We start from the raw sequence: 56,834 nt of genomic DNA on the forward strand, positions 1-56,834 counted from the left end.
GGCAGCGGAGCGCGCCCGGCAGCAGAGTCTGCGCCGCCTCAAGTTTCAGCGTGAGGCTCGTCAGTCGCTCGGCCTCGAGGCGCAGACTCTGCTGCCGGGCGCGCTCCGCTGCCGGGCGGAGTTCCAAGAGTTCGTCGCGATTTGGTGGCAGCAGCGTCGCCAACCGCCCCGCGGGCACGCGCCAGGGCTTGGTGCCGTCCCCAAGAACCTCCTCTTACACCGCGTGCGGCATGAGGCGGTGCAGGGCGTCACGCAGGCGCTCGGCTGTGCGCCGCCCGACGCCGAGCAGCGTGGCCATCTCGTCGAGCGTCAAGCCGACTCACGCATCGGCCAGCGCCAGGCCGAGTGTCAGGAACCGTTCGGCTGGGGCGTACCGCCTGCTCATCTCGTCCCCTTCCCGCGCCGGTCCGACGGCACGTATCGAAGGATAACAGGTTCGCCGGCGGCCGGCGGTCCCGCGCGTGCCCTTCGAGCGCGAGCGCGTTGAGCTGGCGGTCAAGCCGGTCGCGGGCTGGCGACGGCGCGTGCCTTCGAGCAGGATGGTACGGCTCCCCACGGGGGCATGGGAGCAGCCGAGATGCGGGTGAGGCCCTTCGGCGAGTGGATCCTCCTCCTGACCGTGCTACTCGCTCTCGTCGGGAGCGGCCTGCCCCTCCTGCCGCGCGCAGGGACGGCCGCGCGGCTGCTCGCCCTGGCCCAGAATTCCCCGGCGATCGCCGCCATCCGGCTGCCACGAGTGCTCACCCCCGAACGGGTGGAGGCCGAAATCGATGCGGCGATCGTCGCCGAGGACGACGACCTCGCTCGGAGCTTCCTCGATCTTGCCGACGCGCACGGAGTCATGGTCGCCCCAGACCGCCGCGCGCGAGTCGCCGCGATGCAGAACGGGGCGAGCTATCGCGCGGCCCGGGCCTTCGCCGCGGGAGCGGCCACCGGCGAGGCCGAGACCGCCGCCGGGCTCGCGGGCGTGCTCGCGGCCGACCTCTCAGGGCTCGGCGACATCCGGGACATCGCCCGCGAGGGACCGATCTGCGCGCGGGGCGAGGCGTGCGACACCCTGGTTCTGGGGCTCGCCACGGTGGGGCTGGCGACGAACGCGGCGACAATCGCAAGCGCGGGTGCCGCCACCCCGCTGCGCGCCGGTGTGACCATCCTGAAGACCGCACGCAAGCTTGGGCGCCTCCCTGCGCCGCTCGTAGCCGCGCTGACGCGCATGGTACGTGCTTCCGTCGACCCCGAGGCGGTGCGTGTCTTGGTCCGGGCGGGGGGCGCCTCGATGCAGCGGGCTTGACCGCGGCGGCCCGGTCAGCGGTCCGGCCCGACGCACTGCGGGACCTGCGCGCCCTCGGCGGCAACGTCCACGGCCTCTACGCCGCGGCGGGCCCCCGGGGCGTGCTGCAGGTTCTCGGGGTTGCCCGCACCCCCGGGGAGATCGCACAGGCGGAGCGCTTGGCGCTGCGGTTCGGCACACGGACGCGCGCGACGCTCAAGCTTCTCGACCGCTCCGCCCTCGTCCTGGGCCGCGAACTGGCGGCGCTCGCGCGGACGGTTCTCTTCGCGCTCGCCTGGGCGTTCGGGCTGGCTCTGTTCTGCCGGCGGCTCGGCACAGCCCTGGGACGGTGGCTGTGGCGGCGCCCCGCCTCAGTCCGTCTCAGGCCCAGGCCCGATTTTGTCGTAGCCATCGCCGAGGGTCGACACGGACGGGATGCAACGGATCGACCGGAGGCCGACCGCGCCGAACCGTAGGCGTCTTGGGGGCGGAGTTGCCCGCTGCACTGGGCTCACCCGGATCACGGCGCATGCCTGACATCGACCCCGCCATGCAGCCGATATCAGCTGTCCCGATCATCGGGCGCTACGGACCGACCCAGGTGTCCGATGCGTCGGTTCCTCTCAACCCTCATGGTGCGCGGGGGCGGCCTCCTCCTTGAGCTACGTCCGGTTCTGTCATGCGGTGGGTCGATCATGTGCGCCGCCCGGGGCGACCGGGTTGCGATGTCAGCCCGCTTGGACCAGCAAGGATGTCATGACTGATCGCCTGTTCGACGGGACCTCCGTACAAGGCCTGAACCTCCTCGCATTTCTCGACTGGGCGCGCAGCTCAAACGCCGTCCTGCGCGCTGGCACCGGGGGCGGTGCGGCGGATGAAGGCCGGCACGAATCCCTCCAACGCTTCGGCCTCCTCGCCCTGCCGCCGGTCCAGCGCAGCGCGGTCTGGCGACCCAGGCAGGTGGTCGACCTCTGGGACTCGCTGTTGCGCGGCCTGCCGATCGGCAGCTTCTTCCTGATGGCCCGCGGCGCGGACGACGTCGCGCAAGGCCGGGACTTCGGCAGCAACGGCCGGATTGCGTCGATTGCGCGGGCGGGCTTCGACCTGTTTGACGGACAGCAACGGACGCGTGCCATGCTGCTCGGCGTCTGCGGCCCCGACCTCGACCGCCGCTGCCTCTGGGTTGACCTGGCGATGGGGGCCAAGCTCAGGCTTCATCTGACTTCGGCGAGCCAGCCGTTCGGCTATGATCCGTCAACCGGGCAGAAGCTCTCGCGTTCGGACCGGGCGAAGGCGAGAGCCGCGTTCGATGGTGAGGTCACGCTCACGGTCGCGTGCGGCGGGGCCGGCGAGACCCGCGCCGCCTACGATCACGAGATCCTCGATCTCATCCTCGCCGAACCGGACGGCCAGCGGGATCTCCCCCGGCCCTACAAGGCATCCGGCTGCACCTATCGCCTCGATGAGTTGCTCGCCGCCTGGCGCGCGGCCCACGTCTCGACCGGCGCAGGCGCCGACGGGCTTGCGCGGCTCATCGCGGCACGGGCGCCGGGCGAGGACACCCGACCGGCGCTGGCCGAGCTCGCCACCGCGTTCGCGCGCGTCGCGGACGGCGAAGTCGCGCTGATGCACATCGATCCGCGCCGCTTCGCCGGCGGCGGGGAGACCGCCCACGAGAGCCTGCTGATGCTCTTCGACCGGATCGGTGCCGGCGGGACGCCGTTGTCGAACGACGAGCGGCTGTTCTCCATCCTCAAGCACCACGACCCGCGCGTCCACAACGCGGTGCTGGGGATTCACACGGCGGTCGGACGGGTCATGGCCCCGACGAAGATCGTCGTCACGGCCCTGCGCATCGCGAACGCGCTGAGTTCCGCCGGCGGGACCGGCCTCCCGGACGTCGCCGGGTTCGCACGCATGATGAGCGAGCGGGTCCCGCAGACGGCGTCGTTTCGGGACGCGCTGTCGCAGCTGATCCCGACGGACGGCGAGGCGGCCGACTCGGCGCTCCTGACCCAGGCGTTCCGCGCGGCGTGCACGCTGCTCGAATACGCACCCGCTTCCGACGCGGCCGCCGGATCGAATCCGAACGGCCTGCCGCGGACCGCCCTCGTCGATTTGCCGACGGAGCTGTGGCAGGTCGTCCTGTTCTGGGTGGTGTGCGGGCTGCGCGCCGGGCTGACCGTCGCGGACCTCTGCGCGGCGCGCGGGGAGTTGCTCCGCTTCGCGCTGTTCTGGCGCCTGTGCGTCTACAACGACGGGCGGGCGGCCGCCTGGTCGCTCAAGGTGCTGCAGGAGCACCAGCAGACCTGCACGTTTCCCGGCCGGAACCTCTACAGGCTGTGCGTCGGCGACGCCGACGGGGAGCGCTGCGCGAACCGTCTGCTCCCCGCCGACGTGATGACACGCTTCCTCGTCGCGGACCCGCCGGCACCGGCCTGGCGCTCGGCAAAGGAGCGCTTCGCATGCGATGAGGCCCCTGTCGGCTACGAGGCGCTGGCATCAGCCTGGTGGTGGTCCGCACGAAGGCTGCTGCCGTGGCTGCAACGCGACTACGTGGCGTCCGCGTTCCCGCACTACGATCCGCTCTCGGACCGGGACGACGATCTACCTTACGATCTCGACCACCTGTGCCCCCATGCCGATTGGGGCGCGCACTGGGCTGGGCTGAGCGGCCGGATCGACGCCCCAGCCGGCATCGCGAGTGCGATGCGGGGATGGCGCAGCCTCCTCGGCAACGGGATCGGCAACCTGAGGATCGTTGATGCCTCGGTGAACCGGGGCGATGGCGACATCCCACTGCCCGCCAAGGTGCCGGGCCTCGCGGACACCCAACTCACGCAGGAGGCCGCGGCGGCCATGGCGGCGATGGCGCTGGATCCGGCGGGGCGCGCGATGTGGCTTGCCGCGTCGACGCCTGATGGCCGATGGGACGAAGCGCGTCTCGCCGCGTTCCAGAACGCCGTCGAACGGCGGTCCGCTGAGCTGTATCGCCGGTATTTCGAGGATCTCGAGTTCGCCAGTTGGTTGCAAGCGGACGGGGTAGGGCAAAACGCCTCTCGCGAACACGAAGCCTGATACACGGGCATCAGCTATCGGCGTAATCCAGGCGCGGCCCTCCGCCAGCGCTTGAGGTCACACGCCACCTCACCGGAGCTGCACTGGCCATCCTCCCGGCACGCCTTGCCCGCAGGGTCGCCACCCGTTTGGTATGGCACTCCATGGCAAGAGGCGCTGTCGGAGCGGGGGCGAGCTGGAGCTCGCTGGGGGCGCCCGAGGCCGCATGTTGGCAGAACACCCGTGGGCAAACGTGCCAAGTTTCAAACACTTGGCGGGCCGCAAAACGGCGCCGGAAGGGCGATGTGCCCTTCCGGGTGGTCCCGTCAGTGCGTGGGACTTCGTCGGTGTGAAGCTGCTGGCGGGGTCTGGTTTGTTAGGCGTCGGAGCCAGAGATCGGCGATGTCCGCCAGGGCGGTCGCTATGTCGGTTGGCCACCAGGCCTCGCGCACGAAGTGGAAGGTAAGGCTGACGCGGGTCGTTATAATTCCGCCCGGCTGGACGAGCGGTATCAGGCCGAACCAGAGTGCGAAGGTGGGCACCTGGCTCGCGCCGTGGTCGTTGGGGTCGGTCGTCTCGGCCAGCATGGTCCAGGGCGAAAGCTGCTTGATCTGAAGGGGTTGACGTTCGCTGATGCCGGCCGTCGGGCAGTGGAGTGTCAGCGCGCTGCAGCCTCTGGAGCCGGGATCGAGGTGGATCGCGATGGGGCAGTGCGGCAGCCGTTCCACCAGTGGCGGCCTGAAAAGATCCGGGTTCTTGAGGATGCCTCCGAGGTGGTGGGGGGAGGCGTCCAGGAGGCAGCCTGTTGTGAACGTGTCCGCGAGCTGGTGGGAAGCTTTGTGGTTGATGAACATCGTGGCGCCCGTTGAAGGGACGCCGCGCCAGGGACTGCGGCAACGGTCAGGGTGGGGCGCAGAGAAGCAGGCGCCTGCACATGGCAGGCGCGGAAGTGCGAACGAGGTAAGTGGTGTGTGCGGCAGGATCCGGCGCGGCGCCGTCGATCGACGAAGGGATTCTAATCTATAGATCCTGTTTTGGATATGGCCGGCCCTCGTAGAGTTGGCCTCAAGCCACCAAGGGTTCTGGCCGCATCTTGTCTGGCATCGGGTTGGCACATGCGACTTTGAATCCTCATCCGAGTCTCGCAGTGAAGCGGCAATAGGGTAGTCGTGAATTGCCGCTACTGCTTTAGCGAATTGATCGTGCGCGCCAGTTTAGCCCGAAGGGGGTCAGCTGTAATTGGCCTGACCCCAACTACGACTATCGCGCTTCGACGCGCTGGACGTAGCGCTCGAAGGCTGCCGTCCAGAGTTCGTGCAGACCACAGCCGTCAGCACTGTACCACGCAGCGACCGTCGGGTGGCGGATGAGGAGTTGGACGAACGTGACCTTCGCGTCCTCACTTAACTCCTCGCACGGCGCGGAAAGCTCGTCGAACATGACAGTGAAGATCGACTGGACCTCGCCGCCACGCTGGTCCCCGAAGCACTCACCGCCGCACAGCTGGATGACGGCGTTGAGCTCATCCCGCTCGTAGCGTAGGCGGTATTCAGACGTGTTGCCGAGGTGATCGCGAAGGACGAGTCTGTTCTGTTTCGCGTCGTGCTCATACGAGATGACTGTCAGCTGCGGCGGCACGAACCAGTGCAGGAAGGATTCTGGGTCGCGCCATGTGAGATAGGCGTGGCCCGTCGAAGCTTCCAGACGTCGGCTGAGGTAGTGGTCACGAACTTCGATCTTCTTCGCGATCTTGCCGAGGACGATCTCGGGAGATTTGCTCATGGCAGCTTTCCTTGTTGGTAGAGATTGTGCCGGACTGCGTTTGGTTCCGCAGGTCGACGAATGGGATATATTCAGGCACAGCTCAGTCGTGCACTCAGGTGAATACAGTTGCGTTCGTACCGGTGGGCTGCGCCTGCGCGGCGCGGCAGGGCCGCGGAAGGAGCGGAGGCGCCTGTCTGGGCGAGCGCGTCGGATGACGGATGCGACGAGGGGCAGATTGCGTGCCGCCAGTTGTGGCACAGACAGGGCTCGGCTCGGCTCCGCGCTGGTGCCGCCGGTTGCTCATGGTGAGCATCGAGGCGTGGCGAAGCCCGGCGCGGGGGCAACCGCGCCGGGATTGTTGTGGTCACGAACAGGCAGTTTGGCTGTCCGTGTGCTGCAACGACGGGGTGTTAGGCGGCAGTGCGCGTCGCTCTCTTGGTGGTGCGAGCACGATGTGAGCGTCGAGGGTTGCTGACCAAGGTGCCACCGTCGGAGCGTGAGGCTTTGGCCGCCGGTCGCGAGGCGTCGGTCGATCCTGAAGGGGGCCGCGGTGTGAAGTCCCACGGTGCTGCGACCGTCGCCGCCAGGTCGAGTTCGCCGTCGACGAGCCACCAGTCGGTGTAACGCCGATGGAGGGCGCGGGCGTGGTCGGGCAGGCCGGCGGCGGCCAGCGCCGCGAAGGCGTGCTCCAGCGTCGTCGGCACGAACGGGATCGGGCCAGCCCGTGGGTCGGTGAGCTGGCGCGTGTAGGTTGCGGCCGCCGCGTGTGCGAGTTGGTTGTGCGTGGGGGCGATGAAGGCCAGCGTCGCCGTGTCGGCGAGCCCGGCGGTGAGCATGGCGCTCGCGAGGCAGTGCTGCCGGTAGAGCTGCTGGCAGGCGGGCCCGGTCAGTGTCGGGTCGTCCGGGGCCACGAACAGGCCGGAGGTGGCGCGGGCGATCTCCGTGTGCCGTGGGTGGGGCGGCGGTGCGGGCTCGTGGCCGGCCTCACTGTACTTGACCTCGATGCAGAGGAGCCCGCGGGCGCCGGTCGTGTCGCGGCCGCGCAGGACGATGTCGAAGGCGGTGCGGTCGGCGGTGAAGCGGGGATCGCCGCGGCCGGGGCTGTGCTCGAACAGGATGTCGGTGGCCGAAGTCAGCGTCCCGGGCAGCAGCTCCGCGACGAAGCGGGTGGCCAGGGTCAGGTCGCGGGCGAGCAGTCCGAACAGGTTGAAGACGAGCGGCTGCGAGGAGAGCAGGTTGGTCTTGAGGCGGTCGACGTCGTAGGCCGCGCCCGGCTCGCGGTAGGTCAGGGCACGGGTGACCACCGGGATGATGTCCGGATGAAGGAAGTTGCTGCCGAGCGCGCCGGCCGCGGTCGAGATACGTGAGCCGAGCCGGCGGGGACGGTGTGGGTTGCGGCGGTCGATGTGGGTGCCGATCGCGAGGCCGCGGTCCTCGCGCCAGAGCGCCTGGAGGAAGCGGGCGGCGGCCTTGAAGCGGTGGTCGGCGGGGACGAAGACGCATACGCTCGCTTTCATCGAGCACAACTTGCGCGAATTCGGAGACGAATGTCGGGCAATTGTCCTTGTTATTATATATCTTATGGAACCGATCAGGTGCAGGCCATCGATGCTCCATTTCTGGCGGCCAGTTGTACCGGAACCAATCTATGGCGTCGCACTTCTGTATTCGAAGGCCTTCGCTGAACGCACGCTTGTGCTCGCAGAAGCGCAGGAGCAGCCTGACGGACACCGGGATGTCGTAGGGTGGCCATTTGCCGGCATAATTCGAAAAGCCGACCCAGTTGTTCCGGTCGACCAGCGCAATTCCACTTGCCGTGAAGGTCTCGTGGATCAGGACCAAGGGATCGGTTAGGCAGCGTCCGGTCTGGTGAAGCTTGGCAATATTTGAGTGCTGTCGGCCCGGGTCGGTCGGGTGCGGGCGCCACACGCCGGTCGGAATAGGTTCCACGCCCCCCTCCAGCGTGCGGACAAAGATCATGAGACTGCCTGAGGACAGGGCCTCAGTGACGAGCATGGTCACCTGAGCCTGCTGGACAACCCGGTCCTCGCTCTCGACGGCCTTGATGCGTTCCGCGTGGAAGCGAATCAAGGCATCCTGGGCGAGTTCATAGCCCGGCGGAATCGATACGGGCTGATTCGGTAGATGGCTTTGGCCGTCCATTAAATCTCCCACAAAGTCTGCGCCCAACGGGCTGGCCATCTGTTAACAGCCGAGCTTGGTTGGTCACGGTGCGGACCGCAAGGTGCCGAACTGCACACTGCCGGGGACGGCGACATGCCGATGGCTCGATGCGTGGGAACATTACCGGAAGGGCGGGAGGGAGTGTTCGCCGTTGAGCGGACATGGGCGGCCGTCGCGAGCCGCCAGTAGCACACCTGCGTTCGCAGGCAGCCTGTAGCCCCACAGTAGCCCCGAGCGATACCGGGACAACCCGATACGTGCTAAGTCATTGAAAAGATTGGCGCACCCGACACGATTCGAACGTGTGACCTTTGCCTTCGGAGGGAATATGGCTAGCTCCGCCAATAAGCGCAAGGAGCCGCCGATGTCCGCCTATCTCCCTGTAAACGCTAAACAATTTGCATTTCTTCTCCGCCAAAGCTACTCTTCTCCCCGCCACTGTTTTCGCCCGCGTGCTTACGTGGTGCTTACGCGAGAGGAAACGCTAGGGTCGGAGGAAGCCCATGCCTAAGCTCACGAAACGGGTCGTCGACGCCGCGGACAGTCGCGCGAAAGATTACGTCATTTGGGACGACGAACTGCCCGGCTTTGGCCTCCGAGTATTCGCATCCGGCAAGCGCAGCTATGTCATCCAGTACAGGCTCGGCAAGCGGTCGCGTCGCTTCACAATCGGATTGCACGGCGTCTGGACACCAGAGCGCGCTCGCCAAGAGGCGAAGGTCCAGTTGGGCAGGATCGCTCAAGGCGACGACCCGGCCGAAGAGAAGCAGCTCGACAGCAAAGCGATTACCGTTAAGGAACTGTGTGACCTTTACGTCGCCGATCTTAAAGCCGGCCTCATTCTTGGAAAGGGCGGGCGCCCCAAGAAAGCCAGCACCATTCTCTCCGACACGGGGCGCATCGAGCGCCACATCATTCCTCTGCTTGGTACGCATAGGGTCAAGGATCTGGTGAAAGCGGACATCACGAAGGCCCTGAAGGACATCATGGCCGGCAAGACCCGCTGCAGCGTCAAGACGAGGAAGCTTCGCGGTCGCGCTATCGTGCGAGGTGGAGCGGGCACGGCAACGCGCACCATCGGACTTTTTGGTGGAATACTGACCTATGCAGTCGAGGCTGGCATCATCGATACCAATCCAGCGCACGGTGTGAGGCGGCCGAAGGACAACGTGCGCGCACGACGGCTGAGCGAGGCCGAATATCGGTTGCTCGGCGAAATTCTCACGCAGGCTGCTGAAAATGAGAAGTATGAGCTATCGGTCGACATCATCCGCCAGCTTGCGCTGACAGGATGCCGCCGCACGGAGATGGTCACGCTTGCTTGGTCTGAAGCCGACACGAGCGCGAGCTGCCTCCGCCTCGTTGACAGCAAGGAAGGAGGCTCAATCCGTCCGATCGGCCTACCGGTCGTTGAATACCTGGAAGCTAGCCGGAGAACTCGCTCAGGAACCTACGTGTTTCCTGGACACGGCGACGACAACGCGTTCGGAAGCCTTCCTAACCACTGGGACCAGATCTTCAAAGCAACGCCGCTAGCCGACATCACACCACACGTCTTGCGGCACAGCTTTGCCAGCATTGCAAACGATCTCGGCTTTACCGAGGTCACTATCGCTGCTCTGGTCGGCCATTCGAAGGGCTCCGTCACCAGCAACTACATACACACGCTCGACACGGCGCTGATCATGGCCGCTGATACCATCTCCGGCTACATCCAAGGCCTCCTAGACGGCATTGAATTCAAACAAACTGCCTATGCCGTGGATCGGGATTCTCGGCGCGCAGCACTCGCTCGCTTCTTGCAGCAGGCTGCGGCACCGGACGCTGCCGGCGCGGCGAATGACGAGCAACGCGCCGCGGCGTAATGCTTAGCAAGTGGCGGTCGCACTCTAGACGAGGAATGCCGCCACTTGCATGTCAGAAAAACTTGCCTTATTTTCTGACATATGAAGACGCTAAACGCCTCAGTCCCCGACCGGCTCATGAAACGCGTCCGCGCCAGCGGACGTGGCAGCGTCTTCACGCCTAGCGACTTCCTCACAGTTGCCGCCCGCTCTTCTGTCGATCAGGCACTCTCCCGATTAGTGAAGGGCGGACAGCTCCGGCGGCTTGCGCGTGGGCTTTACGACTTTCCCAAGCTGCACCCGAAACTTGGGGCGTTGTCACCCGCGCCGGACGATGTCGCCCACGCTCTTGCGCGGGAGACCGGCTCGCAGGTGCAGATCTCCGGAGCGCGCGCAGCGAACGCGCTCGGCCTTTCGACCCAGGTCCCGGCACAAAGCACTTATCTGACCGACGGCCCGTCGCGGCGCGTCGTGCTGGGAAAGCGCGTCGTCGACCTTCGTCACGCCTCGCCCAAGCATCTGATCGCACCGGGCAGCCCCGCCGGGACGGTGGTTCAGGCGCTTCGTCATGTCGGCCCCGTTCGGGCGGCTGACGTCGCGCAGGTCGCGGCGCGCCGGCTTTCGGCCAACGACAAGAAGACGTTGGCCTCAACCGCCGTTCAAGCGCCCGCCTGGATGCGACCCACGCTCGTCTCGATTGCCCACGCAGCGGTGGCCGATATCGATGGATGATGTCGCCCGCCTTCCCACCGACGATCGTGCAGCTCTTTTCGGGGAGACCGGCGCCGGGCGGGGCGTCGCCAATACGATCATCGAAAAGGACTTCTGGGTATGTTGGAGCCTGAAGCGCCTGTTCGGTCTACCGAAGGGCACCACGGCAACCCTCGTTTTTAAGGGCGGCACGTCGCTCTCCAAAGCGTTCAACGCTATTCGCCGATTCTCCGAGGACATCGACTTGTCGTTCGACCGTGCCGAACTCGGATACACCGGCGAGCGCGACCCCGATAAGGAGGGGATCAGCAAGAAGCAGGCGGCTCGGCTGATCGACGACCTAGTCAGCGATGTCGAGCAGCACATCGCCGAGCGACTTCTGCCAGCGCTTCGCGCCGCGATCGTCGAACAACTCGGTGAGCCGACCGAAAGCGAGTGGTCGCTAGAGATAGACGCCGGTGACGCGCAGACCGTCAACTTCCACTATCCGACCGCGCTGCCTACCGCCGAATACGAAGGCATGGCCTACATCACGCCGCGCGTGAAATTCGAGCTCGGCGCGCGCGGCGATCCCTGGCCGACAGAGGAGAAAGTCATCCGCCCCTACGCGGCCGACGACTATCCAGACTTCTTCACCGATCCCGACACCAGCGTGACCGTGCTGTCAGCGAGGCGGACCTTCTGGGAGAAGGCGACCGCGCTCCATGCGGAGGCGCATCGCCCCGCCGGGTCACCCACGCCGCTGTATTTCTCGCGGCACTTTTATGACCTCGCCATGCTTCTCGAGACGGACGACGGCCAAGCCGCCGCTGCCGATCTCGGTTTGCTGGTGCAGGTGGCGCGCCACAAAGCCACGTTCTTTCGTTCGGGTTGGGCCAATTACGAAACGGCACGGCCAGGCACGCTCCAGCTCATGCCGGACGGCGCTCGGGCCAAAGATCTGCGAGCCGATTATCGGGCGATGATGCCGATGATGTTTGACCAGACACCGCTTTCATTCGACGACGTACTCGCGAGAATTGCCGCGCTTGAAAAAACGATCAACAGCTAACTCAAAGCTGTCCGCTGGGGAGAAAGGACATCAGTTCGATTAGATCAATAGACCTGCGCCTCATTGACGACCTCGTCGACTTCGTCCGGGGTCCCGGCTTCGTGCTGGATTTCTCCGATCCCAGCTTCTCGGACTTCTTTGCCTCAGAGCTCAAGGTCAACATAGACGATCCGAAATACTCGGCCAATGGAGGGTCAAAGGGCAAGCGCCTGCGCTATTTCTTGCAGACCTGCGACGATTCGACAGCCGTCCGCGCCTTGACCGCGCTCTGGGAGCATCGCTCCGAATATCTTGCCCGGTCGGGCGGAGCTGACCCCGTCGCGAATGCGGAGGCGCGGTATCAGGGACTGATAAACCGCCTTTCTGGCGGCGCCTCACCCCAACGTCCTGCGGCGAGCCCGTCGCCTCCCCCTGTCGATCGGCAAGCGGTCGCGAAGATTAAGTCCGACCTCCTTCGCGTCACCACGCTCGCACCTCATGCGCGCGGCTATGCCTTCGAAGGATTCCTGAAAGGCCTGTTCGACGCCTTTGGCCTCGCGGCCCAAGAGCCTTTTCGGCTGCGGGGAGAGCAGATCGACGGGAGCTTCCAACTCGGAAGCGAGACCTACCTTGTCGAGGCAAAGTGGCACGGCCAGCCGATGGGCGTCGCCGAGCTGCACACCTTCCATGGCAAGATCGAGCAAAAGGCCGCCTGGACCCGCGGCCTGTTCGTCAGCAACAGCGGCTTCACTGAAGAGGGCCTTTCGGCCTTCGGGCGCGGCAAGCGCGTCATCTGCATGGACGGGCTCGATCTCTACGAGATGCTCGACCGTGAACTCCCACTCACCCAAGTTCTCGAACGCAAGGTGCGCCGTGCCGCTGAAACCGGCTCGCCGTTCATGCGCGTCCGCGACCTCTTTCCTCAATGACCGGGAGGGACGAGGATGGCGCAGTTCAATGACTGGTGCGTCTCTGTCGATGGGCCGGTAGGGACACACCATCGCCGGGTGATGACCGGACAGGCGGCGAGCCTCGCCACCGGCATTCAAGCGACTGCCGCCATCGTACCCGCGCACTACGCCTCGGAAGAACAATTGGCGCGCGCGCTCGCCAGGCTCGGCAAGCCCGCCGCTGCGGCGCTGATCGAAGGCAAACTGCCGACGACCAAGCAAATCCGGTCTGGCGACCTTGGCGAGATCTACGCGACCGAATGGATCGACGCGCATAGCGGCGGCTACCGAGCTCCGATCAAGCGCCTGCGTTGGAAGGACCATCGGAACATGGCGATGCGCGGCGACGACGTGATCGGAATCCTGCAGGACGCCCAGTCGCAGCGCCTGCATTTCCTAAAGACCGAAGCGAAGAGCCGTGCCACGCTCACCGGCCAGGTCCTGACCGACGCGCGTGCTGGCCTAGACAAGGACGGCGGACTGCCTTCGGCGCACGCCCTGTCCTTTATCTCGGCCCGCTTGCTTGAACTCGATAATCTGCCGCTGGCGGATGCGATCGACGACGCGCTACTCAAGCACGGTATTCCGCCGCAGAGCGTCAAGCATTTGCTATTCACATTTTCCGGCAACGCGCCCGAGGCGCTGCTGACCGCTTCCCTTCAAGCCTATCCCGGCGCCATCAACCAATGGGGCATTGGGCTATACATCGACGGGCACGCCGCCTTCATCGGCGCGGTTTATGATCGAGTGATCGCCGATGCCAACAACCCCTGAAGCGATCGCGGCCGACATCGCCGAAGCGGCGACCGCCGGCTTCCGGGGGCGGCTGATCGCACGCGGCCAGGCCCGCGCGATCATCTGGCGCGATGGCGCTCTTCCGGCCGACGCACCGGCCTTCGCGCCCCAACTGAGCTACGATCTTCATTCTTACGCTTATGCCTTGCTGGGCCTTGGCTTGCGCCTTCGCGACTTTGGCGGCGACGCTGCCCAGGCGCGCACCGCCTTCGAGCAGGCGGCCACGGCGCTTGAAGCCGTGATGGCCAAGGGCGACCGCCAGGAGGTCGATCGCGACTTCCATTTCGTCATGGCCGCTGGGGCCTATCACCTCGCCCATCTGTCGGCACGCGCATATTCGCTGCTCGCCATCGTCGAGACCGACGAGAACTTTTCGCCGGTCGAGCGGGCCCTCGCGCAGTTGATGCGCCGCAATTTCGGCGCCCTGCGCTCCAGCGTCCTCGACTATCGCGCCTCCGGCCAAGGCAGCGACGCACGCATCGCCGCAGGCATCCAAGCTCAGCTCGATCAGGCCGAAGCCGTTGCCGCCCCGCCCGAGGACGGCAACGACTTCCTTTTCGACGGTCTCGATATCGCGCTCACCGATGCCTTCATGGCCGCCATGTCGCTCTTCCTGCTCGCTCTCGAACGGGGCGAGCGGCCGCTGATCGACCAAGCGCTCGAACGGCTTCGCACCAGCCTCGCGATCTGCAGCGAGATGAACATGCTGCCGCAATGGTGGGCGCATCGCGTCGCGATCCACCTCCTCTCGGATCTCTGGTCAAGCACCTTTCACGAGAGGGTTCCGCTTCAGCCGGCCGGTGGTGCCGCAGCCGACTGGCAGCCGCTGCGCGAGCTGTTCATCGCATTACTGCAGCGTCGCCCGAAAGCGGAAATCGACCTCTGGCCGTCGCAGACGGAGGCGGCCGCTCGGGCGGCCGACCAGTCCGACGACCTGGTCGTGTCGCTGCCGACAAGCGCCGGCAAGACCCGCATCGCCGAACTCTGCATTCTAAGGTGCCTAGCGGGCGGCAAGCGGGTGGTCTTCGTCACCCCGCTGCGCGCGCTGTCGGCACAGACCGAGACCACGTTGCAGCGGACCTTCGGCCCGCTCGGCAAGACCATCTCGGCCCTATATGGCAGCATCGGCGTCAGCGGCTTCGACGAGGACGCCATCCGCGAGCGCAACATCGTGGTCGCGACGCCGGAGAAGCTCGACTTCGCCCTGCGCAACGACCCCTCGCTCCTTGACGATGTCGGTCTGCTGGTCTTCGACGAAGGGCATATGATCGGCCCCAACGAGCGTGAGGTCCGTTACGAGGTACAGATCCAGCGGCTTCTTCGTCGCCCGGACGCGCAGGAGCGACGGATCGTCTGCCTTTCGGCGATCCTGCCAGATGGCGACCAGCTCGACGACTTTGCCGCCTGGTTGCGGCGCGATCACCCGGGCGGGCTGATCAAGAACGATTGGCGGCCGACCCGGCTGCGGTTCGGTGAAGTGGTTTGGACGTCGCCAACGGCGCGGCTCAACCTGCGGGTTGGCGACGAGCGGCCCTGGGTCCAGCGGTTTCTCACCGGTGCGGCCCCACCCAACTGGATTCCGCCGAAGCGCCGGCGCACCCGTCTCTTTCCCGACGACCAGCGCGAACTCTGCCTTGCGACGGCCTGGCGGCTAGTCGATGATGGTCAGACGGTCCTGATCTTCTGCCCCGAGCGGCGCAGCGTCGAGCCGTTTGCGGACGTCATCGTCGATTTGCATGAGCGCGGCGCCCTGCGCTCTTTGCTCGAGGCCGACCCGAACCTTCTGAACACGGCGATTGCGCTTGGTGAGGAATGGCTGGGCGCCGATAGCGCAATCCTGAAATGCCTTCGCCTCGGTGTCGCCCTTCACCATGGCGCACTCCCCACCGCCTATCGAAAGGAGGTCGAGCGCCTGCTACGCGAGAATGTTCTCAAGGTCACGATCTCATCTCCGACCTTGGCGCAGGGCCTCAACCTCTCCGCCACCGCCGTCGTCATGTATTCCCTTCACCGGGCTGGCGAGCGCATTGAGATCAGCGAGTTCAAGAACGTCATCGGCCGCGCGGGCCGCGCTTATGTCGATGTCGAGGGCATCGTTCTCTTCCCCATGTTCGACGAGATCGCCAAGAAGCGGCGCAACTGGGAAGCCCTCATCACCGACCTCGGCGCGCGCGAGATGGAAAGCGGCCTCGTGCGGCTTGTCGCGATGCTGTTGACGCGAATGCGCTCGCGCATCGGCGGCGACCTCAATCAGCTGGTCGAGTACGTCGTCAACAACGCGGCCGCCTGGACTTTCCCGGAAGTCGCAAACGAGAAGCCCGAAGAACGCGAACGCGCGCTCGCCGATTGGGAACGACATGTCGCAACGCTCGATACGGCGATCTTGAGCCTCATCGGGGAAAACGACATTCCCGATGAGGGCATCGAGACGGCCCTCCACGACATCCTCCAATCCTCACTGTGGCACCGCCGTCTGCAGCGCCAGGACCTGCAGGTTCGACAGGTGCTGAAGGCCGGCCTCGTGTCCCGCAGCCGACTCATTTGGAGTCAGTCGACGGCCGCCGGACGACGCGGCTACTTCCTCGCGGGGGTTGGGCTGACGACAGGCCATGCGCTCGATGCCATCGCCGCCGACGCCAATCTTCTCCTGATCCAAGCTAATGGCGCGATCCTCGAAGGAGACACCGAGGGGGCGATCACTGCGATCGCCGGCCTCGCCGAACGGGTTTTCGCCTTCTATCCCTTCACCCCCGATCCCCTGCCGGCGAACTGGCGCGACATCCTGCGCGCATGGCTGCTTGGCCAACCGCTCGCGGCGCTGGGCGCAGCGCAGGCCTCTGAGACCCTGCAATTTGTAGAGGGTGGCCTCGTCTATCGCCTGCCTTGGGCGATGGAGGCGATCCGCGTTCGGGCGGCCGCCAACGGTGACACGGTCGGCGTTTTCGATCTTCTACTGGAGGATCACGAACTTGGCGCAGCAGTTCCTGCGGTGGAGACCGGCACGCTCAATCGGTCAGCCTCGATCCTGATCCAAGCCGGCTTCAACTCGCGGCTTGCCGCGATCAAGGCAGTCACCGACACCGCAGCGACCTTCACGACGGGACAGGAGCTGCGGGAATGGCTCAATTCGGACGCCGTCGCCGCCTGGAGCGCTCTGCCCGACTGGCCTACCGCAGAGACGAAGGCGATCTGGACGGAGTTCACAAACAGCTTCATGCCCGCTGACAACCGCACCTGGGCTGATCGGCGTTATTGGGCGTCAGTTAACTGGCTTGGAGCGCCGCCGCCTCCGGGCACACCGGTCCAAGTTCATTACTGGGGCGGGCAACCCCGCGTACTTTCTGCCGACGCCGCGCCGCTTGGCACCCTCCAGGCTGCGCTTAATCCAGACCGGATCGGTTTGCTCCGGGCTGTGGTAGCCACGGATGTCGGCAAGATCGACATCGCCTATCTAGGACCGGCAGATATCTCGCCGCCGTAGCGGTCCACGTCTTTTTCACCGGACCGGCTACGCGCGTCCTCTTTCAAGATTGGCTAAAACTCTTCCTGTCCGGAAAACCGGCTTGACTCTCACACGCGCAAGATAGAACAAATAGAGAACATGATGACGAACCCTTATCCGGAGGTCAACTGGAAGCGTGCGGCCCGAACCCGCCATAGAGTCTTTGCGCGCGCAGATCGAGAAGATCGAAGGCCGGAGTCGGCGCGCCAAATCGGTTCTCCCGTTTGGGATTGCCGACGTCGACTCACGACTCCCCGGTGGCGGGTTGGCGCTTGGCGCGCTGCATGAGATTGCAGGCGGTGGGAATGGCGCGGTCGATGGTGCTGCAGCAGCCTTGTTCAGCGCGGGCGTCGCGGCTCGAACCAAGGGCAAGATCCTCTGGTGTATCACCCGTCCGGACCTGTTCGCGCCGGCGATCGCCCAGGCAGGTCTTGCGTCAGATCGCGTAATCTATCTCGAAGCCGGCGATGACAAGACCGTGCTGGCCTGCATGGAGGAAGGGTTGCGCCATGGTGGTCTAGGGGCGGTTCTCGGTGAGGTGGCCCGGCTTTCCATGACAGCCTCGCGCCGCCTGCAGTTGGCAGCCGAGGGCAGCGGATCGATCGGTATCGCGCTGCGGCGTTGGCGACGACAGACCGAAGCCACTGATTTCGGCCAACCCACCGCCGCGATGACACGCTGGCGCGTGTCTATGGTGCCATCGACACCTCTGCCTGTTCCGGGCGTAGGGCGTGCCCGCTGGCTGGTCGAACTGATCCGCGCACGCGCGGGCGAGAGTGCAGATTTCGAGTTGGAGGCGTGCGATGACACGGGTCGTCTCGCTCTTCCTGCCGAGCTGGTCCACCGACCGGCTTCGGCGGAAGGCTGGCGACGCGGCGCCTCCGGCTGAGGCGCCGCTCGTCCTGATTGGCCGGGAAGGAAACAGGCGGGTGGTGCTGGCGGCGAATGCTGCTGCCGTGGCCGCCGGCCTTCGCCCCGGCATGCCTGTGACCAAGGCTCAGGTCCTGGTGCCAGACCTCATCGTGCAAGATGCCGAGCCGGCAGCCGATGTGGAGGCACTTGATCGGCTCGCCACCTGGCTCCTGCGCTACGCGCCTGTCGTGGCCCCTGATCCTCCAGACGGGATCATCATCGACTCGACCGGAGCCGATCACCTTCACGGCGGCGAAGCTGTCATGCTGGAGGGCCTGATCGGTAGGCTGGCCATGTCCGGTATCGCCGCTCGCGGTGCGATCGCCGACAGCTGGGGCGCGGCCCACGCCTTGGCCCGGTTTGCAGCCCGCGCGACGATAATCGCTCCTGAACGTCATGATGCATCGCTGTTGGAACCGCTTCCGCTGGCCGCGCTGCGCATCGACGCTTCGATAGTCGCGGCGCTGCGGACGCTTGGCTTTGAAACCATCGGCGATATCCTCGCGCAGCCGCGCGCGCCGCTCACCCTGCGCTTCGGTCCAGCGATCGGCCGCCGTATCGATCAGGCGCTTGGCGATCTGTCAGAGCCGATCGATCCGATTCGACCCGCCGACCTGATCGAAGTGCGCAGGTCGTTCGCGGAACCGATTGGCGCGGCGGAGACCATCGCCCGCTACATCGCCAAGCTCGTCGATCAGCTCTGCGACCGCCTCGAGGCAGCGGGTCTCGGCGCACGACGCCTCGACCTTATCTGCCACCGTGTCGACAGTCGCTCACAGGCGGTCCGGGTTGGAATGGCAACGCCGGTCCGGGATGCAAAGCGCCTGACGCGCCTCCTATGCGACAAGATCGAGACGATCGAGCCCGGCTTTGGAATCGAGGTGATGACGCTTGCAGCCAGCGTCGCCGAGCCGATCGAGCGCCGGCAAACCGTTAGTTCGCTTATCGAGGAGAGTGTGCCGGACGTCTCGGACCTGATCGATACGCTCATGAACCGGGTGGGCGAGCAGGCGCTCTATCGGCTGGCGCCGGTTGCGAGCGACGTCCCGGAACGCTCCGTTGCCCGCATTCCGGCGATGGCCGCCGATACGGGCGCAGCATGGCCCGGCCATTGGCCGCGGCCCTCGCGTCTGCTGGCCCATCCGGAGCAGGTCGAGACTGTAGCGCTCTTGCCTGATCATCCGCCCGTTTCATTCACCTGGCGCGGCGTGCGTCGCCGACTGCGCCGGGGTGATGGACCGGAGCGCGTGTTCGGAGAGTGGTGGAAGCGCGACGCCGAATTGGTCGCCGTCCGAGACTATTTTCGGGTCGAGGACGACGCCGGCGAACGCTACTGGCTTTATCGTGCCGGTGACGGCGAAGACACGGCGACGGGGTCGCACCGCTGGTTCATCCACGGGGTCTTCGGATGAGCTCACCTCGCTACGTCGAACTGCAGGTCACCTCACACTTCAGCTTCCTGCGCGGCGCGTCCTCCTGCGAGGAACTGTTTGCGCAAGCGGCCTTGGCTGGGATCGAGGCCGTCGCCATCGTCGATCGGAATTCGCTCGCCGGCGTCGTCCGTGCTCATGAAGCGGCCAAGACGACCGGCGTTCGCCTGATTGTCGGTTGCCGGCTCGACCTCTCTGACGGGACATCCGTGCTCGTCTATCCAACGGATCGACCCGCTTATTCGCGCCTCTGCCGTCTTCTGTCCCTGGGCAAAAAGCGAGGGGGCAAGGCCCGGTGCGTCCTCGAATGGCCTGATCTCGTCGCGTATGGCGAAGGCCTGATCGTCGCGCTCGTACCCGACCTGGCGGATGACGAGTGCGAGTTCCGGCTGCGGCGATTGCGGGACGCTTTCGGCGACAGAGCCTATCTCGCGCTCACCTTGCGCCGCCGGCCAAACGATCAGCTCCGACTGCATGAGCTTTCGAACATGGCCACACAGATGCGCGTGCCCACCGTGGTGACGAACGACGTCCTCTTCCACGAGCCGGCCCGGCGGATCCTGCAGGACGTAGTCACATGCATCCGGCACAACGTCACGATCGATACGCTTGGCGATCGGCGAGAGCGACATGCCGATCGCTACATCAAGCCGCCGGACGAAATGCATCGTCTGTTCAGCCGCTATCCCGAGGCCCTTGCCCGGACGCTGCAGATCGCGGACCGCTGCCGCTTCAGCCTCGACGAGCTTGCCTACCAGTATCCGGAAGAGCGCGACGATCCCGCACTCACACCCCAGCAGACGTTGGCAAAGCTCACCTGGGAGGGCGCGGCTGAACGCTATCCCGAGGGCGTACCCGAGAGCGTGACCGCCGCCCTCCAGTGGGGCGCCGTGGTCGAACACGGCTTTCCGGGCCAGAGCTGGCTCACCTTCCGTCAAGCACTCTCGCTCGGCGGCAATGTCCGCAAGGGCGCGCGCGGTACGACCGTCGTCTATGCGGACCGCTTCACGCCAGAAGACGAGAAACGCCGCGCCCGCGAGAGCGGTGAGGACGCGCAGGCGATCCCGTTCCTGAAGCGCTTCACCGTCTTCAACGCAGCCCAGTGCGAGGGCCTGCCGGAGGACGTCACGGTCAATGCGCCGCCGCCGCCGCAGGGGATGATCGAACCACAGGTCGAATCGCTGATCCGCGCCTCAGGCATAGACTTTCGCATCGCCGGTGATCGGGCGTTCTACGTGCCTGCGCTCGACTATGTGCAGGTCCCTCCGCCACAAGCCTATTTCGAGCCGATCAACTGGCACCGCACGGCCCTGCATGAACTCGGACACGCGACGGGTCACTCGAGCCGAGTGGGCCGCGACCTGACCGGCGGCTTCGGCACCAAGAAATACGCGTTCGAGGAATTGGTCGCCGAAATGAACGCAGCCTTCTGCTGCGCTTCACTCGGCATCGTGCCCACCGTCCGCCACGCCGACTATATCGGCTCGTGGCTGCAGGTCCTGCGCGAGGACAACCGCGCCATCGTTCGGGCCGCAAGTCAGGCGAGCAAGGCGGCCGACTGGCTGCTGGCGCATGCGCCGGAGGCCGCTGCCCGCGACGTTGCCGCCGATGCACTTGAAAGGAGGGCGGCATGAGCATGATCACGTACCCGCTCCGGGTCTTCTTCGATTGCTCGACCGCTCACCTCTCGGAAGCGTCGAGCACCTATCTGAATGTTCACGTCGATCAGGGCGACGAGCTTGTCGCGGCGACACCCTACGGCTGGTTCATCTGGGTCGGAGAAGGCGACCGCGATAATCTCCCCGCCGATCTGGTGGGGATTGCCGAATACGCGCGGCGCCTCGGCGCGGAATACATCCTGTTCGACCGGGATGCGCCTGAGGATGAGGCGCTTGCCAGATTCCTTGGTCGCGCCGATGCCCTTCCGGGGTCTCGCCGGGCGCGCCCAGGAGGAGAGTGAGAGGGAGGACGGGTTTTTCGTGACGGGTTGGAGGTCGAGAGAGAGTCTCTTGGCCGCCCGTCGCGGAGTACATCCCGATGGCTGTTGCAGCTCAAAAGATCGTCCTGTCGCCCTCGCGCGACATCCCCTTCAACAAGCTGGTCCTGAGTCAGTCGAACGTCCGGCGCATCAAGGCTGGTGTCTCGATCGAGGACCTGGCGGCCTCGATCGCCCGGCGCGGCCTGATCCAGAGCATCAGCGTTTTCCCGGTCGTCGATGCCGAAGGCAACGAGACCGGCATGTTCGAGGTCCCAGCCGGCGGACGCCGGTTCCGTGCGCTGGAGCTGCTGGTGAAGCAGAAGCGCCTCGCCAAGGTGTCGCCGGTGCCGTGCGTGGTGCGCGAGCGCGACAGCGCGATCCTCGCGGAAGAAGTCTCGCTCGCCGAGAATATCGAGCGCGCGCCGCTCCATCCCCTCGACCAGTTTCGCGCCTTTCAGGACATGCGCGACAAGGGCATGACCGAGGAGGAGATCGCCGCGGCCTTCTTCGTGCAGGCCCAAGTCGTCAAACAGCGGCTGCGGCTTGCTTCGGCGTCGCCAGCGCTGCTCGAGGTTTATGCCGAAGACGGCATGACGCTGGAGCAGCTCATGGCCTTCACCGTGTCGGGCGACCACGCCCGTCAGCAGCAGGTCTGGGACGCGATCAAGGACGCCTGGTCGAAGGAGCCTTACCAGATCAGGCGCATGCTGACCGAGACAACCGTTCGCGCCGCGGACAAGCGCGCGGTTTTCGTGGGAATCGAGACCTATGAACAGGCGGGAGGCATCGTCATGCGCGATCTCTTCCAGTCCGATGATGGCGGCTGGCTGCAGGACGCGAGCCTGCTCGACCGCCTGGTCGCCGAAAAGCTCAAGGCCACCGCCGAGTCGATCGCCGCCGAAGGCTGGAAGTGGATCGAGGTCGCGGTCAGCTTTCCCTACGACACGACGCGCGGCCTGCGGGAATTGCAGGGCGAGCCGCTCGACCTTTCGGCCGAGGAACAGGCGACCATCGAGGCGCTCAATGCCGAGTATCAGAAGCTCGAAGCCGAGTATGAAGGCGCCGACGAACTGCCGGACGAGGTAGACCAGCGCCTCAGCGAGATCGAGACGGCGCTCGCAGCCTTCGAGACCCGGCCGATGCGCTACGAGGCGGACGACATCCCGCGCGCGGGCGTCTTCATCAGCGTCGCCCATGACGGCACCCTCGCCATCGACCGTGGCTACGTGCGGGCGGAGGATGAAGCACCGATCGATCCAGAGGTCGAGAACGGCGTGGACGCCGACGGCGATTTGGCCGAGCCGTCGGTGCAGAGGGCGGTCATCACCATCGGCGGCCAGCCTGCCGAGCCCGAGGACGACGAGGATGACGGCGTCATCAAGCCGCTGCCGGAGCGCCTGGTGATCGAGCTGACGGCCTATCGCACGCTCGCGCTGCGCAACGCCGTCGCGGAGAACCCGCACGTAGCTATGACGGCGCTCCTCCACAAGCTCGTCTCGGACACCTTCATGACCCGCATGTATACGGGCACCATGGAAGCCGGGGTGAAGCACGTCTTCTTCCCGGCCCAGGACGATGCGCTGAAGGACAGCCCGTCCGCCCGTGCGGTGCAGGACCGCCACGCCGCCTGGGCTGGCGATATCCCGAAGGACGATGCAGCCTTGTGGGACTGGCTCGCCGACCTGGATGAGCCCAGCCGCATGGCTCTCCTCGCGCATTGCGTCAGCTATGGCGTGAACGCGCTCTATGAGCGGCCGAACCCGCATAGTGGCAGCGGTGTATCCCAGCATACCCTCGACATGAGGCTTTCGCAGGCCGACCGACTGACGAAGGCGACAGGCCTCGATCTGGTCGAGGCCGGCTGGCGACCGACCTTCGGCAACTACCTCAACCGGGTGACCAAGCCCCGCATCTTGCAGGCGGTCCGCGAGGGCGCCGGCGAGCAAGCCGCACAACTCATCGACCATCTGAAGAAGGGCGACATGGCGAAGGAGGCCGAGCGCCTGCTGGCGGACACCGGCTGGCTGCCGGAGCCGCTGCGCGTGGTCGCCGAGGGTGAGGTGTCGACGGCGGAAACCCAGACCGGAGGCGAGGATGATGGGGCGGCGTTGCCCGACTTTCTCGCGAGCGATGACGAGGAGGCCGCTGGCGAAGACGATGAACGCCACCTCGTCGCGGCCGAATGATCGCTCTGGCGGGGCGGCTTTGGCCGCTCCGTCTATTCCCCCAATCGAGGAGCTACGCCATGTCGCAATCCAGCCCGGCGCCCCGGCGCGTCGTTTTCCAGTATCTCGTTCCCGTGCATGTCGAGGTCGAGGACGGGCTAGTTGCCTGCGTCACCGTCATCGATGAGACGCCAGTCCGCGATCCCACCATCGTCGAAGGCGATCCCGCCTATCTCGGCGAGGCAGTGCAGGCCGCCGACGACGGTCAAGACTGGCCGTCCTGGCGGTTCGGCTACTAGCCGGACAGTCTTTCGATCCCTCCCAAGCCCGGCCCAGCGCCGGGCTTTTTTCGTTTCAGGAGTCCGCCATGACCGATTTTCTCACCCGCTTTTCCTGCCTGCTCGACGTCGGCACTGCCGCCAACGCGACGCGCGCCTTCGACATCTACACCACGCTGATGGCCGAAAACTCCCGCGAGGATCCCCCGGCCGAGCCGTTCCTGCTCACCCTTTCGCCCGAATTCGGATCGGCTCGCCTGTGGCTGCGCGATCCTGGCAGCGCTGACCAGCAACTGGTGATCACCTTCGTTACCCGCTGCGCCGCGGCCTTCGGCCTGACCGGACATTGGGGCTTCCAGTGGGCGAATATTGCCTCGGACCCCGTAATCGACGGCTTCTCTGGCGGCGCCCATCTGCTCGATCTTTCGACCGGCCGGACGCTCGAATGGATCAGCACCGGACGCTGGCTCGCCGATCGACTTCCTCAGGGAGCCGCGCGATGAGCATTCCCGATCATGCCCGTGCCAATTTCGAGACGCTGCTGCACGCCGCGACCAGCGGCGACCTGGCGCTAATTGAATGCACCGAGATCGCAACGGGCGAGGTTCGCTACGTCATCTGCGCCGTTGGACGTGACGACGGCGACTACGTTTTTACGCCCTTCGGCCATCTGGCCGACGGCAACCCCTTCGAGCTCTACCGTCCACCCGATGCCTCGCCCTGAGGCGGGCGCTCGGACGGATTCGCGACAATAGTGCGATCCTTCGCCGGGAACGGCGCATCGCCCGCCGGCACGCGCAACTGCCGAAGACGTGCTTCCCGCAAGCCGGAGCGATGGTCGCTGACCGCGTCAGAGTGAGAGGTCGGCCGGGACGGGGTTGAGCCCGTCCGGTCGAGAGAGAGCGCCGGGCCGGCTCGTCCGTTCTTGCTCTCTCGAGGTTCCCTCCATGCTTTACGCTCCCGTCTCCGGAGCCGCCCCGGCGGCCTCGCTTCCGCTCGCGCCCAACGCGCCGCCGGCCGCCGCCATTCTCGCCGCCGCCGGCCATCTCCTTCCTCATCTCGAACAGGGCCGCGCGATCGATGCCGCGATACTGCGCTCGGCCATGGAACAGGCCTTCGGCGCGTCCGACGCTAGCGGCGCCTGGGACTGGAAGACGGCCTATGACGCCTGCGAAGCGGCAACCATCCTCTTCATGCGCAAATACGGAAAGCCGCTTTTCCGCAAAGCCGCGTCTCCGGAAGCACGGCTCGCAGCGCTGAGCAAGATCGCCGGGCTGCTGCCGACGCACACGCGCCGGTCCGAGGAGGCTCAGGCCCGTCAGCAGTTCTCGACGCCGACGCCGCTTGGTCTCGCGGCCTTGACCGCCGCAGCGCTCACGTCCGCTGACCGGGTACTGGAGCCCTCGGCCGGCACGGGCCTGCTTGCGATCCTTGCCGAGATCGAAGGCTCCGATCTCATCCTCAATGAGCTGGCCGAGACCCGCGCCGATCTTCTTGCCGCTCTCTTTCCAGCTCATTCGGTCACGCGTTTCGACGCCGCGCAGATCGATGATCATCTCGACCGCGCCGCCATTCCCAGTGTCATCATCATGAACCCGCCGTTCTCGGTCATGGCGGCCGTCTCAGGACGCGTCGCCGACGCCGCCTATCGCCATATCGCTTCCGCTCTGGCGCGGCTCGCGCCGGGCGGCCGGTTGGTCGCGATCACCGGCGCAAATTTCTCGCCCGAGCTGCCGGCCTGGCGGGACCGCTTCGCCCGGCTGCAGGAGCGCGGCCGCGTCGTGTTCAGTGCGGCGATCGCGGGCTCTGTCTATGCCAAGCACGGCACGACCATCGAAACCCGCCTGACCGTCATCGACAAGGCGCCGGCCGAGGATTTTGCACGCTTCCCGGCATCCCCCGGCATCGCGCCCGACGTGGCGACGCTCCTCGCTTGGATCGAACGCGACTTGCCCCCGCGCATGGCGGTCGCGCTGCCCAAGATTTCCCCGGACACGGCGCCGCGCACCGTTCGCGGCTATCTCGCCAAGGCCGCAGCATCCACCCCCGCCCGGCCGACGGCTGAGATCAAAGGCATGCCGCTTGACTATGAGACCGTCGAGCGGATGCCTCCAGAAGAATGCCGACTGTCTGACTCGATCTATGAGGCCTATGCGCTCCAGTCGGTCCGCATCCCGGAGGCGCAGCCTCATCCCACGAAATTGGTACAGTCGGCCGCCATGGCGTCGGTCGCGCCGCCGAAGCCGAGCTATCGCCCGACGCTTCCAGCCGCGGTCGTCACCGAGGGCGTTCTGTCCGACGCCCAGCTCGAGACGGTGATCTACGCCGGCGAAGCTCATGGCGAACACCTCGCAGGCGCCTGGACCGTGGACGAGACCGGCGATCTCGTCACCGCCGCGCCGGACGACGCGCCAAACGCCGTCCGCTTCCGGCGGGGCTTTATGCTCGGCGACGGGACCGGCGCCGGCAAGGGCCGTCAATCCGCTGGCATCATCCTCGACAACTGGCTGCAGGGTCGCCGCAAGGCAGTATGGATCTCGAAGTCCGACAAGCTGCTGGAAGACGCGCAACGCGACTGGTCGGCGCTCGGTATGGAGCGTTTGCTGGTCACGCCGCTATCGCGTTTCCCTCAGGGCACGCGGATCCGTCTCAACGAAGGCGTCCTTTTCACCACCTATTCCACGCTACGGTCCGACGACCGTGGCGAGAAGCTTTCGCGGGTCAAACAGATCGTCGAATGGTTGGGCTCCGACTTCGATGGAGTCATTATTTTCGACGAGTCGCACGCAATGCAGAACGCCGGCGGCGGCAAGGGAGAACGGGGCGATGTTGCGCCCTCACAGCAGGGCCGTGCCGGGCTCCGGCTCCAGCACGCGCTGCCAAATGCGCGCGTTGTCTACGTCTCTGCCACGGGCGCGACAACCGTCCACAATCTCGCCTATGCCCAGCGGCTCGGCCTGTGGGGCGGTGACGATTTTCCCTTCGCCAACCGCGCCGAGTTCGTGGAGGCCGTCGACAATGGCGGTGTCGCGGCCATGGAGGTGCTTGCCCGCGACCTGCGCGCCCTCGGCCTCTACACGGCCCGGTCGCTCTCCTATGACGGTGTTGAATACGAACTGGTCGAGCACCAGCTTACGCCCGCGCAAACCCGCATCTACGATGCGTACGCCGGCGCCTTCGCCATCATCCATAACCATCTCGACGCCGCGATGCAGGCCGCCAACATCACCGGCGATAGCGGCACCCTGAACCGTCAGGCGAAATCGGCCGCGCGTTCTGCATTCGAAAGCGCTAAGCAGCGGTTCTTCGGTCATCTGCTGACCAGCATGAAGACCCCGACGCTGATCCGCTCGATCGAGCAGGACCTGGCCGACGGGCATAGCGCCGTCATTCAGATCGTCTCAACCGGCGAGGCACTGATGGAGCGCCGACTGGCCGAGATCCCGACCGAGGAATGGAACGACGTGCGTGTCGACATCACGCCGCGGGAATATGTCCTCGACTATCTCGCCTATTCCTTCCCGGTGCAGCTCTACGAGCCGTTCTCCGACAGCGAGGGCAATCTGTCGTCGCGGCCAGTCTTCCGGGACGGTCACCCCATCGAGAGCAGGGAGGCCGTCGCCCGCCGTGACGAGCTGATCGAACGGCTCGCATCGCTAGAACCCGTTCCAGGCGCCCTCGACCAGATCGTCCAGCGCTTTGGCTCCGATGTCGTCGCCGAGGTCACCGGCCGTTCACGGCGCGTTGTGCGCAAGGGCGATCGCCTTGCCGTCGAAAATCGGGCGGGCTCGGCCAATCTCGCCGAGGCCGCCGCCTTCATGGACGACCAGAAGCGCATCCTGGTCTTCTCAGATGCGGGCGGTACGGGGCGCAGCTATCACGCCGATCTTGGCGCGAAGAACCAGCGCCTGCGTATCCACTATCTGCTGGAGCCGGGCTGGAAGGCCGATGCGGCGATCCAGGGTCTCGGTCGGACCAACAGGACCAATCAAGCTCAACCGCCGCTCTTCCGCCCGATCGCCACTGACGTGAAGGCTGAGAAGCGCTTCCTCTCCACGATCGCGCGTAGGCTCGATACACTCGGCGCCATCACGCGTGGGCAGCGCCAGACCGGCGGACAGGGTCTCTTCCGGCCAGAGGACAATCTCGAAAGCCCCTATGCGCGCGATGCGCTGCGCCAGCTCTATCTGCTGCTCGTGCGTGGCAAGGTCGAGAACTGCTCGCTCGACCGCTTTGAGTCCGCCACCGGACTCAAACTCACGGATGACAACGGCATCAAGGACGAGCTGCCGCCGATCACGACCTTCCTCAACCGTCTGCTCGCGCTGACCATCGACCTGCAGGGCGTGCTTTTTACGGCGTTTGAGCAGCTCCTGACGGCAAAGGTCGACGGGGCGGTTCGCAGTGGAGTCTATGACGTCGGACTCGAAACGCTGCAGGCCGAGAGCTTCATCGTCACCGGCAGCGAGGTGATCCATACGCACCCGGGCACCGGCGCGGAAACGCGGCTTCTCACCATCACCCGCCGGGAGCGCAATCGACCGACGAGCCTCGCCGACGCGCTCGATCATCTCTCCGATCCGCGCGCACGGCTCCTGGTCAATGGTCGCTCCGGCCGCGCCGCCGTGCAGATTTCCGCACCATCGATGATGCTCGACGATGGCGAGATCGAGCGCCGCGTCTGCCTGGTCCGGCCGATGGAGCAGCACTATGCGCCGCTGCGCATGATGGGTGAGAGCCATTGGGAGGAAGCCGATCGCGCCGCCTTCGCCGCCGCGTGGTGGGCTGAGTTGAATGACGTGCCGGAGTTTTCCGACAGCACGATCCACATTGTCGCCGGCCTGTTGTTGCCGATCTGGAAGCGGCTGCCAAACGAGTCGACGCGGGTCTACCGGCTCCAGACCGATGGCGGCGAGCGCATCATCGGCCGCCGCGTCTCGCCCGCCTGGGCGGCAAACGCCGTCACCACGGGCGCAACATCGCTGACCCCTGAGCAGGCCTTCACCGCTCTGATGGACGGCACGACGATCCTCGATCTCGCTGACGGCCTTCAGCTTCGGCGCGCCCGCGTCATGAATGCCCAGCGCCTGGAGCTGACCGGCTTCACCGAGGCGATGCGGGACCGGCTGCGCACCTACGGCCTGTTCAGCGAGATCATCTCGTGGAAGCTCCGCTTTTTCGTGCCGGCCGACTCCGCCGGACCGGGCGTCCTCGCCAAGGTGCTCGATACATATCCCGTGGCTCGCATCTCCGAGCGGGAGGCCGCGTGATGGCACGTCAGGACGCTTCCGATCTCGCGCACCGTCTCGGCCGGCAGGCCGAGGCGGTGTGCCGGCATTATCTTTCCAGCGGTCGCCGCGAGGGCAACTACTGGCTCGTGGGCGATGCGCGCAACACACCCGGCCGCTCGATGTATGTCCGGCTCAAGGACACGCCGAAAGGTCCCGCCGGCAAATGGACCGACGCGGCCACCGGCGAGCATGGCGATCTCCTCGACGTCATCCGAGAAAGCTGCGGCCTCATCGACTTCAAGGATGTCGCCGACGAGGCGCGGACCTTTCTCTCGATGCCGCCGGCACCGGAGGCCCGTCAGCACGAGCGGCAGAACCCAGCGCCGCATGGCTCCCCCGAAGCGGCCCGCCGACTGGTCCGCATGTCGCAGCCGATCCACGGCACGCTCGTACAAACATATTTACGGGAACGCGGCATTACGGATTTGCGCGGAACCGGAAGCCTGCATTTCCACCCGCGCTGCTATTATCGCCCCGAAGAGCATTCGCCGACCGAGACCTGGCCGGCGATGATCGCGGCCGTCACCGACCTCGACGGCAAGATCACCGGGGCGCATCGCACCTGGCTCGATCCGCGCCGCCGCGACAAGGCGCCAATCGACACGCCGAGGCGAGCCATGGGCGATCTTCTCGGCAACGCGGTCCGCTTCGGCATAGGCAGCGATGTGATAGCGGCGGGCGAAGGCATCGAGACCGTCCTGTCGCTTCGTCAGGTCCTTCCCGACATGCCTATGCTGGCGGCGCTCTCCGCGGCCCATCTCGCTGCCATCCTGTTCCCCGACACACTGCGGCGGCTCTACATCGTCCGCGACAACGATCCGGCCGGTGACGCTGCGCGCGACACCCTCATTGAACGGGCCGACGCGGCCGGGATCGAGCCGATTGTCATCTCGCCGCAGCTGGGCGACTTCAACGAGGATCTGCGCAGCCTCGGCCTGGACGCATTGAGCGTGGAAGCCCGGTTGCAGGTCGCGCCGCAGGACATCGCGCGCTTCATGGCGTTGGCGGCATAGCCGGCAGGAGAACGGGCGTGAGGTTCGCCGTCGTGCTCGGCGGATGCATCATCCATCGGAGGGGGACCGCGCCTCGGCCTTCGAGAGGGCGATCGGCCCACAAGCCGGCCAACCGGGCAATGGCGGCGGCCAACTATTTTCCGGCGCGGCCCAGAGGCCGCTTTCCATCGCGAAGCAAAATAGCCGGCCTTAGCCATCGAGCCCTACGCTTTCGCTCCGGGTGCCCGGCCGTCCGGCCCGCGGGCTTCGTCGCCATGAAGGCCGCGACGGTCGCGGTCCAACCGATGGAGCATCCCATGCGCGATCACGACGACTACGAACCGCATCACGAGTCCTCACCCACCGACCATGTCCTTAACGAACTGCAACTTCACGGCTACCGACCCTTCACCGACGAGCCCGACCAGCGGCTTCTGCCGGACGGCAACCAGGTCGCGGGCGCCGTCGCCGACATCTTCGACGCTCTAATCGGCACCCTGGCAGACACGCGCCTCGAACCTGACCTCGACGATCTCCTCTGGTCGACCGTGAACGTTTTCCACCGCGCGACCGACCGGATCGGCCGCGAACTGGATGACAATGAGCAGTCCCAGAAGCGGGCGCAGCGCGAACAGGACGGCAGCGAGGTGAAATCGGTCGAACTGGAGCGCCTGATCGCAGAGGGGATCACGCTGATAGAGCGCCAGAACGCCTTCGAGCTAATGCGCGACCAGGCCGCCGAACACTACGAACGCCACGTCGGCAAGCCTTGGCTCCCGCGCAGCGGATCGAAGGTCAACCATCGCAATCTGACTTCGGCGATGATCGACAGCCGCGACTTCTTGATGGCGAAGAAGCGCGCCGATCAAGAGGTGCTCCTGCCGCCTGGCCCCAAGATCGTCGTCACCGGCGGCCTCGACTTCAATGATCACCAGCTTATCTGGGCAAAGCTCGATCAGGTTCACGCCAAGCACGCCGGCATGGTTCTCGTCCATGGAAAGTCGCCAAAGGGTGCCGAGAGGATCGCCTCGCTCTGGGCATCGAACCGCAACGTTCCGCAGATCGGCTTTGCACCCGATTGGACCAAGCACGGACGGTCGGCACCGTTCAAGCGGAATGACCAGATGCTCGAGATCGTGCCGAAGGGCGTGCTGCACTTCCCGGGCACGGGCATAAATGACAACCTCGCCGACAAGGCCAAGAAACTCGGCATTCCGGTTTGGAAGCACGGCGGCGCGTAAGCGCCGCCACGCATGCGCCGCTGCCTAGCGCTTCATCTTCGTGACTTTGTAGACGCACCCGGAGCGATCATACGTGGTCCAATCACCAACCTGCTGACCGTCGTCGAAGTAGCCGGACCGCAGCTTCGAACCGTCCCGGCGAAACCACTCCCAGTATCCGGTAGGTTGTCCCTCCATCGTCTGGCCGACGACCCACAAGCTTCCGTCCTTGTGTCGCTTCTCGAAAGCGAGCGTCTCCGTCATTGGCAGCCCCACGTTCAGTCTGGCTCGCCTGTCACTGCGATACGGGCGGATCGCGCGTAGAAGGCAAGCTCGGTGTCGTTTTCGATCAACGCGTCGAGAAGCGCTTTCATATCCGCTTGGTCCGAAGACGACTGGAAGGGGCCCGGCTGCCGCTCGATCGCCAGCACAGCGATCGTCAAAGCCTTCTTCAAGAGGTGCAGGCTCCTTCCTGTGAACTCCGCCATCGTCCAGCCCTTCGCGACTCTACACTTGCTGCCAAGAGCATAGCGCAAATAGCCATCTGAGGACACGACGCGAGGCTGAGTCGAAAGCAGTGTCGAGACTGTAAAACGGGTCTCCCGACGCGAAGACCACCTCCGCCTATCAGCGCTGATCCTTGGTCCAGCCGCGGACTTGTCGCCATCAACCCATGAAGGGTCGGCTATGCCAGCATGCCGCCGCTGCGGCTACGCCTGCGCGGTGATTGCAGTCCACGGCCGAACACTTCGGGCGCCTGTCGGCGGGGGATGGTCCCCCGCTCCAGCAGGAGCCCAGCAGATGTCCCTCAATCAAGCTCACGCCTTCGCCTTCAGCCTCGCCACCACCCTGATGGTCTCGATTGTCATCTTCCAGGCGGGCGACGGCAGCATGGGTGTCATGCCCGCGGGCGAATATGACGGCGAACTCGCCGCGATCGTCCATGAGGTTGATCCCTTCGCCCACTGATCGCGGGCAAGGCTTCACGGCCGCAAGCGGAAGTCCGGCAGGATTTCCGCTCCCGTCCCGGCTTGTCATTCGCTATACTTCAGGCGCGCTGTGGTGGTGGTGGAGGCGCGATCGTCAGCCATGAACGATTGGAAACCACTGCCATGATCGTCTTTGCCATACTCGCATCCCTCTTCGCCGTCGGCCTGCTCTGCTGGCTGGTGTTCACCTTGGCCGTTTTCGCTCTGCCCGCCTTCGTCGGCGTGACGACGGGCGCCTGGGCCAACGAAGGCGGCGCCGGCATTGCCGGCGCTGTCGTCGTGGGCGCGCTCGCGGCGGCGATGACGCTCGCCATCGGGCACCTCCTGATCGCCTTCGTCCGCTCGATGTGGCTGAAACTCGTCGTGGCGATCGCCTTCGTCGCCCCGGCGGCGATCGCGGGTTTTCATGCCACCCATGGCATCGTGAAGCACCTGATGCCGTCGGAAGCGTGGCAGATGGCGTTTTCGATCTTCGGGGCCGTCGCGGTCGGGATCACCGCCTTCCTCCGGGTCGCTGGACTAGTGGCGACTCCCAGCCCATCCAGCCCGGACCTTACTCGGGCATGATCTTTGTCGACGTCGTCTCGGCGGACCGGAACAGCACCGAACAAAGCATATCCTCGTAGCCTCCGAGGTTGCAGATGAAGCGGTGGGTGCTGATTGTTCATCGCCCCGAAAAGCAACCCGCGGGGGAGCGCTTTGGGCAACACCGGCAGCGCATCCGTCCGTGCACCGAAGGCAGAGACACTCCCGGTGGCAGTGGACGGAGATGCTGGAGCAATGCCTGTCGATGGGGAACGAAGCCGCTGCGCACACCCTGCGCCAACTTGCCGATGCGGGAGGGTCGCCATCTTCTCCGTTATCTGACCGTGCCTAGACCGCTCCAAACGGCCTCTTCAATGGCCTGATCTGGCCGAAGTACGGCTTCGCCTCGATCGCCTATGACGCAACAGCCGCGTCGAACTTTCTTCCCCTGCCGGCTGCGCCGTCATTCCTCGCGAGACAAGAAAGCCCTCCTAAGCTGTCAGGCCCCTTCGGGGTGCGCCGTCGACCGCCTCCGGCCTGCCGATCGCCATCGAGGCCGCAATGGTGCGGGCTCGGGAACGGAAAACGGAGAATTACAATGGCGACCATCGGCACCTTCAAGAAGACCGGCTCGAACGAGTTCACCGGCGAAATCGTCACCCTCAGCGTCCAGGCCAAGGGCGTGCGCATCGTCCCCGATACCCGCGCCACTGGCGAGAACGCTCCCAGCCACCGCGTCCTGGTGGGCCGCGCCGAGATCGGCGCCGCCTGGTCGAAGCGCTCCAACGAGGGCCGCGACTATCTCGGCCTCAAGCTCGACGATCCGAGCTTCAACGCCCCGATCTACGCCAACCTCTTCGACGACGAGGACGGCGATACCTTCTCGCTGATCTGGTCCCGCCCGAGCGGGCGGCGCGGCGACTGAGGCCTCCGCGCAAGGCCCCGGCCAGAAGGTCGGGGCCTTTCAGCTTTCTGGCAACCGAATCAGCTGACGTTTGCCCGGTCGGCTTTGCGGTGGCCAAACTGGCATAGGGCGACTATTATAGTCGTAGTTCTGGCGTGCGCGTAGGTCCGAGTGGGAGGTGATCATGCATGATCACCGCCCGACAATCACGGGCCGCGCGCGCGTTGCTGGGTTGGACACAGGAGACGCTCGCTGACAAGGCTCGCGTATCTCTGACCGCCCTCAAGCGCCTCGAGTCCGCCAGTGGCCTCGAGGTGTACGAGAGCACGCGGGATGAGGTCAGGCGCGCTTTCGAACAGAATGGCGTCGTGTTCCTGAGCTCCGACCGTGGTGTGGGAGTGATGGTGGTTGATCGCAAAGGGCAAGCCTGACGGCACGCGAGGAGCGAACTCGCAAACGCCCCTCTCATCGGGTTGCGCTAGAAGCTCGCTCGTAAGATCGTTAACAAAATGCTCCAGTATGGATGGATATCCGCGCCGGGGAACGCCGTGACTACAAGCTTATTTCTTGATGAACCGCCAAGCAGCGCGACGCCGACCGCGTATGACGCGGCCAATGTGAAGCTTTACCTGCGTTTGCTGGATGCCGAAGCGCAAGGCGCTTCCTGGGCAGACGTCGTCGAGACGATTTTCGGGATTTCGGTGAACGCCGAGCCCGAGCGTGCCGAGCGCGTTCACCGCTCGCATCTCGCGCGCGCAAAGTGGATGACGAAGAACGGCTATAGCGGTTTGCTGGCCGGCCGCGTGAACTGAACGTGATGCAGGTTTCGCATCACGTTGCTCCGCCTTCGTTATTCCCAGCCCTCACACAACTTGGAATCGTGTCCGCAGCTCAATTCGCGCGCTAAAACTGCGGAGGCTGTGGAGGATGTCTGAAGAAGATTCTTGGCGGTCAGAGGCCGCTTACGACTATGTCGATGCTCTGTCTCCCGGAGATCTTGCCTGGGAGTTTTTGCGGAGAAACACCGAGTACCGGCGATCATACGACGAATTCCTCCAGGCAGGCGACAACACCGAAGAACTGACCCGGGAGTTTACATCCCGATGGGGGTTGCGATTTCCCGGCAGACCCTTCTGCATCTGCAATCGTCTCTCCAGTCTTTTGGGACGCCCACTTCGATCCATCGATCGTCGTCCTCGGCAAAATCCCGACGGCTCACACGCCTCCCTCACTTGACGATTTCATCAGGGCGCAGGCCATAAATGGCATCGATGGCGAGATGCTGCGCCTTCAGATCCGGGGCGAAAAGTTCGACGCTTCTTTCCGCGACGGTGCCGGAAGTCTCGCGGCCATGGTCCTTCTCGATGAGCTTACGCCCGACCGCCTGAGCGCGCTGGCTCGTTTTTGGGCGGCTCTCGCTGGAAAAACCGTCCCGCCGGATCCGCGTATCACCCGATCCCGACAAAAGCGGGCGCGCGAAATGCTGCGCGTCCTCGACGGTCGGGCATCCGGAGCGACGTATCGTGCAATCGCCGACGCCGTCTTTCCCAAACATGATCACGACGCAGCCTCGTGGGTAGGCAGCGCAATCCGCGAGACGACCATTCGCCTGGCTAGAGACGGCGCGAAGCTCGTCCAGGGCGGCTATCGTTCGATCTTGCGTCGGCCACGCCGAGACCGCTGACCCCCCAAAGGGTGTCGAACTTATCTCCTTTACTTCGACATCGTGCCGACCGCCGCAATCGCGCCACCGTGACCGCAATCCGCCGCCTGTCCGAGGCAGGCGCCGCGAAACCACGGAGGTTCGATCATGGACGAAACGGCCGCCCCCATGCCGCCACGCTACCTCAGGACAGAGGAAGCCGCGCGCTTTCTCGGGCTGTCGGAGCGCACGCTCGAAAAGCACCGAACATATGGCACCGGACCGACCTACCGGAAGCTCGGTGGACGGGTGGTCTATTCGCTGACCGACCTGCAGGCGTGGGCCGATCGCGGCTTGGTGACCTCGACCTCGGATCCGCGTGGCGGCATCGTCGCTCCTGCGAAAGCTGCGGCCTCCCAAGGCCGCAACGCCGGCACTTCCGGCCTTCGCTGATCCGGTCTCCGTGATGTCGTCCCGCCATCAACGCAGCGACGAGAGAGCGCAACTCGACCTCTTCCGGGCGCTGCCCGGTGACTTGGCGCCTCGCGATGCGCAGGACCTGATGGCCTATCCATTCTTCTCGCTCGCCAAGTCGAAGCGGCTTGCGCCGATCGACTTCAAGGCCGGCTCGGTCAAGATCCGTGTCGAGGCAGTGCCCGAGCATGGCATGGCGACGATCTGGGACGCCGACATCCTCATCTGGGCCGCCTCACAGATCGTCGAGGCTCGCGACGTGGGGCTCCAGCCATCGCGGCTGATGGCCACGACCCCGTATGAAATCCTGAACTTCATCGGCCGCGGCGTATCGCTGCGGGATTACGATCGGCTCAAGGCCGCACTCGACCGACTGCAGTCGACGACCGTCGCGACCTCGATCCGCCAGCCGACAGAGCGTCGGATGCACCGGTTCTCCTGGATCAACGAGTGGAAGGAACGAGCCGACCAACGCGGCAGGCCGCTCGGCCTCGAACTCATCGTTCCCGACTGGTTTTACAGCGCAGTGCTCGACGACGCGCTGGTGCTCACCATCGACCGCAACTACTTCGGCCTGACCGGAGGGCTGGAGCGCTGGCTGTACCGCCTGGTGCGCAAGCACGGCGGCAAGCAGGAGTTCGGCTGGAGCTTCGACTTTCCGCACCTCCATGCAAAGTCGGGTAGCCTCTCGCCGCTCAAGCACTTTGCCTACGACCTCCGCGAGATCGTCCGCCGGCAGCCGCTCCCCGGGTATCAGCTCACCATCGAGCAGTGCGTCGGCGGTCCCGACATCCTGTCCTTCGCACCCACCGATCCCGACGCGCTTGGCATTCCGCGCCGCCGTCGCCGCTCGAAAACTCGCCCTGGGGATAAGCTGTGAATCGTCTCGTGCTATCGGGGACCGGCACTATCGTGCCATCGGGGACCGAAGTCTCGTGCTATCGGGGACCGGATTCGACGAATCCTCGCGCTGAATCAGCGACTTGCAAGCCCTGTAACTTATCTAACCTAGATTCCTACGGAATCTTTCTAACGCGACCGTGCTTTTCGGCCGCTGTGGACGAGTCCCCGATCGCCGGGAGACCGTCATGATCGTCGCGCTGCTCAACCAGAAGGGCGGCGTCGGGAAGACGACGCTCGCCCTGCACCTCGCCGGCGAATGGGCTCGCCGTGGACAGCGCGTGACGCTGATCGACGCCGACCCCCAGGGTTCGGCGCTCGACTGGTCGCAGCAGCGCAGCCGAGAGGGGTTGGAGCGACTGTTCGGTGTCGTCGGCCTGGCCCGCGACACGCTCCACCGCGAAGCGCCGGAGTTGGCCCGCGACGTTGACCATGTCGTCATCGACGGCCCGCCGCGCGTCGCTGGGCTGATGCGCTCGGCGCTGCTCGCGGCCGATCTCGTGCTCATTCCGGTGCAGCCGTCGCCGCTCGATGGCTGGGCCTCCGCCGAAATGCTCTCGCTGCTCGGGGAGGCACGCATCTACCGCCCGCAGCTCGCCGCCCGCTTCGTGCTGAACCGCTGCGCGGCTCGCACCGTGTTGGCGCGCGAGACCGCCGAAACGCTCGCGGATCACGACCCGCCCTTGCTCTCGACCACGATCGGCCAGCGCATCGTCTTCGCCGATGTCGTGCAGACCGGCCGGCTCGCCGCCGAGCAGGACGAGGATTGCCCTGGCGCGCGCGAGATCGCCGCGCTCGCGGCGGAAGTCGCGAGGATCGGCGCATGAGCGCGCGGTCCCCGAAACGCAGCTTCGCGGCGCGTCCGGTCGATCCGGAGAGCTGGATCAAGGCGCCCGAGCGCCACCACCCGCGCGCACAAGCCGGCGAGGACTTCTCGGCGCGACTGACGATCGACGTGACTGCGGATATGCGCGGCCGCATCAAGATTGCCGCCTTCCAGCGCGGTCAGACCGTCGCCGACATGCTGCGCGCGCTGTTCGAGCGCGAATTCCCACCCCCCTCAGGAGAAGGATCATGACCGGCCATGTCGCCGCGCCAATGCGCGTCGGCCGCGCCGCCATCGAGCTGCCGGCCGACACTCTCACCCAGGTCGAACTTACTTGGGTCGAGAAGCGAACGGAGCAATGGATACGGTTCGGTCGCGAGCTACGCGAACAGATCCTCGACCGGCGCCGACGCATCCTCTTCTTCCCTCCCGGAAGTATCTTTGCGCTGGTCCGATGGGCCGCAAATGAGCACGGGACCGTGCTCTCGCGCCTCGACATCCTGCGTGCTGTTGAGCCTGCTGCGCCGTGCCAGACGATGCCGACCGTCACGCCCGGCGCGGACATCCTCTTGCGCGTCGACGGCTGGCCGAAGGTGGAGCGCATGCTCCAAGCCATCGACGCGATCGAGGCGCGCGGCATCGACCCGATCGAGGTCTCGCCGGATCATTGGCGTCACGTCCACAACCGGCTGACTGTCGGCGAAGCGCCGCGCGCCTACGGCCTGCGACAGCACCAGGCCTTTCTCCTACGTCGGGAGATCGGCGCATGACCCGGCTCTCCTACGCCATCGTCACGACGGCGGCCGTATCGCTTCTCGGCCTCGCCTCGATCGCCTCATTCGCGCCGCGCCTCATCTGGAACGCTTCAGCCAGCACGCCGGTCGGCTTCTACACAATCGGCGATGTGGGCGCCCTCGACGTGACCGATCTGGTGGCGGTCGACGCGCCCGAGCCGCTCGCAACATTCCTGTCCGATGGCGACTACCTGCCACGCGGCGTGCCGCTCTTGAAGCGCGTCGCCGCGCTCCCGGGTCAACGGGTTTGCCGGACCGGGCTCGCCATCACGGTCGACGGCCTGCCGATCGGCGACGCCCTCGATCGCGATCGTCGCGGTCGCCCGCTCCCCGTTTGGCAGGGCTGCCGCTTGGTCGCGGCTGGAGAGTTGTTCCTGATGAACTGGCAGGTCCGCGACAGTCTCGACGGCCGCTACTTCGGCCCGCTTCCGGCCACCGCCGTGATCGGCCGGGCCACCCCTCTCTACACCGACGAGGACGGCGATGGCCGCTTCGTCTGGCGCGCGCCGACGCGGTGACGGCGCGCCCATGACCCTGTCCACCGCAATCTTAAGGAGACGAACAATGCCCGTGATCGGTCAATTCATGCGCGAGAATGATGGCTTCATCGGCCATCTGACGACACTTTCCCTGCACCAGGACATCATCATCGTCGCGGCCGAGCCATCCGAAGCTGAGAACGCGCCCGACTACCGCGTCCATGTGCTCGACACCATGAGCAACGAGACCGGCGCGGAGATCGGCGCGGGCTGGAAGCGCACCGGCGAGAAGGCCGGCGAATACGTCTCGCTGCAGCTTGACGATCCGACCTTCGAACATCCGATCCGCGCCAACCTGTTCCAGTCGGCCGACGACAAGTCCGCCTGGGCCCTGCACTGGAACCGCCCGCCAAAGCGCGGCGAGCTGGACTGAACGATGCCCGCCACACGCATCAAACCTGTCGTCGGAGGGAGGATCGCCCTCCGACGTGCAGCTCTCCTTCTCCTTTCCGGCCTGGTCCTCGCCGGATCCGCCGCGAGCACTGCCTGCGCCCAGCAGGCGCAGGTCGAGCAGCCATCACGCAGCGATCCCTATGGCGCGTACATCGCAGAGGCGTCTCAGCGGTTTGGCGTTCCAGAAACGTGGATTCGTGCCGTCATGCGCGTCGAAAGCGCGGGCGATGTGCGCGCGATCTCGTCGGCCGGCGCAATGAGCCTGATGCAAATCATGCCCGCCACGTGGGAGGAGTTGCGCGTCCGGCATCGGCTCGGCGGCAACCCCTACGACCCCCGGGACAACATTCTGGCGGGTGCTGCATATCTGCGCGAGATGCACGACCGCTACGGATCGCCGGGGTTTTTGGCGGCGTACAACGCGGGTCCGGGCCGCTACGAAGAGTATCTCGCCGGCCGCCCATTGCCGGCCGAAACGCGCGCCTATGTCGCGACGCTCGCCCCCATCGTCGGGGGCGGTGAACTCACCGGCCCTGTCATGGTGGCGGCCGCCGATCCGCTAACTTGGACGAGAGCGCCGCTCTTCGTCGTACAGTCGGCCGGCAGAGAGGCTGCCGTGCCGTTGCAGTCTGACGGCAAGCCGGACACCGCCACGGCGGCGGCCCCGGTGCGCGATCAAGGCCCCGTGGCTTCGCCCACCGATGGCCTTTTCGTTACGCGCAGCGTTTCCGGGGGACCGCGATGACCGCGTTCGCACCCGTGCGTACCGTGGCGTGCCTTGGCGGGAGATGGGCAGTCTGCGGAGGGGGAGCAGTCAGCACAACCGAACGATGGCGAGATAAAAGCCGGCGATGTGCGGCTTGGTGCGGTCGTGTGTTTTCAGGGACTTATGGCGCATTTGCGCGAGGTGCGCCCAACTGGCGCAGCCTGCGCAATCGCCATTTTTCCAAGTGGTTCCTTCGCTTTGCGCGATGTGCGGAGCTTTGGCGATGAGCGGCGAGGACGATTTCCGCATCCGGCCTGGCCGCATCCGCTCGACACGCGCGCAACAGGCACGGCCCTTCATCGCTCAGGCACTTGCGGCCGCACAGCGGGCTGGCGGCCGCATCTCGCGCTCCGGCCAGATCACCACGAGCAATCGCTCGCGGTTCGGTCGCGGACAACGCGCGACAGTGCAGGCAAACCGGCTCCTGACCAGCCGGTCGCGCAACGTGGTTATCAAGACGCGCGTCGTGCGGCACACCGCTAAGGCCGCGCCGCTTAGCGCCCACCTCAGCTACCTCCGGCGCGAGGGTGTTACCCGGGACGGGGAGAAGGCCCAGCTGTTCGGTCCCGAGACCGGAGACGCCGATCCGAAGGCCTTCGCTGAGCGAACCCAGGACGACCGCCATCATTTCCGCTTCATCGTCTCACCGGAGGACGCAACGGAGATGTCCGACCTCAGGACATACGCCCGCGACCTGATGGGGCAGATGGAAAAGGACCTCGGCACCAAGCTCGATTGGGTCGGCGTCGATCATTGGAACACCGACAATCCCCATGTCCACATCATCCTGCGGGGACGTACCGACGACAGCCAGGACCTCGTAATCTCCCGCGACTACATCAAGGAAGGCATGCGCGCCCGCGCGCAAGACCTCGTCACCCAGGAACTGGGGCCCCGCACCGAGCAGGAGATCCGTCGTAACCTCGGACGTCAGGTCGAGGCGGAACGCTGGACCGATCTCGATCGGCAGATCTCCCGCGACAGCTATCGCACCGGCATCGTCGACCTCGCGCCACGTCCCGATCAGAAGCCTGACGAGTTCCACGCGTTGAAGGTCGGCAGGCTGCGCAAGCTGGAGACGCTTGATCTCGCCGATCAGGTCGGTCCCGGTCAGTGGGTTGTCTCGGAGACTGCGGAGAAGACGCTGCGCGCCCTCGGTGAACGCGGCGACATCATCAAGCGCATCCATCGTGGCCTGACCGAGCGCGGCATAGAGCGTGGCGCCGGAAGCTATGTGCTCGCGGGCGAAAGCATCGATGACCCTGTCATCGGGCGTCTGGTCGATCGCGGTCTCGACAACGAACTGAAGGGCACGGCCTACGCCGTAGTCGACGGCACCGACGGGCGAACCCATCATATTAAGCTCCCCGATCTCGACGCGGCTGCCGACAGCGCGCCGGGTTCGATCGTCGAGCTGCGCAAGTTTGACGACGTGCAGGGCCGCCGCCGTGTCGCACTCGCTGTTCGATCCGATCTCGATATCGAACAGCAGGTCCATGCGACCGGCGCCACCTGGCTCGACCGGCAGGCCATCGCCCGCGAACCGGTGGCTCTCGGTGGTGGCGGCTTTGGCGCGGAGGTGCGGCAGGCAATGGACCGACGCGCCGAGCATCTTATCCACCAAGGGCTCGCCGAACGGCAGACCCGTGGCGTCAGCTTCTCGCCCGGACTGATCGACTCGCTGCGCCAGCGCGAGGTCGAAGCGCTCGGCGAGAAGCTCGCGGCCGAAACCGGCCGGCCATTCACCAAGGCCGGAACGGGTGAGTATGTAGCGGGCACCTATCGGCAACGCTTTGCGCTCGCCTCGGGCCGCTTCGCCATGATCGACGACGGGCTCGGCTTCCAGCTCGTGCCCTGGACGCCGTCTCTCGAACGTCAACTCGGCCAGCACGTCTCCGGGGTCTCACGCGGGGGCGGCGGCGTCGACTGGAGCTTCGGCCGCAATCGCGGCCTCGGCATGTAGCCCCACCAAGAAAGGAGTGCCTGCCATGTCGGCGACGAAAATCCTCTGGGGGCAGATCCTCACCGTGTTCCTGATCGTCTTGATGACGACCTGGGGCGCCACGCAATGGACAGCCTACCGTCTCGGCTTCCAGCCCCAGCTCGGTCAGCCTTGGTTCGAACTGGCCGGATGGCCGATCTATTATCCCCCGGCCTTCTTCTGGTGGTGGTATTTCTACGACGCCTATGCGCCGCCGATCTTCGTCGAGGGCGCCTACATCGCCGCGTCGGGTGGCTTCATCTCCATCGCCGTCGCGATCGGCATGTCGGTATGGCGGGCGCGTGAAGCCAAGAATGTCGAGACCTATGGCTCGGCCCGCTGGGCACGACCGGAAGAGGTGAAGGCGGCAGGACTGCTCGGCCCCGACGGAGTCGTACTCGGCAGGCATGAGCGCGAGTATCTCCGCCATGACGGTCCGGAGCATGTGCTGTGCTTCGCGCCGACCCGTTCCGGCAAGGGCGTGGGCCTGGTGGTGCCTTCGCTCCTGACCTGGCCGGGGTCGGCGATCGTCCACGACATCAAGGGCGAGAACTGGACGCTCACCGCCGGCTATCGCGCACGGCATGGCCGCGTGCTGCTCTTCGATCCGACGAACGCGAAGTCGGCGGCCTACAACCCACTGCTCGAAGTGCGCCGCGGCGAATGGGAAGTCCGCGACGTGCAGAACATCGCAGACATTCTCGTCGACCCGGAAGGCTCGCTCGAAAAGCGAAATCACTGGGAGAAGACATCGCACGCGCTTCTGGTCGGCGCGATCCTGCATGTCCTGTACGCAGAGGCCGACAAGACGTTGGCCGGCGTCGCCGCCTTCCTCTCCGATCCGAAGCGCCCGATCGAGTCGACGCTCGCGGCGATGATGAAGACCGCCCATCTCGGCGAGGCCGGTCCACATCCGGTGATTGCCAGCGCCGCCCGCGAGCTGCTCAACAAGTCCGATAACGAGCGCTCCGGGGTGTTGTCGACAGCGATGTCGTTCCTCGGCCTGTATCGCGATCCCGTGGTCGCGGCAGTTACCCGTCGGTGCGACTGGCGCATCGCCGACATGGTCGGCGGCAAGTATCCGACCACGCTCTACCTCGTGGTGCCGCCATCTGACATAAACCGGACCAAGCCGCTGATCCGCCTGATCCTTAATCAGGTCGGCCGCCGTCTGACCGAGGACCTCCAGGCGAAAGGCAATCGCCATCGGCTGCTGCTCATGCTCGACGAGTTTCCTGCGCTTGGGCGCTTGGACTTTTTCGAGAGCGCGCTCGCCTTCATGGCGGGTTACGGTCTGAAGGCGTTCCTCATCGCGCAATCGCTGAACCAAATCGAGAAAGCCTACGGTCCGAACAACTCGATCCTCGATAACTGCCATGTGCGCGTCAGCTTCGCCACCAACGACGAGCGAACTGCGAAGCGCGTTTCGGATGCGCTTGGCACCGCGACCGAAATGAAGGCCATGAAGAACTATGCCGGCCACCGGCTATCGCCCTGGCTCGGCCACCTGATGGTGTCGCGCTCGGAGACTGCACGGCAATTGCTCACGCCGGGCGAGATCATGCAGCTCCCGCCGTCAGACGAGATCGTCATGGTCGCCGGCATCCCGCCTATCCGCGCAAAGAAGGCACGCTATTACGAGGATCGTCGGCTTCAGGAGCGCATCCTTACGCCTCCCGCACTCACGAAGCCCGCAAGCGCTCGAGCCGACGATTGGAGCGCGCTCGCCATACCGGAACCTCCCGTGCTGAGTGCGCCAGCTACGGCAGATAACCTAGCCGACGACGACCCGACGGACTCCGAGCAACGGCATCAGCCTGAACTGAGCCGCATGAAAACCGTCGAACGCAAGGCGATCGTCGACAACGAATTCGAGATCGATCCTCGCGACGACGTCGATGAGGATGCTGCGCGCCTCAGCCGCATGACGCAGACCATGCGCCAGGTCGCTCGGCAGGCATCGCTCGATCCTGGCGATGGCATCGATCTGTAGGAGGCGGGGGTGACCAAACCTTTGAAGAAGCAGCGGCTGTCGGTCTATCTCGACCCGGACGTCATGAAGGCGCTCGCAGCCCATGCTGCCCGGCGCGATCTGTCCCTGTCACTGGTAGCCGAGGCCGGTATCGCTTCATTCCTCTCGCCGGACGCTGCCGAGCGTCAGGAGGCCGCGACGACGAAGCGGCTTGACCAGCTCGACCGACGCATGGCGCGCATGGAGCGCGATCTGGGAATATCGGTCGAGACGCTCGCCGTGTTCATCCGCTTCTGGCTGACCTCCAACCCGCCGTTGCCGGAGCCGGCGCAGGTCGCGGCTCGCGCCAAAGCGTCGGAGCGCTACGAAGCCTTCGTGACCGCGCTCGGCAGACGACTCGCGCAAGGTCCGAAGCTCAGGCAGGAAATCGCGGAAGACATCCCCGCGCGCGACGCGGAATAATCACTGTTTGACGTATCACAAGTATTCGACCGTTCCGCCGTTTCCCTGTCTTTGTACGCCACAGTACGACGGCCACATGATGGTTGTTGTCACGCCATGATTTCTGCCTCTTCTACTCATCCCCGATCCAGGGGCGCCCGCGGCGGTCCCGCAAAAGAACGGGGACGACGTGACGGCAGCTCACCAGAAATCGGAGGCGATCCTTCGCGGTGCTCGGATGCTGCGCACTGCGCTCGGCCCGGCGATCGCCACGTTTCTGGAAGACCCCGCGATCGTCGAGGTGATGCTCAACCCCGACGGGCGGCTCTGGGTCGACCGGTTGTCGGAAGGTCTCTCCGACACCGGTGAACGCCTATCTCCAGCCGACGGCGAACGCATCGTTCGACTTGTCGCACATCACGTCGGGGCCGAGGTTCATGCCGGGGCGCCCCGCGTCTCCGCCGAACTGCCTGAAACAGGGGAGCGGTTTGAGGGCCTTCTGCCGCCGGTGGTGTCAGCGCCGGCTTTCGCGATCCGGAAGCCAGCCGTCGCCGTGTTCACGCTCGATGACTATGTCGCGGCTGGCATCATGCTGTCCGACCAAGCCGAAACGCTGCGTCAGGCCGTTCTTCATAGGCGGAACATCCTCGTCGCCGGCGGCACCTCCACCGGTAAGACCACGCTCACGAACGCCCTGTTAGCGGAGGTATCGAAGACATCCGATCGCGTCGTGTTGATCGAGGACACCCGTGAACTGCAATGCGCCGCGCCAAACCTGGTCGCAATGCGCACGAAGGACGGCGTCGCTTCTCTCTCCGATCTTGTCCGTTCCTCGCTGCGTCTTCGTCCCGACCGCATCCCGATCGGCGAAGTGCGCGGTGCAGAGGCGCTCGATCTGCTGAAGGCCTGGGGCACCGGCCATCCCGGCGGCGTCGGCACGATCCACGCCGGCACCGCTATCGGCGCTCTTCGCCGGATGGAGCAACTCATCCAGGAAGCCGTCGTCACGGTTCCGCGCGCGCTGATCGCCGAGACCATTGATCTGGTTGCGGTGCTCTCCGGCCGCGGCTCCTCGCGCCGCCTGACCGAGCTTGCCCGCGTCGAAGGCATGGGCCCCGACGGTGACTACTGCGTCACTCCAACAATTCCGTCCATCTCAGGAGACAGGTAATGATCAAGCATGCCCTGCGCATCCGCCGTCACATCGCCACGGCGGCTTCCGTCACTTTCATTTCCATAGCCCTCGCACCTGCCGCTCATGCGTCCGGTTCGTCGATGCCATGGGAAGCTCCTCTGCAGTCGATCCTCGAATCGATCGAGGGCCCGGTCGCAAAGATCATCGCGGTGATGATCATCATCATCACCGGCCTGACTCTCGCCTTCGGCGACACGTCGGGCGGAGCGCGCCGCCTGATCCAGATCGTGTTCGGCCTGTCGATCGCCTTCGCCGCGTCGAGCTTCTTCCTGTCGTTCTTCTCGTTCGGCGGCGGGGCGCTTGTCTGATGGCCGTTGGAGCGGATCATAGCGCGGACGTGCCGGGCTTTTCCGTGCCGGTTCATCGTGCGCTGACCGAGCACATCCTGCTCGGCGGTGCGCCGCGCTCGCTCGCGATCCTCAATGGCACCCTGGCCGCCGCGCTTGGCTTGGGCCTTCGCCTTTGGCTGGTCGGGCTGGCGCTATGGGCAGTCGGCCACTTCGCCGCCGTCTGGGCGGCCAAACGTGATGCGCAATTTGTCGACGTCGTGCGCAAACATCTGCGCATCCCCGGCCACTTGGCGACTTGAGGAGCCGGGCAGTGATGAACCTATCCGAATACCGCAATCGGAATACCCGGCTTGCCGACTTCCTACCCTGGGCGGCGCTCGCCGGCGAAGGCGTCGTCCTCAACAAAGACGGCAGTCTGCAGCGTTCGGCCCGCTTTCGCGGTCCTGACCTCGACAGCGCAGTGCCAGCCGAGCTCGTCGCCGTCGCTGGCCGGCTGAACAACGCCTTCCGTCGCCTCGGTTCCGGCTGGGCCATATTCGTCGAAGCGCAGCGCCATGGCGCGGTGTCATATCCGGCAAGCACATTTGCCGACAGCGCTTCGGCGCTTGTCGATGCCGAGCGCAAGGCAGACTTTGAAGAAGCCGGCGCCCATTTCGAGTCCAGCTACTTCCTCACATTCCTTTATCTACCGCCGGCCGAGGATGCCGCCCGTGCCGAGACCTGGCTCTACGAGGGTCGGGACCATGCCGGCGTCGATGCGCGCGAAGTGCTCCGAAGTTTTGTCGATCGCACCGACCGTATCCTCAACCTGATAGACGCCTTCATGCCGGAGTGCGTATGGCTCGATGACGCCGAAACGCTCACCTACCTGCATTCGACGATCTCGACGAAGCGCCATCGCGTCCGCGTGCCCGAAACGCCGATGTACCTCGACGCTTTGCTCGCCGATCAGCCGCTTACCGGCGGGCTGGAGCCCCGGCTTGGAGATGCGCACGTACGCATCCTCACTATCGTCGGCTTCCCGACCGCGACGACGCCCGGCATCCTCGACGAGCTGAACCGGCTCGCCTTTCCCTATCGCTGGTCGACCCGAGCGATCCTGCTCGACAAGACCGACGCGACCAAGCTGCTGACGAAGATCAGGCGGCAGTGGTTCGCAAAGCGCAAGTCGATCGCCGCCATTCTCAAAGAGGTGATGACCAACGAGGCATCGGCGCTCGTTGACACTGACGCAGCCAACAAGGCCGCTGACGCTGATATGGCGCTGCAGGAACTGGGCGCCGACTATGCCGGCCAAGCCTACGTGACCGCGACCATCACCGTCTGGGACGATGATCCCCGCGTCGCGGCCGAGAAGCTCCGGCTTGTGGAAAAGGTCATTCAGGGCCGCGACTTCACGGCGATGACTGAGACCATCAATGCTGTCGACGCCTGGCTGGGCTCACTCCCCGGGCATGTCTACGCCAACATCCGCCAGCCGCCCATCAGCACATTGAATCTCGCTCACATGATCCCGCTGTCAGCGGTGTGGGCGGGACCGGAACGGGACGAGCACTTCGATGCACCCCCACTGCTTTACGGCAGAACGGAGGGCTCGACCCCGTTCCGGCTTTCCATCCACGTCGGCGATGTCGGTCATACGCTGATCGTCGGGCCGACCGGCGCCGGTAAATCGGTGCTTCTCGCACTCATGGCGCTCCAGTTCCGCCGCTATGCACAATCTCAGGTCTTCGCCTTCGACTTCGGCGGATCGATCCGCGCCGCGGCGCTCGCCATGCAGGGCGACTGGCATGATCTCGGCGGCGGTTTGACCGAGGGTTCCGAGGAGAGTGTGTCGCTCCAGCCGCTCGCCCGCATCGACGACGTCGCCGAGCGCGCCTGGGCCTCCGACTGGCTGATCGCGATCCTCTCCCGAGAGAGCGTGCCGGTCACGCCCGAGGTCAAGGAGCATCTGTGGTCGGCGCTTTCGTCGTTGGCGTCAGCGCCGGTCGCCGAGCGCACGTTGACCGGGCTGTCGGTACTTCTCCAGTCCAATGACCTGAAACAGGCGCTGCGACCCTACTGCGTCGGCGGCCCCTATGGCCGGCTGTTGGACGCTGAGGCCGAGCATCTCGGCGAGGCGCATGTCCAGGCTTTCGAGACCGAAGGTCTGATCGGCACCGGTGCAGCGGCAGCGGTGCTCGCCTATCTCTTCCATCGCATCGAGGACCGCCTCGACGGCCGGCCGACACTCCTGATCGTGGATGAAGGTTGGCTCGCCCTCGACGACGACGGCTTCGCCGGACAACTCCGCGAATGGCTGAAGACGCTGCGCAAGAAAAACGCCAGCGTCATCTTCGCCACCCAGTCGCTCTCCGACATCGACGGCTCTGCGATAGCGCCGGCGATTATCGAGAGCTGCCAAACGCGCATCCTCCTGCCGAACGAGCGCGCGGTCGAGCCGCAGATCACCGCGATTTACCGCCGCTTCGGTCTCAACGACCGGCAGATCGAAATCCTCGCGCGGGCAACGCCCAAGCGAGACTATTACTGCCAGTCGCGACGGGGCAATCGCCTGTTCGAGCTGGGCCTGTCGGATGTGGCGCTGGCGCTGTGCGCAGCCTCATCCAAACAGCATCAAGCGATGATCGCCGATGTCCACGCCCGAAGCGGCACCGAGGGGTTCCTCGCCGAGTGGCTGGCGGCCAACCGACTCGACTGGGCTGCCGACCTGATCACCGACCTCACCAACGTCAATCAACAAGACCCGGAGGCACGTCCATGACACGTCTGATTCAAACCCACAGTCGCGCACTGCGCGTGACGGCCGCACTCCTCGCGGTCCCGCTCGCACTTTCACCGGTCCTCAGCACCCCGGCTGCCGCTCAGTGGATCGTCTACGACCCAACGAACTATGCCCAGAACGTCCTCACTGCGGCGCGGACCCTCCAGCAGGTGAATCAGCAGATCACTCAGCTTCAGAACGAAGCTCAGATGCTGATCAATCAGGCGCGCAATCTTGCCAGCCTCCCGCACTCTTCGCTTCAGCAGCTTCAACAGTCGGTTCAGCGGACGCAACAGCTTCTGAGCGAGGCGCAGGGGATAGCCCTTAACGTCCAACAGATCGACCGAGCATTCCAGACCACCTATGGCAATGCCTCGATGTCCGCCTCGGATCAGGCGCTCGTCACACAGGCGCGGGAGCGCTGGCAGAACACTGTCGGTGGTCTGCAGGACGCTATGCGGGTCCAGGCGGGTGTTGTCGGCAACATCGACACCAACCGTACGGAGATGTCAGCGCTTATCGGCCAAAGCCAGGGCGCGACGGGGGCGTTGCAGGCGACGCAGGCCGGCAATCAACTGCTCGCACTGCAGGCCCAACAGCTCGCCGACCTCACCGCCGTCGTCGCCGCTAACGGGCGCGCTCAGAGCCTATCCGAAGCCGAGCGCGCCGCAGCGGCGGAACAGGGTCGTGAGCAGCGCCGTCGCTTTCTCACGCCCGGCAGCGGCTACCAGCCGGGCAATGCGCGCATGTTCCCGAACGGCAATTGAGGGGACCGACCGTGGACGGCAAATTGGTCGCTCGGATGGGCGCCGTGATTTTCGTCGCGGTTGCGGTCACCGCGACCGCGATCGAGATGTCCCGGAAAGAGGAAGTGCCTGAGGCTTGGTCGTCCGGACGAACGCCTCAAGAAACTGCGGATCCCCTGCGCGACGCGCTCATCCGCTGCCAGGCACTCGGTGAAGAAGGTCCGCGAGACCCCGCCTGCCGCCGGGCCTGGGCCGAGAACCGACACCGCTTTCTCGCGCCCGGTTCTCGTCCCGTCGAGCGCTTGCCGGACGTAGCATCACCCATCGGTGACGTCTTCAGCCCTCAACCACGAGGGACAGACGCGCAAGATCACGCGCCGACCGCGCCGAGCACGCCACAGATCAACGAAGCGCGATAGCATCATGGGCAACACCGGCGTCATCGACCACTTCCTCGAGGTCTTCACTCGCTACATCGACAGCGGGTTCGGCCTGCTTAGCGGAGAGGTCGCCTTCATCGCCACGACCCTGATCGTCATCGACGTGACGCTCGCGGCACTGTTCTGGAGCTGGGGCGCCGACGACGACATCATGGCGCGGCTGGTGAAGAAAACGCTCTTCGTCGGCGTCTTCGCCTACATCATCGGCAACTGGAACAACCTCGCACGTATCGTCTTCGAGAGCTTCGCCGGTCTCGGGCTGAAGGCGAGTGGCACCGGATTTTCAACTGCGGACCTCATGCGCCCGGGAAGAGTCGCGCAGACCGGCCTAGACGCCGGTCGACCATTGCTCGACTCCATCTCCAGCCTGATGGGCTACTGGTCGTTCTTCGAGAACTTCATCCAGATTGCCTGCATGTTTCTTGCCTGGGCGCTGGTCCTGCTCGCCTTCTTCATTCTCGCCATCCAGCTGTTCGTCACCCTCATTGAATTCAAGCTGACGACGCTCGCCGGCTTCGTCCTGATCCCGTTCGGCCTGTTCGGCAAATCCGCGTTTATGGCCGAGCGCGTGCTCGGCAACGTCATCTCCTCCGGCATCAAGGTTCTGGTCCTCGCTGTCATCATCGGCATCGGGTCAACGCTCTTCTCAGAGTTCACTTCCGGTTTTGGCGGGCAGAATCCGTCGATCGACGAAGCCATGGCGATCGTGCTGGCCGCGTTGTCACTTCTCGGCCTCGGCATTTTTGGTCCCGGAATCGCCACCGGGCTCGTTTCTGGCGGCCCGCAGCTCAGTGCAGGCGCGGCGATAGGAACCGGCCTCGCAGCGGGCGGCGTGGTCGCTCTTGGCGCCGGCGCCGTCGGTGCAGCAGCCTCCGGCGGCGCGGCCTTGGCAGGCGGTGCGGCAGCCGCAGCTCGTGGTGGCGCCGCCATCGCGGGTGGAGCGTCCACAGCCTACAGCCTTGGCGCAGCCGGACAGTCCGGCGCGGCCGGGGTGGCCTCCGGCCTCGGAGGCGTTGCGCGTGCAGGCGGCAGCGCGGCTGTCTCACCTCTGCGCCGTGCCGCATCGCGCGCTGCCGACACAATGAGGTCAAGCTTCAACGCAGGCGGCAAAGCGGCGTTCGAAGCGACAGGCGGAACGTCCACCATGGGCTCGATAGGGGGTGATGCCGCCAGCGATGGCGCGGCGCCTGCGAGCGCTGGCGGGCCGCCGGCTTGGGCGCAGAGAATGCGCCGGTCCCAGCAAATGACTCACGCCGCCCAGGCCACGGCTCATGCCGTCCGCTCTGGCGACGCCCATGGCGGCGGTTCCTCGGTAAATCTGACTCAAGGCGACCGCTAATGTTCAAACGACCATCCACTCACTACGGCAAGGCACCCGAGCCGGAGACGCCGTATCAACGTGCTGCCCAAGTCTGGGACGATCGGATCGGGGCCTCCAGGATCCAGGCGAAAAACTGGCGGCTGATGGCTTTCGGCTCGCTGATCCTTACGGCGGGGTTCGCCACCGCCCTCGTCGTGCAATCAGCTCGCGGGACCGTCGTGCCGTGGGTCGTGCAGGTCGATCGACTGGGTCAGTCCCAGGCGGTCGCACCCGCCGAGGCCGACTTCCGGCCCACCGATCCACAAATCGCCTTTCATCTCGCGCGCTTCATCGAACAGGTTCGCAGCATCCCGGCGGACGCGATCATCGTGCGCCAGAACTGGCTACGGGCGTACGACTTCACCACTGATCGCGGCGCCATGGCGCTCAACGACTATGCTCGCTCGAACGACCCGTTCACGCGGGTCGGCCGACAGCAGGTTGCTGTCGATGTCTCAAGCGTCATCCGCGCCTCGCCCGACAGCTTCCGCGTCGCCTGGGTCGAGCGCCGCTATGAGAACGGCCAGCTCGCCGAGACCACGCGCTGGACCGCGATCCTGACGATCGTCGTGCAGGTCCCCCGCAACGCCGATCGGCTGAGGGCAAACCCGCTCGGCATCTATGTCAACGCCATCAATTGGTCACGGGAGCTTGGGCAATGAAGCCGTCTTTCCGTAAAGCCGGAAACCCGGCTTCACACGCACTTGTAATCCCGGCTCTCCGCAGAGCCGCAATCCCGATGGTCCTGCTGGCGACAACTGCGCTCGCGGGCTGCGCCACCACGAACCCACCGCCCGAGATCTCCTACGACAACGCGGCTCCCGCCGTGCAGACCGTCGATCCGCCAGCGCCCGTCACCGTGGTCGAACTGCCGCGGCCGCTGCCGCTACCCGGCCAGTTGCAGCGTGTGCCGGAGACGCGACGCGCGCCCGAGCCCGCCAACCCAACGGCGCGCGTCAACCAGGCTAATGAGGCGGCCCGCGTCCAGCCGGTGCGCGACGGCTTCATCAACTCCATGCAGGTCTATCCCTGGACGCAAGGCGCGCTCTATCAGGTATATACCGCTGTCGGTCAGATCACCGACATCGCGCTTCAGCCCGGCGAACAGCTCGTCGGCGCAGGCCCTGTTGCGGCCGGGGACACGGTGCGCTGGATCATCGGCGACACCGAGAGCGGATCGGGCGCGACGCGCCAGATCCACATCCTCGTGAAGCCCACACGGGCCGACCTGATGACGAACCTGGTCATCAACACCAACATGCGCACCTATCACATGGAGTTGCGGTCGACAGAGCGAACCTACATGGCTTCAGTGTCCTGGCAGTATCCGCAGGATCAACTCATCGCGCTGCGCCGGCAGAATTCCGACGCGCAGGCCGCTCAACCGGTTGCGAGCGGTGTCGATCTCGCGAACGTCAATTTCCGCTATGCCATCGAGGGTGACCGCGCTCCTTGGCGCCCACTGCGCGCCTTCGACGACGGTCGCCAGGTCTTCATCGAGTTTCCGCGAGGCATTGGTCAGGGCGAGATGCCGCCGCTCTTCGTCGTCGGGCCCGAGGGCAACACCTCAGAACTGGTGAACTACCGCGTTCGCGGCCACCACATGATCGTCGATCGACTCTTCGCGGCGGCGGAACTGCGGTTCGGTTCCGGTCGCGAGCAGAAGCGCGTCAGGATCGTCCGAACCGACGGGAGGCCCACCTCGTGAGCGCGAACTCGCCCCCAAATGAGGAAGTGCCAGACGATGATGCACAGCCCCTGACCGGCGAGCCGGTCTTGCCAGCGCCGATGCGTCTGCGCGCCGAACCGCCCCGCGTCACTCGACTATCGCGCAAGGTCCTCGCCGGCCTTGGTCTTGTCGCCAGCGTCGGCCTTGGTGGTGCACTGCTCTACGCGCTCCAGACGCGCGACGCCGGTCGGCCCAACGACGAACTCTATTCGACCGAGAATCGCTCGACGGCTGACGGCTTGGCCGGCCTGCCGCGAGATTACAGTGGCGTGCCCCAACTCGGTCCGCCCCTTCCCGGTGACCTCGGCCGACCGATCCTCAGCACCCAGGATCGCGGACAGCCGGTGCCCGCTCCCGTTATCGCCACGCCCAACCCCGGTATCAGCGCGGAAGAGCAGCGCCGCCTTCAGGAGATCGAGACCGCGCGGACCAGCCGCCTCTTCTCCGGATCGGACAGCCGGGGCGCTCCCGCTGCAGCGGGAGCTGCCCCAGCACTCCCGCACGCTCCGGATTTGGCGAGCCTCGGCCTCGCGCCTCCGCCGGCCACACCCTCCGCGCAGGAGCGTCAGAACGCTTTCCTGAACGCAGCGACCGATCGACGGACGGTGTCGCCCGATCGCGTCGTTGCTCCAGCGTCGCCAAATGTACTTCAGGCCGGCGCAGTTATCGCGGCAGCTCTTATAACCGGCATCCGATCCGACCTCCCGGGCCAGATCACCGCTCAGGTGACCGAAAACATCTACGACAGCCCGACAGGGCGCATTCTGCTCGTGCCACAAGGCACGCGCATTATCGGCCAGTACGATAACAATGTGCAATTCGGTCAAAGCCGCGTCCTGCTAGTCTGGAATCGACTGATCTTCCCAAATGGCCGTTCGATAGTGCTCGAGCGCCAGCCCGGCGCAGACGTCGAAGGCTATGCCGGCCTGCAGGATGGCGTCGATTACCACTGGTGGGATCTTGCCAAGGCCGCCGGTCTCTCGACTCTTCTCGGAGTCGGCGCCGAGCTCGCCGCCGACAATGACGACCGTCTCATCCAGGCGATCCGGAATGGCGGTCAAGACACGATCAACGATGCCGGTCAGCAGATCGTCAGACGGCAGCTCAACGTGGCTCCAACATTGACGATCCGGCCGGGATTTCCTGTCCGTGTCGTCGTGACCCGTGATCTCGTTCTCGAACCTTATGGGGGCTGATGATGTCGAAGCTCAAGCTAGGTCCCATCGCCGACGAGAAGCCGATCAAGGTTCAGGTGGAGCTGCCGGCGGCTCTCCACCAAGACCTTTCCGACTACGCGGATTTGTTAGGGCGCGAACAAGGTATGCCTGCTGTCGAGCCCGCGCGGTTGATCGTACCGATGTTGCAGCGGTTCATCGCAACCGATCGAGGGTTCTCGAAGGCTAGGCGTACGAAGACCCAGAACGCCTCCGATTAGCTGGCGCTGCTCCGCGTGAAGGCTGGCAGGACATTGAAGCACTTCAGCAGCAGCGGCAGAGCCGGATTGTCGTTATCGCTCGACGAAATCATAGACGCCGTCGGCGCCCGCGCGGGTGTGAGCGGAACCAATGCAATATCAGGCCGATCCACGACGCTCGTTATCGTCAGCCCGAAGCCTTGCTCGACCATGGTCAGAAGTGTTTCCCTGCTGACCTGCTGGATAGACAGTTGGATCGCCTCTTCGGCAGCGCCCAGCATCCGCCGGAGAATAGCTGCGAGTTCGCGCCCGGCACCATCGGAGCGGACAAGAAAGACTTCGTTGCAAATGTCCTCCCAGGCGAGCCGCGGTCGCGACGCGAGTTGGTGTATGGGTGATAGGGCAACGAAGAGGTCGGGTTCGCACAACCGTCGAATCTGAAACGGAGGGCCCTTCGTTGCGGCCAGGCTGATCGCCGCGTCTAGCAGCCCGCGCTCCACGCCGAGGGTGTTCTGCTCTGACGTGCCTTCTTCGAGCTTCACCTCGATCGTCGGGTGTCGCTGTCTAAAGGTCGCCAAGAGGTCGATTATGGGACATGCCGGAAACGCCTCGAGCATCCCGAACCTGACTAGTCCAGTCGTAAGTTTACGGACCGATCGCATCTCAGTGGCGGCCTCGCGAAGATACCTCGCCCCGACCGCAGCTTGCTGCAGAAATCGCTCTCCTTCCGGCGTCAATCCAGCGCCCGATCGCGTGCGCTTGAACAGGGAAACGCCAAGCTGCCGTTCGAGCATCTGAACGCGGCGGCTGACCGTTGATTGCGATATTGAAAGGCGATCCGCCGCCCTGCGGAAACTACCCGCTTCGGCGACATGGATAGCATACTTAAGGTATCGAAGATCGAGCGTCAGATCAGGCATGACGCGCATTCCCGGTTCCCGGCTTCCGTTCACACGAGCAGCGCGCGATGCTCCAAAGCCTTTGCTGGAGGCCCCGCGTTTCGATCTCAGATGGGGAATCCAAGCCGAGCCCATCAGTGAGCATGACCATCTCCGAATCCGTGATAGATGTATGCGCCGGTCATACATATTCGAGCGCTTGATGTCTATGCGTGGCGCATATATTCTTCCCGGATGGAGCCCGAGGCCGCCAAATATCATTTTGGTGCACTTGCGCTCGCGGTAGCTGACAGCATCGCGAGCGCATCAGCCTCGCTTTCGCCGAGCGGCCCCGCGGCTGCATTGATGGTTTTCCTTAGCTTCGAGCCGGGATTACCTATCAGTGTCCTTGCGAGCCGGATCCGGCTTTCGCATGCGGGAACAGTCCGATTGATCGATAGGCTCGAATCCGATCACCTGGTGGAAAGGCGGCGACACACGGCGGACAAGAGGGCGCGCTTTATCCACTTGACCAATGCAGGTGTGAAAATGACCGGCGCTCTGCTCAGAGCGCGCGAACAAGTGATTGCAGCGTGTGTCTCGCCGCTGTCGCCGGCTGACCTGAACAAACTAGGCCGATTGTCCGAGCGGCTCCTTATCGCAAACGGTTACGAGAAATCTGGTGTCGAGACTATGTGGCCCGTGGTTGGCTACCGGGGACAGACACCGGCTGAAAATGCATCTCAGCCCGCCCGCCAGCTGCGCCGGCGCCCTTCGCACAAGGGCTGACGAGAAACCGAGGCAGGCTTGATATCTTTGGCATCGATCGCGTTCGACTTTCTCATATGCATACTGGCCTTCTGGTTCGGGTATTCTGCGAACCGAGGCGGCACGTGCTTGGTCGTAGCGGCTCATGAGTTGCAGCAACGGCGCCGACCAAGAATGTTCGTCGGATTTGTTGCGGCGTCTGCGGCTGCTGGCCTTATTGCGATACCGCTCGCCTGGGCGGGGACGCTGAACGCGACCCTCCCACTCTCGACGAGCGTCAACGGCCTCCTCATCATCGGCGCCATCGCCTTCGGCCTCGGCGCGCTCATAAATGACACCTGCCTGCTAGGTTCACTGGCACGGTTAGGGGATGGAGAGATGCGGTTGCTTGCCCTTCCTGCCGGACTGGCAATCGGCATCTTGGCCGCTGATTTCGGCCGGTTTGGCGCCGTCGCGACATGGCCAAGTTCCATCGCTAGGCCGAGTGTCCCTGGGGCCGCGACGCTTCTTGCCTTAGCCGTCGTGCTCGCGCTGGCGGTGATCTTCGTATCGCGGAAGACCCCACCGCGAAGAAGGCAGAGCTGGGCATTTGGCGCTTCAATGATCGGCCTCGGTATCACTGGTGGGCTTCTCTACGCGCTTTCGCCAGCATGGACATTCGCTGACCTTATCCAACGCGGCCTTCCTCTTCGAATGTCGCCAACAGGCGAGGACGCACTGGTTGCGGTCAT

55 protein-coding genes (1 of these 55 running past the window's edge) are annotated in these 56,834 nt (G+C 65.3%); 50 read left to right on the forward strand and 5 right to left on the reverse strand.

Annotation, left to right across the window (positions count from 1 at the left end; translation table 11 throughout):
- The first annotated feature begins 577 nt into the window (after positions 1–577).
- The 3 genes from AX737_RS24070 (at position 578) to AX737_RS24080 (ending at position 4,348) form a co-directional block, all read left to right on the forward strand.
- The gene (locus AX737_RS24070) at positions 578–1,291 is read left to right on the forward strand and encodes a hypothetical protein (protein WP_156453929.1); all 714 of its coding nucleotides are present in this window, start codon (positions 578–580) and stop codon (positions 1,289–1,291) included.
- A complete protein-coding gene (locus tag AX737_RS24075; RefSeq protein ID WP_066925796.1) occupies positions 1,288–1,746 on the forward strand; it encodes a hypothetical protein in 459 nt (152 codons plus the stop codon). Before AX737_RS24070 ends, AX737_RS24075 begins: the two co-directional genes overlap by 4 nt.
- Before the next feature lie 280 nt (positions 1,747–2,026).
- Positions 2,027–4,348 (forward strand): DUF262 domain-containing protein, encoded by a 2,322-nt coding sequence (locus AX737_RS24080; protein WP_066925799.1) that lies wholly within the window; start codon positions 2,027–2,029, stop codon positions 4,346–4,348.
- Positions 4,349–4,653: 305 nt separating this feature from the next.
- Here AX737_RS24080 and AX737_RS32475 read toward each other — a convergent pair whose 3' ends face one another.
- From AX737_RS32475 to AX737_RS24095, 3 genes are all read right to left on the reverse strand, one after another.
- Positions 4,654–5,181, reverse strand: coding sequence for a hypothetical protein (locus tag AX737_RS32475; RefSeq protein ID WP_082773272.1), 528 nt, complete (start codon positions 5,179–5,181; stop codon positions 4,654–4,656).
- 406 nt (positions 5,182–5,587) lie between these two features.
- Entirely contained in the window at positions 5,588–6,109 is a 522-nt protein-coding gene (locus AX737_RS24090; protein ID WP_066925805.1) for a hypothetical protein, read from the reverse strand.
- Positions 6,110–6,501: 392 nt separating this feature from the next.
- Positions 6,502–7,608, reverse strand: a complete 1,107-nt coding sequence (locus AX737_RS24095; protein ID WP_238229349.1) for a hypothetical protein — start codon at positions 7,606–7,608, stop codon at positions 6,502–6,504.
- Positions 7,609–8,778: 1,170 nt separating this feature from the next.
- Between AX737_RS24095 and AX737_RS24100 the strand changes: the two genes are divergently transcribed.
- The 17 genes from AX737_RS24100 to AX737_RS24175 all read left to right on the forward strand — a co-directional run bounded on the left by AX737_RS24100 (position 8,779) and on the right by AX737_RS24175 (position 31,394).
- Complete coding sequence (locus AX737_RS24100) at positions 8,779–10,140, forward strand: site-specific integrase (protein ID WP_058454229.1); 1,362 nt, start codon at positions 8,779–8,781, stop codon at positions 10,138–10,140.
- Between the two features lie 117 nt (positions 10,141–10,257).
- Entirely contained in the window at positions 10,258–10,851 is a 594-nt protein-coding gene (locus AX737_RS32480; RefSeq protein WP_058454399.1) for a DUF6088 family protein, read from the forward strand.
- Entirely contained in the window at positions 10,844–11,881 is a 1,038-nt protein-coding gene (locus tag AX737_RS24105; protein ID WP_058454230.1) for a nucleotidyl transferase AbiEii/AbiGii toxin family protein, read from the forward strand. The genes AX737_RS32480 and AX737_RS24105 overlap by 8 nt, the downstream gene beginning before the upstream one ends.
- 101 nt (positions 11,882–11,982) lie before the next feature.
- Complete coding sequence (locus AX737_RS24110) at positions 11,983–12,789, forward strand: restriction endonuclease (protein ID WP_037251215.1); 807 nt, start codon at positions 11,983–11,985, stop codon at positions 12,787–12,789.
- A 15-nt stretch (positions 12,790–12,804) separates the two neighbouring features.
- Positions 12,805–13,584, forward strand: coding sequence for a Hachiman antiphage defense system protein HamA (locus AX737_RS24115; RefSeq protein WP_027297292.1), 780 nt, complete (start codon positions 12,805–12,807; stop codon positions 13,582–13,584).
- Positions 13,568–17,086 (forward strand): DEAD/DEAH box helicase, encoded by a 3,519-nt coding sequence (locus tag AX737_RS24120; protein ID WP_058454231.1) that lies wholly within the window; start codon positions 13,568–13,570, stop codon positions 17,084–17,086. Before AX737_RS24115 ends, AX737_RS24120 begins: the two co-directional genes overlap by 17 nt.
- A gap of 157 nt (positions 17,087–17,243) precedes the next feature.
- Entirely contained in the window at positions 17,244–17,996 is a 753-nt protein-coding gene (locus tag AX737_RS32485) for an ImuA family protein (protein ID WP_058454232.1), read from the forward strand.
- A complete protein-coding gene (locus AX737_RS24125; RefSeq protein ID WP_058454233.1) occupies positions 17,911–19,431 on the forward strand; it encodes a DNA polymerase Y family protein in 1,521 nt (506 codons plus the stop codon). The genes AX737_RS32485 and AX737_RS24125 overlap by 86 nt, the downstream gene beginning before the upstream one ends.
- Positions 19,428–21,083: a zincin-like metallopeptidase domain-containing protein gene (locus tag AX737_RS36320; RefSeq protein ID WP_082773273.1), complete on the forward strand. Its 1,656-nt coding sequence runs from the start codon at positions 19,428–19,430 to the stop codon at positions 21,081–21,083. Before AX737_RS24125 ends, AX737_RS36320 begins: the two co-directional genes overlap by 4 nt.
- Positions 21,080–21,409, forward strand: a complete 330-nt coding sequence (locus tag AX737_RS24140) for a hypothetical protein (protein ID WP_058454237.1) — start codon at positions 21,080–21,082, stop codon at positions 21,407–21,409. Before AX737_RS36320 ends, AX737_RS24140 begins: the two co-directional genes overlap by 4 nt.
- Before the next feature lie 77 nt (positions 21,410–21,486).
- A complete protein-coding gene (locus AX737_RS24145; RefSeq protein ID WP_058454238.1) occupies positions 21,487–23,613 on the forward strand; it encodes a ParB/RepB/Spo0J family partition protein in 2,127 nt (708 codons plus the stop codon).
- Positions 23,614–23,672: 59 nt separating this feature from the next.
- Complete coding sequence (locus AX737_RS24150; RefSeq protein WP_027297051.1) at positions 23,673–23,891, forward strand: hypothetical protein; 219 nt, start codon at positions 23,673–23,675, stop codon at positions 23,889–23,891.
- Positions 23,892–23,959: 68 nt separating this feature from the next.
- Positions 23,960–24,373 (forward strand): hypothetical protein, encoded by a 414-nt coding sequence (locus AX737_RS24155; RefSeq protein ID WP_027297052.1) that lies wholly within the window; start codon positions 23,960–23,962, stop codon positions 24,371–24,373.
- Positions 24,370–24,594 (forward strand): DUF6117 family protein, encoded by a 225-nt coding sequence (locus AX737_RS24160; RefSeq protein ID WP_058454239.1) that lies wholly within the window; start codon positions 24,370–24,372, stop codon positions 24,592–24,594. Before AX737_RS24155 ends, AX737_RS24160 begins: the two co-directional genes overlap by 4 nt.
- Positions 24,595–24,817: 223 nt before the next feature.
- Positions 24,818–29,140 carry a strawberry notch family protein gene (locus AX737_RS24165; RefSeq protein WP_058454240.1) on the forward strand — a complete coding sequence of 1,441 codons (4,323 nt, stop codon included), beginning with the start codon at positions 24,818–24,820 and terminating at the stop codon, positions 29,138–29,140.
- Positions 29,140–30,174, forward strand: a complete 1,035-nt coding sequence (locus tag AX737_RS24170) for a toprim domain-containing protein (protein WP_058454241.1) — start codon at positions 29,140–29,142, stop codon at positions 30,172–30,174. The genes AX737_RS24165 and AX737_RS24170 overlap by 1 nt, the downstream gene beginning before the upstream one ends.
- 296 nt (positions 30,175–30,470) lie before the next feature.
- Positions 30,471–31,394, forward strand: a complete 924-nt coding sequence (locus tag AX737_RS24175; RefSeq protein ID WP_027297056.1) for a DUF2493 domain-containing protein — start codon at positions 30,471–30,473, stop codon at positions 31,392–31,394.
- A gap of 257 nt (positions 31,395–31,651) precedes the next feature.
- On the opposite strand, the gene AX737_RS24185 is transcribed toward AX737_RS24175, so the two are convergent.
- The gene (locus tag AX737_RS24185; RefSeq protein ID WP_058454242.1) at positions 31,652–31,861 is read right to left on the reverse strand and encodes a hypothetical protein; all 210 of its coding nucleotides are present in this window, start codon (positions 31,859–31,861) and stop codon (positions 31,652–31,654) included.
- Between the two features lie 313 nt (positions 31,862–32,174).
- Between AX737_RS24185 and AX737_RS34835 the strand changes: the two genes are divergently transcribed.
- The 28 genes from AX737_RS34835 to AX737_RS24310 all read left to right on the forward strand — a co-directional run bounded on the left by AX737_RS34835 (position 32,175) and on the right by AX737_RS24310 (position 54,478).
- Positions 32,175–32,342 (forward strand): hypothetical protein, encoded by a 168-nt coding sequence (locus AX737_RS34835; protein ID WP_167541743.1) that lies wholly within the window; start codon positions 32,175–32,177, stop codon positions 32,340–32,342.
- A gap of 143 nt (positions 32,343–32,485) precedes the next feature.
- Complete coding sequence (locus AX737_RS24190; protein ID WP_058454243.1) at positions 32,486–32,929, forward strand: hypothetical protein; 444 nt, start codon at positions 32,486–32,488, stop codon at positions 32,927–32,929.
- A gap of 556 nt (positions 32,930–33,485) precedes the next feature.
- On the forward strand, positions 33,486–33,812 hold the full coding sequence (locus AX737_RS24195; RefSeq protein WP_027297060.1) for a DUF736 domain-containing protein: 327 nt from the start codon (positions 33,486–33,488) through the stop codon (positions 33,810–33,812).
- 167 nt (positions 33,813–33,979) lie between these two features.
- Positions 33,980–34,222 carry a helix-turn-helix transcriptional regulator gene (locus AX737_RS24200; RefSeq protein WP_027297061.1) on the forward strand — a complete coding sequence of 81 codons (243 nt, stop codon included), beginning with the start codon at positions 33,980–33,982 and terminating at the stop codon, positions 34,220–34,222.
- A 78-nt stretch (positions 34,223–34,300) separates the two neighbouring features.
- Positions 34,301–34,603: a DUF2285 domain-containing protein gene (locus tag AX737_RS32495; RefSeq protein WP_058454244.1), complete on the forward strand. Its 303-nt coding sequence runs from the start codon at positions 34,301–34,303 to the stop codon at positions 34,601–34,603.
- Positions 34,604–35,142: 539 nt separating this feature from the next.
- Entirely contained in the window at positions 35,143–35,475 is a 333-nt protein-coding gene (locus tag AX737_RS32500) for a DUF2285 domain-containing protein (protein ID WP_223850426.1), read from the forward strand.
- A 126-nt stretch (positions 35,476–35,601) separates the two neighbouring features.
- Positions 35,602–35,886: a helix-turn-helix domain-containing protein gene (locus tag AX737_RS32505; RefSeq protein ID WP_024350838.1), complete on the forward strand. Its 285-nt coding sequence runs from the start codon at positions 35,602–35,604 to the stop codon at positions 35,884–35,886.
- Between the two features lie 13 nt (positions 35,887–35,899).
- Positions 35,900–36,787, forward strand: a complete 888-nt coding sequence (locus AX737_RS24210) for a replication initiator protein A (protein WP_058454246.1) — start codon at positions 35,900–35,902, stop codon at positions 36,785–36,787.
- 208 nt (positions 36,788–36,995) lie between these two features.
- The gene (gene parA / locus AX737_RS24215; RefSeq protein WP_027297065.1) at positions 36,996–37,634 is read left to right on the forward strand and encodes a ParA family partition ATPase; all 639 of its coding nucleotides are present in this window, start codon (positions 36,996–36,998) and stop codon (positions 37,632–37,634) included.
- A complete protein-coding gene (locus AX737_RS24220) occupies positions 37,631–37,885 on the forward strand; it encodes a hypothetical protein (RefSeq protein ID WP_058454247.1) in 255 nt (84 codons plus the stop codon). The genes parA and AX737_RS24220 overlap by 4 nt, the downstream gene beginning before the upstream one ends.
- Positions 37,882–38,403, forward strand: a complete 522-nt coding sequence (locus tag AX737_RS24225; RefSeq protein WP_058454248.1) for a DUF2840 domain-containing protein — start codon at positions 37,882–37,884, stop codon at positions 38,401–38,403. Before AX737_RS24220 ends, AX737_RS24225 begins: the two co-directional genes overlap by 4 nt.
- Positions 38,400–38,945 (forward strand): S26 family signal peptidase, encoded by a 546-nt coding sequence (locus AX737_RS24230; RefSeq protein WP_058454249.1) that lies wholly within the window; start codon positions 38,400–38,402, stop codon positions 38,943–38,945. Before AX737_RS24225 ends, AX737_RS24230 begins: the two co-directional genes overlap by 4 nt.
- A 46-nt stretch (positions 38,946–38,991) precedes the next feature.
- Positions 38,992–39,339, forward strand: coding sequence for a DUF736 domain-containing protein (locus AX737_RS24235; protein WP_058454250.1), 348 nt, complete (start codon positions 38,992–38,994; stop codon positions 39,337–39,339).
- Positions 39,340–39,342: 3 nt separating this feature from the next.
- A complete protein-coding gene (locus AX737_RS24240) occupies positions 39,343–40,104 on the forward strand; it encodes a lytic transglycosylase domain-containing protein (protein WP_058454251.1) in 762 nt (253 codons plus the stop codon).
- A 244-nt stretch (positions 40,105–40,348) separates the two neighbouring features.
- On the forward strand, positions 40,349–42,088 hold the full coding sequence (locus AX737_RS24245; protein WP_058454252.1) for a VirD2 family relaxase/mobilization nuclease: 1,740 nt from the start codon (positions 40,349–40,351) through the stop codon (positions 42,086–42,088).
- Between the two features lie 25 nt (positions 42,089–42,113).
- A complete protein-coding gene (locus AX737_RS24250) occupies positions 42,114–44,099 on the forward strand; it encodes a conjugal transfer protein TraG (protein WP_058454253.1) in 1,986 nt (661 codons plus the stop codon).
- A 9-nt stretch (positions 44,100–44,108) separates the two neighbouring features.
- Positions 44,109–44,540 (forward strand): hypothetical protein, encoded by a 432-nt coding sequence (locus tag AX737_RS24255; RefSeq protein ID WP_024350828.1) that lies wholly within the window; start codon positions 44,109–44,111, stop codon positions 44,538–44,540.
- A 169-nt stretch (positions 44,541–44,709) separates the two neighbouring features.
- Positions 44,710–45,690 carry a P-type conjugative transfer ATPase TrbB gene (gene trbB / locus AX737_RS24260; RefSeq protein WP_058454254.1) on the forward strand — a complete coding sequence of 327 codons (981 nt, stop codon included), beginning with the start codon at positions 44,710–44,712 and terminating at the stop codon, positions 45,688–45,690.
- Entirely contained in the window at positions 45,690–46,022 is a 333-nt protein-coding gene (locus AX737_RS24265) for a TrbC/VirB2 family protein (RefSeq protein WP_024350826.1), read from the forward strand. Before trbB ends, AX737_RS24265 begins: the two co-directional genes overlap by 1 nt.
- A complete protein-coding gene (locus AX737_RS24270; protein ID WP_027297074.1) occupies positions 46,022–46,303 on the forward strand; it encodes a VirB3 family type IV secretion system protein in 282 nt (93 codons plus the stop codon). Before AX737_RS24265 ends, AX737_RS24270 begins: the two co-directional genes overlap by 1 nt.
- A gap of 11 nt (positions 46,304–46,314) precedes the next feature.
- Complete coding sequence (gene trbE / locus AX737_RS24275; RefSeq protein ID WP_058454255.1) at positions 46,315–48,768, forward strand: conjugal transfer protein TrbE; 2,454 nt, start codon at positions 46,315–46,317, stop codon at positions 48,766–48,768.
- On the forward strand, positions 48,765–49,535 hold the full coding sequence (gene trbJ / locus AX737_RS24280) for a P-type conjugative transfer protein TrbJ (protein WP_029660577.1): 771 nt from the start codon (positions 48,765–48,767) through the stop codon (positions 49,533–49,535). The genes trbE and trbJ overlap by 4 nt, the downstream gene beginning before the upstream one ends.
- A gap of 11 nt (positions 49,536–49,546) precedes the next feature.
- Positions 49,547–49,933, forward strand: coding sequence for a putative entry exclusion protein TrbK-alt (gene trbK-alt / locus AX737_RS37490; protein WP_070154328.1), 387 nt, complete (start codon positions 49,547–49,549; stop codon positions 49,931–49,933).
- A 4-nt stretch (positions 49,934–49,937) separates the two neighbouring features.
- On the forward strand, positions 49,938–51,293 hold the full coding sequence (gene trbL / locus AX737_RS24285) for a P-type conjugative transfer protein TrbL (RefSeq protein WP_024350822.1): 1,356 nt from the start codon (positions 49,938–49,940) through the stop codon (positions 51,291–51,293).
- A complete protein-coding gene (trbF, locus tag AX737_RS24290; RefSeq protein WP_024350821.1) occupies positions 51,293–51,976 on the forward strand; it encodes a conjugal transfer protein TrbF in 684 nt (227 codons plus the stop codon). The genes trbL and trbF overlap by 1 nt, the downstream gene beginning before the upstream one ends.
- Positions 51,973–53,022 carry a P-type conjugative transfer protein TrbG gene (gene trbG / locus AX737_RS24295; RefSeq protein ID WP_058454256.1) on the forward strand — a complete coding sequence of 350 codons (1,050 nt, stop codon included), beginning with the start codon at positions 51,973–51,975 and terminating at the stop codon, positions 53,020–53,022. Before trbF ends, trbG begins: the two co-directional genes overlap by 4 nt.
- Positions 53,019–54,239: a TrbI/VirB10 family protein gene (locus AX737_RS32515; RefSeq protein ID WP_058454257.1), complete on the forward strand. Its 1,221-nt coding sequence runs from the start codon at positions 53,019–53,021 to the stop codon at positions 54,237–54,239. The genes trbG and AX737_RS32515 overlap by 4 nt, the downstream gene beginning before the upstream one ends.
- Positions 54,240–54,241: 2 nt before the next feature.
- Complete coding sequence (locus tag AX737_RS24310) at positions 54,242–54,478, forward strand: DUF2274 domain-containing protein (RefSeq protein ID WP_024350817.1); 237 nt, start codon at positions 54,242–54,244, stop codon at positions 54,476–54,478.
- Here AX737_RS24310 and AX737_RS24315 read toward each other — a convergent pair.
- Entirely contained in the window at positions 54,475–55,377 is a 903-nt protein-coding gene (locus tag AX737_RS24315; protein ID WP_058454400.1) for a LysR family transcriptional regulator, read from the reverse strand. The genes AX737_RS24310 and AX737_RS24315 overlap by 4 nt on opposite strands.
- A 147-nt stretch (positions 55,378–55,524) precedes the next feature.
- Here AX737_RS24315 and AX737_RS32520 point away from each other — a divergent pair, with 147 nt between their 5' ends.
- Together AX737_RS32520 and AX737_RS32525 are read left to right on the forward strand one after the other, a co-directional pair.
- Positions 55,525–56,124 (forward strand): MarR family transcriptional regulator, encoded by a 600-nt coding sequence (locus AX737_RS32520; RefSeq protein WP_231729033.1) that lies wholly within the window; start codon positions 55,525–55,527, stop codon positions 56,122–56,124.
- A 27-nt stretch (positions 56,125–56,151) separates the two neighbouring features.
- Positions 56,152–56,834, forward strand: the 5' portion of a protein-coding gene (locus AX737_RS32525; protein ID WP_082773274.1) for a YeeE/YedE thiosulfate transporter family protein. The gene runs 286 nt beyond the window's last position; the window shows 683 of its 969 coding nt (coding positions 1–683); the start codon lies at positions 56,152–56,154; the stop codon falls past the right edge of the window.

This window comes from Methylobacterium sp. CCH5-D2 (genome assembly GCF_001556475.1).
Classification (GTDB): Bacteria; Pseudomonadota; Alphaproteobacteria; order Rhizobiales; family Beijerinckiaceae; genus Methylobacterium; species Methylobacterium hispanicum.

What these genes read in the sequence shown, in the direction of transcription:
- AX737_RS24145 (WP_058454238.1), top strand. Translation starts at nt 21,487, where the DNA reads ATGGCTGTTGCAGCTCAAAAGATCGTCCTGTCGCCCTCGCGCGACATC.
- AX737_RS24240 (WP_058454251.1), top strand. Translation starts at nt 39,343, where the DNA reads ATGCCCGCCACACGCATCAAACCTGTCGTCGGAGGGAGGATCGCCCTC.
- AX737_RS24155 (WP_027297052.1), top strand. Translation starts at nt 23,960, where the DNA reads ATGACCGATTTTCTCACCCGCTTTTCCTGCCTGCTCGACGTCGGCACT.
- AX737_RS24150 (WP_027297051.1), top strand. Translation starts at nt 23,673, where the DNA reads ATGTCGCAATCCAGCCCGGCGCCCCGGCGCGTCGTTTTCCAGTATCTC.
- AX737_RS32500 (WP_223850426.1), top strand. Translation starts at nt 35,143, where the DNA reads ATGGTCCTTCTCGATGAGCTTACGCCCGACCGCCTGAGCGCGCTGGCT.
- AX737_RS32495 (WP_058454244.1), top strand. Translation starts at nt 34,301, where the DNA reads ATGCTCCAGTATGGATGGATATCCGCGCCGGGGAACGCCGTGACTACA.
- trbL (WP_024350822.1), top strand. Translation starts at nt 49,938, where the DNA reads ATGGGCAACACCGGCGTCATCGACCACTTCCTCGAGGTCTTCACTCGC.
- AX737_RS24070 (WP_156453929.1), top strand. Translation starts at nt 578, where the DNA reads ATGCGGGTGAGGCCCTTCGGCGAGTGGATCCTCCTCCTGACCGTGCTA.
- AX737_RS24105 (WP_058454230.1), top strand. Translation starts at nt 10,844, where the DNA reads ATGGATGATGTCGCCCGCCTTCCCACCGACGATCGTGCAGCTCTTTTC.
- AX737_RS24170 (WP_058454241.1), top strand. Translation starts at nt 29,140, where the DNA reads ATGGCACGTCAGGACGCTTCCGATCTCGCGCACCGTCTCGGCCGGCAG.
- trbJ (WP_029660577.1), top strand. Translation starts at nt 48,765, where the DNA reads ATGACACGTCTGATTCAAACCCACAGTCGCGCACTGCGCGTGACGGCC.
- AX737_RS24165 (WP_058454240.1), top strand. Translation starts at nt 24,818, where the DNA reads ATGCTTTACGCTCCCGTCTCCGGAGCCGCCCCGGCGGCCTCGCTTCCG.
- AX737_RS24245 (WP_058454252.1), top strand. Translation starts at nt 40,349, where the DNA reads ATGAGCGGCGAGGACGATTTCCGCATCCGGCCTGGCCGCATCCGCTCG.
- AX737_RS24270 (WP_027297074.1), top strand. Translation starts at nt 46,022, where the DNA reads ATGGCCGTTGGAGCGGATCATAGCGCGGACGTGCCGGGCTTTTCCGTG.
- AX737_RS24185 (WP_058454242.1), bottom strand. Translation starts at nt 31,861, where the DNA reads ATGGCGGAGTTCACAGGAAGGAGCCTGCACCTCTTGAAGAAGGCTTTG.
- AX737_RS24265 (WP_024350826.1), top strand. Translation starts at nt 45,690, where the DNA reads ATGATCAAGCATGCCCTGCGCATCCGCCGTCACATCGCCACGGCGGCT.
- AX737_RS24315 (WP_058454400.1), bottom strand. Translation starts at nt 55,377, where the DNA reads ATGCCTGATCTGACGCTCGATCTTCGATACCTTAAGTATGCTATCCAT.
- AX737_RS24200 (WP_027297061.1), top strand. Translation starts at nt 33,980, where the DNA reads ATGATCACCGCCCGACAATCACGGGCCGCGCGCGCGTTGCTGGGTTGG.
- AX737_RS24220 (WP_058454247.1), top strand. Translation starts at nt 37,631, where the DNA reads ATGAGCGCGCGGTCCCCGAAACGCAGCTTCGCGGCGCGTCCGGTCGAT.
- AX737_RS32520 (WP_231729033.1), top strand. Translation starts at nt 55,525, where the DNA reads ATGTATGCGCCGGTCATACATATTCGAGCGCTTGATGTCTATGCGTGG.
- AX737_RS24140 (WP_058454237.1), top strand. Translation starts at nt 21,080, where the DNA reads ATGAGCATGATCACGTACCCGCTCCGGGTCTTCTTCGATTGCTCGACC.
- AX737_RS24195 (WP_027297060.1), top strand. Translation starts at nt 33,486, where the DNA reads ATGGCGACCATCGGCACCTTCAAGAAGACCGGCTCGAACGAGTTCACC.
- parA (WP_027297065.1), top strand. Translation starts at nt 36,996, where the DNA reads ATGATCGTCGCGCTGCTCAACCAGAAGGGCGGCGTCGGGAAGACGACG.
- AX737_RS32475 (WP_082773272.1), bottom strand. Translation starts at nt 5,181, where the DNA reads ATGTTCATCAACCACAAAGCTTCCCACCAGCTCGCGGACACGTTCACA.
- AX737_RS24235 (WP_058454250.1), top strand. Translation starts at nt 38,992, where the DNA reads ATGCCCGTGATCGGTCAATTCATGCGCGAGAATGATGGCTTCATCGGC.
- AX737_RS24225 (WP_058454248.1), top strand. Translation starts at nt 37,882, where the DNA reads ATGACCGGCCATGTCGCCGCGCCAATGCGCGTCGGCCGCGCCGCCATC.
- AX737_RS24160 (WP_058454239.1), top strand. Translation starts at nt 24,370, where the DNA reads ATGAGCATTCCCGATCATGCCCGTGCCAATTTCGAGACGCTGCTGCAC.
- AX737_RS24210 (WP_058454246.1), top strand. Translation starts at nt 35,900, where the DNA reads ATGTCGTCCCGCCATCAACGCAGCGACGAGAGAGCGCAACTCGACCTC.
- AX737_RS24230 (WP_058454249.1), top strand. Translation starts at nt 38,400, where the DNA reads ATGACCCGGCTCTCCTACGCCATCGTCACGACGGCGGCCGTATCGCTT.
- trbG (WP_058454256.1), top strand. Translation starts at nt 51,973, where the DNA reads ATGAAGCCGTCTTTCCGTAAAGCCGGAAACCCGGCTTCACACGCACTT.
- AX737_RS24175 (WP_027297056.1), top strand. Translation starts at nt 30,471, where the DNA reads ATGCGCGATCACGACGACTACGAACCGCATCACGAGTCCTCACCCACC.
- AX737_RS24095 (WP_238229349.1), bottom strand. Translation starts at nt 7,608, where the DNA reads ATGAAAGCGAGCGTATGCGTCTTCGTCCCCGCCGACCACCGCTTCAAG.
- AX737_RS24310 (WP_024350817.1), top strand. Translation starts at nt 54,242, where the DNA reads ATGTCGAAGCTCAAGCTAGGTCCCATCGCCGACGAGAAGCCGATCAAG.
- AX737_RS24100 (WP_058454229.1), top strand. Translation starts at nt 8,779, where the DNA reads ATGCCTAAGCTCACGAAACGGGTCGTCGACGCCGCGGACAGTCGCGCG.
- AX737_RS24090 (WP_066925805.1), bottom strand. Translation starts at nt 6,109, where the DNA reads ATGAGCAAATCTCCCGAGATCGTCCTCGGCAAGATCGCGAAGAAGATC.
- AX737_RS24080 (WP_066925799.1), top strand. Translation starts at nt 2,027, where the DNA reads ATGACTGATCGCCTGTTCGACGGGACCTCCGTACAAGGCCTGAACCTC.
- trbF (WP_024350821.1), top strand. Translation starts at nt 51,293, where the DNA reads ATGTTCAAACGACCATCCACTCACTACGGCAAGGCACCCGAGCCGGAG.
- AX737_RS24120 (WP_058454231.1), top strand. Translation starts at nt 13,568, where the DNA reads ATGCCAACAACCCCTGAAGCGATCGCGGCCGACATCGCCGAAGCGGCG.
- AX737_RS24115 (WP_027297292.1), top strand. Translation starts at nt 12,805, where the DNA reads ATGGCGCAGTTCAATGACTGGTGCGTCTCTGTCGATGGGCCGGTAGGG.
- AX737_RS34835 (WP_167541743.1), top strand. Translation starts at nt 32,175, where the DNA reads ATGTCCCTCAATCAAGCTCACGCCTTCGCCTTCAGCCTCGCCACCACC.
- AX737_RS36320 (WP_082773273.1), top strand. Translation starts at nt 19,428, where the DNA reads ATGAGCTCACCTCGCTACGTCGAACTGCAGGTCACCTCACACTTCAGC.
- AX737_RS32505 (WP_024350838.1), top strand. Translation starts at nt 35,602, where the DNA reads ATGGACGAAACGGCCGCCCCCATGCCGCCACGCTACCTCAGGACAGAG.
- AX737_RS32480 (WP_058454399.1), top strand. Translation starts at nt 10,258, where the DNA reads ATGAAACGCGTCCGCGCCAGCGGACGTGGCAGCGTCTTCACGCCTAGC.
- AX737_RS24190 (WP_058454243.1), top strand. Translation starts at nt 32,486, where the DNA reads ATGATCGTCTTTGCCATACTCGCATCCCTCTTCGCCGTCGGCCTGCTC.
- AX737_RS24250 (WP_058454253.1), top strand. Translation starts at nt 42,114, where the DNA reads ATGTCGGCGACGAAAATCCTCTGGGGGCAGATCCTCACCGTGTTCCTG.
- AX737_RS24125 (WP_058454233.1), top strand. Translation starts at nt 17,911, where the DNA reads ATGACACGGGTCGTCTCGCTCTTCCTGCCGAGCTGGTCCACCGACCGG.